Source organism: Kribbella sp. NPDC002412 (genome assembly GCF_053592935.1).
In genome coordinates, this window is record NZ_JBSFBL010000030.1 from 55805 (window position 1) to 104812 (window position 49008).

37 protein-coding genes (1 of these 37 running past the window's edge) are annotated in these 49008 nt (G+C 69.2%); 17 read left to right on the forward strand and 20 right to left on the reverse strand.

The features are described from left to right. Positions 1-982, reverse strand: partial view of a dTMP kinase gene (gene tmk, locus ACWCOV_RS23660; RefSeq protein WP_449831468.1) — the 5' end (the start) only. 983 nt of this gene lie to the left of the window's left edge; only the first 982 of its 1965 coding nucleotides appear in the window; the start codon lies at positions 980-982; its stop codon lies off the left edge, out of view. Between the two features lie 30 nt (positions 983-1012). Next, a complete protein-coding gene (locus ACWCOV_RS23665) occupies positions 1013-2125 on the reverse strand; it encodes a pyridoxal phosphate-dependent aminotransferase (protein ID WP_449831469.1) in 1113 nt (370 codons plus the stop codon). Between the two features lie 63 nt (positions 2126-2188). On the opposite strand from ACWCOV_RS23665, the gene ACWCOV_RS23670 reads away from it, so the two are divergent. Together ACWCOV_RS23670 and ACWCOV_RS23675 are read left to right on the forward strand one after the other, a co-directional pair. Then, a complete protein-coding gene (locus ACWCOV_RS23670) occupies positions 2189-3613 on the forward strand; it encodes an aminotransferase-like domain-containing protein (RefSeq protein ID WP_449831470.1) in 1425 nt (474 codons plus the stop codon). 25 nt (positions 3614-3638) lie between these two features. Beyond that, entirely contained in the window at positions 3639-4253 is a 615-nt protein-coding gene (locus tag ACWCOV_RS23675) for a hypothetical protein (RefSeq protein ID WP_449831471.1), read from the forward strand. A gap of 49 nt (positions 4254-4302) precedes the next feature. Here the strand turns inward: ACWCOV_RS23675 and ACWCOV_RS23680 are convergent, their stop codons facing one another. The 4 genes from ACWCOV_RS23680 to ACWCOV_RS23695 all read right to left on the reverse strand — a co-directional run bounded on the left by ACWCOV_RS23680 (position 4303) and on the right by ACWCOV_RS23695 (position 11958). After that, positions 4303-7080: a glycoside hydrolase family 2 TIM barrel-domain containing protein gene (locus ACWCOV_RS23680; protein ID WP_449831472.1), complete on the reverse strand. Its 2778-nt coding sequence runs from the start codon at positions 7078-7080 to the stop codon at positions 4303-4305. 72 nt (positions 7081-7152) lie between these two features. Next, entirely contained in the window at positions 7153-7584 is a 432-nt protein-coding gene (locus tag ACWCOV_RS23685; RefSeq protein ID WP_449831473.1) for a Fur family transcriptional regulator, read from the reverse strand. Positions 7585-7596: 12 nt separating this feature from the next. After that, positions 7597-10350, reverse strand: coding sequence for a type I DNA topoisomerase (topA, locus tag ACWCOV_RS23690; protein WP_449831474.1), 2754 nt, complete (start codon positions 10348-10350; stop codon positions 7597-7599). Between the two features lie 297 nt (positions 10351-10647). Beyond that, on the reverse strand, positions 10648-11958 hold the full coding sequence (locus ACWCOV_RS23695) for an alpha/beta hydrolase family protein (protein ID WP_449831475.1): 1311 nt from the start codon (positions 11956-11958) through the stop codon (positions 10648-10650). A gap of 158 nt (positions 11959-12116) precedes the next feature. On the opposite strand from ACWCOV_RS23695, the gene ACWCOV_RS23700 reads away from it, so the two are divergent. Both ACWCOV_RS23700 and ACWCOV_RS23705 read left to right on the forward strand, forming a co-directional pair. Then, complete coding sequence (locus ACWCOV_RS23700; protein ID WP_449831476.1) at positions 12117-15797, forward strand: NPCBM/NEW2 domain-containing protein; 3681 nt, start codon at positions 12117-12119, stop codon at positions 15795-15797. A 7-nt stretch (positions 15798-15804) separates the two neighbouring features. Further along, on the forward strand, positions 15805-17238 hold the full coding sequence (locus ACWCOV_RS23705; RefSeq protein WP_449831477.1) for a DUF7059 domain-containing protein: 1434 nt from the start codon (positions 15805-15807) through the stop codon (positions 17236-17238). On the opposite strand, the gene ACWCOV_RS23710 is transcribed toward ACWCOV_RS23705, so the two are convergent. From ACWCOV_RS23710 to ACWCOV_RS23725, 4 genes are all read right to left on the reverse strand, one after another. Beyond that, a complete protein-coding gene (locus ACWCOV_RS23710) occupies positions 17235-18794 on the reverse strand; it encodes a diguanylate cyclase (RefSeq protein ID WP_449831478.1) in 1560 nt (519 codons plus the stop codon). The two genes, ACWCOV_RS23705 and ACWCOV_RS23710, sit on opposite strands and share 4 nt — an antisense overlap. Positions 18795-18813: 19 nt before the next feature. Beyond that, a complete protein-coding gene (locus tag ACWCOV_RS23715) occupies positions 18814-20370 on the reverse strand; it encodes a diguanylate cyclase domain-containing protein (protein WP_449831479.1) in 1557 nt (518 codons plus the stop codon). Positions 20371-20761: 391 nt separating this feature from the next. Then, entirely contained in the window at positions 20762-21007 is a 246-nt protein-coding gene (locus tag ACWCOV_RS23720; protein WP_449831480.1) for a hypothetical protein, read from the reverse strand. Beyond that, positions 21004-21294, reverse strand: coding sequence for a DUF6247 family protein (locus ACWCOV_RS23725; RefSeq protein WP_449831481.1), 291 nt, complete (start codon positions 21292-21294; stop codon positions 21004-21006). Before ACWCOV_RS23725 ends, ACWCOV_RS23720 begins: the two co-directional genes overlap by 4 nt. Positions 21295-21851: 557 nt before the next feature. On the opposite strand from ACWCOV_RS23725, the gene ACWCOV_RS23730 reads away from it, so the two are divergent. The 4 genes from ACWCOV_RS23730 (at position 21852) to ACWCOV_RS23745 (ending at position 26921) form a co-directional block, all read left to right on the forward strand. After that, positions 21852-23144, forward strand: a complete 1293-nt coding sequence (locus ACWCOV_RS23730) for a CHAT domain-containing protein (protein ID WP_449831482.1) — start codon at positions 21852-21854, stop codon at positions 23142-23144. A 20-nt stretch (positions 23145-23164) separates the two neighbouring features. After that, complete coding sequence (locus ACWCOV_RS23735) at positions 23165-23494, forward strand: hypothetical protein (RefSeq protein WP_449831483.1); 330 nt, start codon at positions 23165-23167, stop codon at positions 23492-23494. Positions 23495-23604: 110 nt separating this feature from the next. Continuing rightward, the gene (locus ACWCOV_RS23740; protein WP_449831484.1) at positions 23605-24156 is read left to right on the forward strand and encodes a hypothetical protein; all 552 of its coding nucleotides are present in this window, start codon (positions 23605-23607) and stop codon (positions 24154-24156) included. Continuing rightward, positions 24141-26921 (forward strand): hypothetical protein, encoded by a 2781-nt coding sequence (locus tag ACWCOV_RS23745; RefSeq protein ID WP_449831485.1) that lies wholly within the window; start codon positions 24141-24143, stop codon positions 26919-26921. Before ACWCOV_RS23740 ends, ACWCOV_RS23745 begins: the two co-directional genes overlap by 16 nt. A gap of 107 nt (positions 26922-27028) precedes the next feature. Here the strand turns inward: ACWCOV_RS23745 and ACWCOV_RS23750 are convergent, their stop codons facing one another. The 7 genes from ACWCOV_RS23750 to ACWCOV_RS23780 form a co-directional block, all read right to left on the reverse strand. Beyond that, positions 27029-28249: a cytochrome P450 gene (locus ACWCOV_RS23750; protein ID WP_449831486.1), complete on the reverse strand. Its 1221-nt coding sequence runs from the start codon at positions 28247-28249 to the stop codon at positions 27029-27031. A 374-nt stretch (positions 28250-28623) separates the two neighbouring features. Further along, positions 28624-29418, reverse strand: coding sequence for a DUF2785 domain-containing protein (locus tag ACWCOV_RS23755; RefSeq protein ID WP_449831487.1), 795 nt, complete (start codon positions 29416-29418; stop codon positions 28624-28626). A gap of 232 nt (positions 29419-29650) precedes the next feature. After that, a complete protein-coding gene (locus ACWCOV_RS23760) occupies positions 29651-30415 on the reverse strand; it encodes a hypothetical protein (RefSeq protein ID WP_449831488.1) in 765 nt (254 codons plus the stop codon). Position 30416: 1 nt separating this feature from the next. Next, entirely contained in the window at positions 30417-31415 is a 999-nt protein-coding gene (locus ACWCOV_RS23765) for an ABC transporter ATP-binding protein (RefSeq protein ID WP_449831489.1), read from the reverse strand. 333 nt (positions 31416-31748) lie between these two features. Further along, positions 31749-32996: a DUF4142 domain-containing protein gene (locus ACWCOV_RS23770; RefSeq protein WP_449831490.1), complete on the reverse strand. Its 1248-nt coding sequence runs from the start codon at positions 32994-32996 to the stop codon at positions 31749-31751. A gap of 121 nt (positions 32997-33117) precedes the next feature. Then, positions 33118-35421: a sodium-translocating pyrophosphatase gene (locus ACWCOV_RS23775; protein ID WP_449831491.1), complete on the reverse strand. Its 2304-nt coding sequence runs from the start codon at positions 35419-35421 to the stop codon at positions 33118-33120. A gap of 215 nt (positions 35422-35636) precedes the next feature. Next, complete coding sequence (locus ACWCOV_RS23780) at positions 35637-35996, reverse strand: anti-sigma factor antagonist (protein WP_439649119.1); 360 nt, start codon at positions 35994-35996, stop codon at positions 35637-35639. A gap of 162 nt (positions 35997-36158) precedes the next feature. On the opposite strand from ACWCOV_RS23780, the gene ACWCOV_RS23785 reads away from it, so the two are divergent. The 9 genes from ACWCOV_RS23785 (at position 36159) to ACWCOV_RS23825 (ending at position 46550) form a co-directional block, all read left to right on the forward strand. Further along, positions 36159-38468: a DEAD/DEAH box helicase gene (locus ACWCOV_RS23785; protein ID WP_449831492.1), complete on the forward strand. Its 2310-nt coding sequence runs from the start codon at positions 36159-36161 to the stop codon at positions 38466-38468. A 34-nt stretch (positions 38469-38502) separates the two neighbouring features. Beyond that, a complete protein-coding gene (locus ACWCOV_RS23790; protein ID WP_449831493.1) occupies positions 38503-38880 on the forward strand; it encodes a hypothetical protein in 378 nt (125 codons plus the stop codon). A gap of 415 nt (positions 38881-39295) precedes the next feature. After that, the gene (locus ACWCOV_RS23795; protein ID WP_449831494.1) at positions 39296-40063 is read left to right on the forward strand and encodes a hypothetical protein; all 768 of its coding nucleotides are present in this window, start codon (positions 39296-39298) and stop codon (positions 40061-40063) included. A gap of 578 nt (positions 40064-40641) precedes the next feature. Continuing rightward, positions 40642-42066: an extracellular solute-binding protein gene (locus ACWCOV_RS23800; RefSeq protein WP_449831495.1), complete on the forward strand. Its 1425-nt coding sequence runs from the start codon at positions 40642-40644 to the stop codon at positions 42064-42066. Further along, positions 42066-42959, forward strand: a complete 894-nt coding sequence (locus ACWCOV_RS23805) for a carbohydrate ABC transporter permease (RefSeq protein WP_449831496.1) — start codon at positions 42066-42068, stop codon at positions 42957-42959. The genes ACWCOV_RS23800 and ACWCOV_RS23805 overlap by 1 nt, the downstream gene beginning before the upstream one ends. Further along, a complete protein-coding gene (locus ACWCOV_RS23810; RefSeq protein ID WP_449831497.1) occupies positions 42956-43780 on the forward strand; it encodes a carbohydrate ABC transporter permease in 825 nt (274 codons plus the stop codon). The genes ACWCOV_RS23805 and ACWCOV_RS23810 overlap by 4 nt, the downstream gene beginning before the upstream one ends. Then, the gene (locus ACWCOV_RS23815) at positions 43780-44889 is read left to right on the forward strand and encodes an ABC transporter ATP-binding protein (protein WP_449831498.1); all 1110 of its coding nucleotides are present in this window, start codon (positions 43780-43782) and stop codon (positions 44887-44889) included. Before ACWCOV_RS23810 ends, ACWCOV_RS23815 begins: the two co-directional genes overlap by 1 nt. Further along, entirely contained in the window at positions 44889-46136 is a 1248-nt protein-coding gene (locus tag ACWCOV_RS23820) for a CehA/McbA family metallohydrolase (RefSeq protein ID WP_449831499.1), read from the forward strand. The genes ACWCOV_RS23815 and ACWCOV_RS23820 overlap by 1 nt, the downstream gene beginning before the upstream one ends. Positions 46137-46148: 12 nt before the next feature. Further along, positions 46149-46550 carry a hypothetical protein gene (locus ACWCOV_RS23825; RefSeq protein WP_449831500.1) on the forward strand — a complete coding sequence of 134 codons (402 nt, stop codon included), beginning with the start codon at positions 46149-46151 and terminating at the stop codon, positions 46548-46550. A gap of 92 nt (positions 46551-46642) precedes the next feature. Here the strand turns inward: ACWCOV_RS23825 and ACWCOV_RS23830 are convergent, their stop codons facing one another. The 3 genes from ACWCOV_RS23830 to ACWCOV_RS23840 all read right to left on the reverse strand — a co-directional run bounded on the left by ACWCOV_RS23830 (position 46643) and on the right by ACWCOV_RS23840 (position 48560). Beyond that, the gene (locus tag ACWCOV_RS23830; protein WP_449831501.1) at positions 46643-47263 is read right to left on the reverse strand and encodes a response regulator; all 621 of its coding nucleotides are present in this window, start codon (positions 47261-47263) and stop codon (positions 46643-46645) included. Positions 47264-47844: 581 nt separating this feature from the next. Then, positions 47845-48216: an Rv3654c family TadE-like protein gene (locus tag ACWCOV_RS23835; RefSeq protein WP_449831502.1), complete on the reverse strand. Its 372-nt coding sequence runs from the start codon at positions 48214-48216 to the stop codon at positions 47845-47847. Then, on the reverse strand, positions 48213-48560 hold the full coding sequence (locus ACWCOV_RS23840; protein ID WP_449831503.1) for a TadE family type IV pilus minor pilin: 348 nt from the start codon (positions 48558-48560) through the stop codon (positions 48213-48215). The genes ACWCOV_RS23835 and ACWCOV_RS23840 overlap by 4 nt, the downstream gene beginning before the upstream one ends. Between the last annotated feature and the right edge of the window lie 448 nt (positions 48561-49008).

Here is a 49008-nt window from a genome sequence, read left to right on the forward strand (position 1 = left end):
CGATCATGGTGGCGATCTCGATCTGCTGGATCAGCGCCAGCCCGGCCAGGCAGACCCCGGAGCCGACCAGGCCGGCCGCGAACAACCGCCGCCGGGACAGGCCGGAGAACAGCCGCGGCGCGAACCCCATGCCGAGCGCCAGACCGCCGAAGACCGCGCCGAACAAGACGCCGTACCCGGGGTCGCCGGCCTTGAGATCCTCGACGTACGTGCGGCCGAGGCCGATCACGACCGCGCCGGCCGCGAAGGCGCCGGAGATGCCGACCACCAGGCCGCGGACGACGGGGGTCTTGGTCACGTACGACCAGCCCTCGACCATCGTCCGCCACAGCGTCGGGTGTTCCTCGTGCTCGTGGATGGCCCGGCCGATCTCGGCCACCGACACGATCGCCAGCGCGGACACCACGAACGTGGCCGCGTTGACATACACCGCCAGGTCGATGGAGACCTCGCCGAGCCCGCGGGTCACCAGGGTGATCGCGGTGAAGATGACAGCGGCCGGCAGCGCGCTGCCGTAGGTGGTGATCAGGCTGAGCTGGTTGGCCGCCTCGAGGCGGTGCCGGGGCACCAGGTTCGGCACGCTGGCGTCCTTGGCCGGGCCCCAGACCAGGCTGACGATCTCGATCAGCACGGTCGCGACCAGCAGCCAGGTGAGCGTGCCGACGATCGGGATGGTGACGAAGAGCGCGGCCCGGATCAGGTCGCCGAGGATCATCGTCCAGCGCCGGTCCAGCCGGTCCGCGACCCAGCCGGCCACCGGCCCCATCACCAGCGCGGGCAGCACCCGGAGGAACAGCACGCCGCCGATGGCGAAGTTCGCCGCCTGGTAGTCGTCACCGGCGAACGCCTTCGCCATCGCGGTCAGCGCCAGCAGGCCGATCCAGTCACCGAGGCTGGACAGCCCGAAGGCCACCCACAGCCGCCGGAACGCCCGGATTCGCAGCACCGCGCGCACGTCATGCGCCGGTGCTGGATCAGTCATCGGGTCATAAACCTCCGGCACACCCAAAGACTAGTCGGAGGCATCGACAGCCCGGCGCAGCGCGGTCGTCAAGGCGTCCAGCGCGGCCTTGAGCTCGACCAGCGGCAGGAATCCGAACCCGAGCCGGAACACCCGCGACTCGTCACCGAACCAGTCACCGTCGGCCAGCCGGACGCTCAGCGCGGCCGCGGCCGCGCGGAACGCTTCGAGGGAGACGGCCGGCTTCACCCGGATGCAGCAGAGCGCGCCCGCGTCCGGGCGGACCCACTCGACCAGGTCGTGGTTCGCGCGGATCCACTCGTCCGTCGCGGCCAACGAGTCGGCCAGCCAGCGCCGCCGTACGCCGAGGATCTCGTCCTCCCGCTCGAACACCTGCACGGCCAGCGCCTCGGTGACCGGTGCTCCCGACACGACGGTGTTGAACTTCGCGGTCACCACCTGGTCGACGAGCTCGTCGTCGGTGCTGACCAGCCAGCCGACCCGCAGGCCGGCCGCTCCGTGACACTTCGACAGCGAGGCGACCACAACGACCTTCGGTCCCAGGTGTACGGCGGTCTCCTCGATCGGATCGTCGCCGTACGCCGCGGTCCGATAGGTCTCGTCGACCATGAGGTAGGCATCCGGGCAGATCTCGCTCATGACGGCCACGATCTGCCGGAGCGTGTCGCGCGAAACCGCAACGCCTGAAGGGTTCTGCGGGGTCGCGAGGCTGACCAGCTTGGTGTCCGGCGTGAGGTGGGCGCGGACGTGGTCCACGGTGAGTTGGTAGCCGTCGTCGAAGGACAACGGGATCACGCGGACGTCGGCACCCACCGACTCGTAGGAGTTGCGGGCCAGCGGGAACAGCGGGGCGGTCGTCACGACCTGACCGCCGCCCTCCGCGACCAGATAGGCGAGCAGGAAGATCGCATGCATCCCGCCCACAGTGGTGACGACCTGGTCGGGACGTACACCGTGCCGCTCGGCGAGCGCGGTCCGCAGCCGCAGGTCGCCGGACGCAGTGCCGTAGCCGAGCTCGAGGTCGCCGAGGTCCGGGGTCAGCAGGTCCGCGAGCCGCAGGTCGGGTCCGTAGCTCTCACCCAGGTCGTAGGTGGGCTTCACTTCGGTCAGGGACGCGATGTCGTTGCGAAGAAAGGTGGCCATACCGCCATCGTCCGAGCCTGGGTCTGGTCACCCCAGAGCCAATCCGGCACAATTGGTTCGCGGATGAGACCAATCGAGGTGTGTGACCGTCTGGGCCGCTGGTCGTCCGGCCGCGGGCCGCTGTACGTGCTGCTCGCAGCCCGGATGCGGCAGCTGATCGACGACGGCGAGCTACCACCGGGCGCGCTGCTGCCGCCGGATCGTGCGCTGGCGGCTGCGCTGGCAGTCGGCCGTACGACGGTGGTCGCGGCGTACGAGCTGTTGCGGTCGGAGGGCCGGATCACCCGGCGTCAGGGCAGTGGGACGCGGGTGGCGGGCAGCCAGTCGCCGGCGACGATCGAGGATGCGCCGGTCGACCCGATCTTCCTGGACTCGCTGGAGGCGCGGGACGACGACGTGCTGCTGGCCATCTGTGCCGCGCCGGGCGATCCGCCTCCGCAGCTGGCTGAGGCGTACGAGCGGGTCCTGCCGGCGCTGCGGGCGATCAGCGGGGACATCGGGTACTACCCGTACGGACACCCGGTCCTGCGGGAAGCCATCGCGGAGCGGTACGGCGATCGCGGCGTACCGACATCACCGGACCAGATCCTGGTGACGAACGGCGGTCAGCAGGCGCTGTCGTTGTTGGCGCATGCGCTGGTGTCGCCCGGGGATCAGGTGCTGGTCGAGGCGCCGACGTACCCGGGTGCGCTGGAGGCGTTCCGCGAGGAGGCCGCCGTGCTGCGGGGGTTGCCGGTCGGGCTGGACGGGTTCGAGGCGGCGGTGCGGGAGCGGCGTCCGGGGCTGGCTTATGTGATCCCGACGTACCAGAACCCGACTGGGTCGGTGCTGTCGCCGTTGGTCCGGGAACGATTGGCGCGGGCGGCTGCGGCGGCCGACGTACCACTGATCGAGGACGAGGTGCCGGCGGATCTCGGTTTCCCGGGTACGACACCGCCGGCGCCGATGGCGGCGTACAGCGAGGCCGTGATCTCGATCGGGTCGCTCAGCAAGAGCGTCTGGGGCGGCCTGCGGATCGGCTGGATCCGCGCGGCCGCCCCACTCGTCAACCGCCTCGCCCGCCTCCGCGCCGTCCACGACCTGGGTGGCAACGTCCCCGCCCAACTCGCGGCTGCCCACTTGGTCGCCGAACTGGACAATCTGGGCCGGGCCGAGGAGCTCAAGCACCGCCACGACCACCTCCGGGCCCTCCTGGCCGAGCACCTCCCCACCTGGCAGGTCCCGACCATCCAAGGCGGCCAATGCCTGTGGGCCAGACTCCCGGAAGGCGACGGCAACTCCTTCGCCCAAACCAGCCTCCGCCACGGCCTGGCCATCCTCCCCGGCTCCGGCCTGGACGTAACCGGCAGCAGCGACCCCTACATCCGCCTCCACTTCCGAGCCCGCCCAGCCGAACTGACCGAGGCAGTGACGCGCCTGACCACCGCCTGGAACGCGTACAACCCACCCACCGACCGAGTCCACCCCCGCCCGGCCATCGCGATCTGAACGCGCGAGCGGAATCATCTCCCGCATGGACGATGTCGAGCAGTACTCGCAGGAGAGCAGCGAGGGGCTGCAGCAGGCGACGAACGACCTCATCGCGGCCCTACGAACCCACACTGACGCGCTGCTCAGGCTCCGTGGCGGCGCGGCCGAGGATGAGGAACTGTTCGCTCGGAACGCCGCGGTCGAGAGTGTGGTCGAGGCGTGGAACGAGGCTGTCTTCGAGCACACCGGAACGAGTCCGCTGGTCCTGGAAGACATCGAGGAGTTCGACGAAGCGCCGGATGACGAGGAGCCCGTGGGCGGGGCGTTGAGTGTCATCACCCGGGTTGACCTGACGCTCGGGAGTCCGGAGGCCTTGCTGGCGGCGGGCCGGGCAGCGTATCGGCGGCTGTGGCCGGACGAGACGGACGAGGATGCCGAGGTCGCGGTGGACGGGCCGGTGTCGGCGGTCTACACGATGGCGCATGAGGCGGGTGACCCCTGGCCGGAGATGCCTGGGGCCGACGTTCGCCGGGCGGTGCGGGCCTATGTCGTGCCCGAGAACCCCGGGGAAGTGGCAGTGGTCGAGGACGACCTGGACATGCTGCGGGAGGTTGTCCCGCCACCAGGAACGCTGGTGTTCAGCGAAGCGTGGACCTGATGACCGGGTGGTGGATCGGTGCCTGGGCACCGATCCACCACCCGAACGGTCAGCTGGTGGTGAAGCGCACCGACAGACTGGCCGGCGCCGTCTTCAGTTTGTCGCGGTCGGGGAGTTTGGGCCCGCAGGCGGCGGTGCCTACGCCGGTTTGGGCTAGGTCGAGGGTCACGTAGGTGGTGTCGCCGGGGACCAGGTCCGCGGTGTGGGTGGCGGTTTCGAGAGCGTGGCTGGTCCAATCGCGGACGGTGAGGCCGAAGAGGGTGCCAAGGGCCTCGATGCGCAGGCCGTCGAGGGTGGCCCAGCGGGTGTCGATGCGGTGGCCGTTCTCCTGGGGGCGGACGTACGGCGTCTGCAGCTCGGAAACCGTGGCCGAGTACTTGCCGACAGCAGCGGCCTCGCGGGTGTCGACGTACGCCTCGTTCGGGCCGGTGCCGAACCACTCGACGCGCTCCACCTTCGGCAGCTCGAAGGTGATGCCGAGCCGCGGAAGCACCTCCGGGAACTGGCCCTCGGGTACGACGTTCAGGTCCAGAACGACCCCACCGTCGACCGCGGTCCAACGCCAGGTGCTGACCAGACCCCACTGCAGCTGCGGCGGCGCCGTACGGGTGACGACCTCCCAGGCCCCATCGCGCTCGCCCTGCGACACGATGCGGTGCTGCACGCGGTGCAGACCTTCCTCGCGCCAGGCGTCAGCAACCCCGGGGATCGCGTCGTTGTCGATCGGCGCACGCCAAACGTCCAGTCGAGCGTTCTGCACGCCCGCGACGCTGATCCCGCCCACGCCGGCGACACCGTCGGCCGGCGCACCACCGGTGACCGGTTCCACCGACGCAGGCTCGTCCAGCCGGATCTGACCCCAGGCGATCCGGTGGCCGGCCTCGGCCCAGGCGGTCGCCGACGTCAGCGACGCGGTGACCGTCACCCAGGTCTCCGGCTTCGAAGCATCCACCGCCGGCAGCTCCACCGTGGCGGTCGCACCGGGGGCGATCGCCGGCACCGACAGCTCACCGGCGTCGACCTGCGAGCCCTCGACCTCGACGACGTACGTGAAGGTCAGGTGGCTGGTGTCGAGCACCTCGTAGCGGTTCGTGACCGACACCCCGCCGTTGCCGTCAGCAACGATGCGGAGCGGCTCGATCACCTTGATGTACTCGAGCATGCCCGGCGACGGCGTCCGGTCCGGGAACAGCAGGCCGTCGCAGACGAAGTTGCTGTCGTGGATGGTCTCGCCGAAGTCGCCGCCGTACGCGTAGACCTCGCGGCCGTCGATGGTGGTCCGGATACCGTGGTCGATCCACTCCCAGATGAAGCCGCCCTGGCAGCGCGGGTACTTGTCGAACACCTCGCGGTAGTCGAGCAGCCCACCCGGCCCGTTGCCCATCGCGTGGCCGTACTCGCACAGGATGAACGGCAGGTTCCGGTACAGCTCCGGGTCCGCGCCGATCTCCGCGCAGCCGGCCGGGTCGGTGTACATCCGGGAGTAGATGTCGACCCACTCGGCCTCGGTGTCGCGCTCGTAGTGCACCGGCCGGGACGGGTCGAGCTCCTTGGCCAGGTCGTACATCGCCTTGAGGTTGTCGCCCATCCCGCACTCGTTGCCGAGCGACCAGATGATGATCGCGGGGTGGTTCTTGTCCCGGTGCACGGTGCGCTCGATCCGCGACACCAGGTCGTCGCGGAACCGCGGGTCCATCACCGGGTTCGGCAGCTTCGGCGGCTCCGGCTCGTACCCGAACCCATGCGTCTCCAGGTCGCACTCGTCGATCACGTACAGGCCGTACTCGTCGCACAGCGACAAGAAGTGCGGGTGCGGCGGGTAGTGGCTGGTGCGGACCGCGTTGATCCCGGCCCGCTTCATCAGCAGTACGTCGTCCAGCATGTCCTGCTCGGTCAGCGCCCGGCCGCGGTCCGGGTGGAACTCGTGCCGGTTGACCCCGTTGAACAGCACCCGGTTGCCGTTGACGGTGAGCACGCCGTCGGCGATCGCGACCGTCCGGAAGCCGATCCGCAGCCGCACCTCACCACCGTCGGTCCGGACCACCCCGTCGTACAGCCGCGGGCTCTCCGCCGACCACGGCTCGACGGCCGCGGTGACCTCCTCACCGGTGGCGAACTCCAGGTTCAGCTCCGGTACGACGACCGTGCCCGCGACATCCGAGTCCACGGACAGCGTGCCGGTGCCGTCGGCGTACGACGCGTGCACGAAGACGTCGGTGGGGGCGGACGGCTTCAGCGCCAGCAGGTTGACCTCGCGGAAGATCCCGGACAGCCACCACATGTCCTGGTCCTCGACGTAGCTGCCGGCCGACCACTGGTGCACCCGGACCGCGATCCGGGCCTCCTTGCCGGGGGCAACCACGTCGGTCAGGTCGAACTCGGACGGCAGCCGGGAGCCGGACGACCAGCCGACCAGCTCGCCGTTCACGTGCACCGCGAACCGCGAGTCGACGCCCTCGAACCGCAGTACGACCCGCGAGCCGGCCCAGTCCGCCGGGACCGTCACGGTCCGGACGTAGTCGCCGGTCGGGTTGTCGGTCGGCACGAACGGCGGCTCGAGCGGGAACGGGTAGACGACGTTCGTGTACGCCGGGGCGCCGTACCCGCTGAGCTGCCAGTGACCCGGGACCGCGATGGTGTCCCAGCCGGTGGTGTCCGGGTCCTTCAGGTCGTCGGGGGCGTCGGCCACGCTCGGGGAGAGCCGGAAGCTCCACTCGCCGGTCAGCGGGAGCTTGGCCGAGTCGTCGTCGAGCCAGGCACGCGGGGGAAGCACGTTGGCGCCGGGAGCAAAGTCCTCGACATAACTGTGGTCATGGGTCACAGGCATCGAGCCTAAGCCCAAGTTGTTCACGAATCCACACTGATCAACAGATATGGACAGGAGTGTGACCGATTCAGGTCAGCGCTGGCACTCCTTGCACACCCCGATCAGGGCGACCTGTTCCGGGGCGAGCTGGAAGCCGAGCTCCCGCTGGACCTTCTTCCTCGCGGTCTCGAGGATGTCACCCGGGGCGTCATACACCGTCCCGCACTCGGAGCAGCGCAGGTGCAGGTGGCGAGGTGCCAGGTCGCCGGCCAGGTGGTACGTCGTACCGGCCCGGCCGAGGTGGACGTGCGTGACCAGGCCGAACTCACCCAGCGCGTCCAGCGCCCGGTAGACGGTGGCGCGGTGGATGCCGGGCCGCAGCTGCTCGGCGCGCTCGCCGATCTGCTCGGCGCTCAGGTGCTCCTCGGTGCCCGCGAGCACCTCCACCACCGCGAGCCGGGCCGGCGTGACCCGCTCGCCCCGGTCCCGCAACCGCTGCGCGGTGACTTCGACAGCACTGGTCACGTCGGCCCCATCTCAGGACTTCTCGGCGGCCGTCTTCTTGGCGGTCGTCTTCTTCGCCGCGGCCTTCTTGGTGGTGGTCTTCTTCGCCGCCGTCTTCTTCGTCGCGGTCTTCTTCGTCGTGGTCTTCTTCGTCGTGGTCTTCTTCGCGGCGGACTTCTTGGCCGTCTTCTTCACCGGCCCGCGGGCCCGCTTGTCCGCCAGCAGCTCGGCGGCGCGCAGCAGCGAGATGGTCTCGACCGAGTCGTCCTTGCGCAGGGTCGCGTTCGTCTCGCCGTCGGTGACGTACGGGCCGAAGCGGCCCTCCTTCACCACCACCGGCTTGCCGGACTCCGGGTCCTCGCCGAGCTCCTTCAGCGGCGGCGCCGCGGCCCGGCGGCCGCGCTGCTTCGGCTCGGAGTAGATCTTCAGCGCCTCTTCGAGGGTGATGTCGAACATCTGCTCCTCGGACGACAGCGACCGCGAGTCGGTGCCCTTCTTCAGGTACGGCCCGTAGCGGCCGTTCTGCGCGGTGATCTCGTCACCGCTCTCCGGGTCCTTGCCGACGACCCGCGGCAGCGACAGCAGCTTCATCGCGTCGTCGAGGCTGACGCTGTCCAGCGTCATCGACTTGAGCAGCGACCCGGTGCGCGGCTTGGCGCTCTTCGGCGCGTCCTCCGGCAGCACCTCGGTCACGTACGGACCGAACCGGCCGGCCTTCGCGACCACCTTCAGGCCGGTGTCGGGCGCCGTACCGAGCTCGTGCTCGACGCCGGACGGCTGGCTGAGCAGCTCCTGGGCCTTGTCGACGGTCAGCTCGTCCGGCGGCAGGTCCTCGGGCACGTTGGCGCGCCGCTCGTCCTTGTCCTCGACGTACGGTCCGTAGCGGCCGACCCGGACCACGATGCCGCTGTCGTCACCGCCGACCGGGAAGGTGGACATCTCCCGGGCGTCGATGTCGCCGAGGTCGTTCACCATCGAGTGCAGGCCCTCGAGGTCGTCGTCGCCGAAGTAGAACCGGGACAGCACGCCCTCGCGCTGCAGGTCCCCGGCGGCGACCTCGTCGAGGACGTCCTCCATGGTCGCGGTGAACGCGTAGTCCACCAGCCGGGTGAAGTGCTCCTCGAGCAGCCGGACGACCGCGAACGCCAGCCAGGCCGGCACCAGCGCGGAGCCCTTCTTGTACACGTACCGGCGGGCCTGGATGGTGCCGATGATCGACGCGTACGTCGACGGCCGGCCGATCTCGCGCTCTTCGAGCTCCCGGATCAGCGTCGCTTCGGTGTAGCGGGCCGGCGGCTTGGTCTCGTGGCCGGAGGCCAGCACCTCGACCGCGGGCAGCACGTCGCCCTCGGCCACGTCGGGCAGCCGGGTCTCCTGGTCGTCGGTGCCGGCGGACGGGTCGTCCGCGCCCTCGACGTACGCCTTGAGGAAGCCGTGGAAGGTGATCACCCGGCCGGACGAGGTGAACTCGCACTTCTCGCCGGACGAAGCGGTCGCGTCGATCTTGATCGAGACGCTGCGGCCCTCGGCGTCCTTCATCTGGGACGCGATGGTGCGCATCCAGATCAGCTCGTAGAGCCGGTACTCGGCGCCGCTCAGCCCGGTCTGCGCCGGGGTCTGGAAGACCTCGCCGGCCGGCCGGATCGCCTCGTGCGCCTCCTGCGCGTTCTTCACCTTGGAGGTGTAGACCCGCGGCTTGTCCGGCAGGTACGACGCGCCGTACAGCTCCCGGACCTGGGCCCGGGCGGCGGTGATCGCGGTGTCCGACAGCGTCACGCTGTCGGTACGCATATAGGTGATGTTGCCGTTCTCGTAGAGCCGCTGGGCGATCTGCATCGTCTGCGAGGCGGACATGCCGAGCTTGCGGCCGGCCTCCTGCTGCAGCGTGGTGGTCCGGAACGGCGCGTACGGCTTGCGGGTGTACGGCTTGGACTCGATCGAACGGACGGTGAACTGCGAGTCGCGCAGCGCGGCGGCCAGCGCGGTCGCGGTCTCCTCGTTCAGGTGGACCGTGTTCTGGCCCTTCAGCTCACCGCTCGAGCTGAAGTCGCGGCCCTGGGCCACCCGGCGGCTGTCCACCGAGACCAGCCGGGACGGGAACTGCCGCGGGGTGCGGCCCTCACCGGCGTCCAGCGTGGCGTCCAGGTCCCAGTACGACGCGCTGCGGAACGCGATCCGCTCGCGCTCGCGGTCGACCACCATCCGGATCGCGACCGACTGCACCCGGCCCGCCGACAGCTTCGGCATGACCTTCTTCCACAGCACCGGCGAGACCTCGTAGCCGTACAGCCGGTCCAGGATCCGGCGCGCCTCCTGGGCGTCGACCAGGGACTCGTTGATGTCGCGGGCGCTGCCGACCGCGTCCTGGATCGCCTTCGGGGTGATCTCGTGGAAGACCATCCGCTTGACCGGGACCTTCGGCTTCAGCTCGTCCAGCAGGTGCCAGGCGATCGCCTCGCCCTCGCGGTCCTCATCGGTGGCCAGGTAGAGCTCGTCGGCGGACTTGAGCAGGTCCTTCAGCTTGCGGATCTGGGCCTTCTTGTCGGCCGGGACGACGTACAGCGGGTCGAAGTGGTCCTCGACGTTCACGCCGAGCCGGGCCCAGGGCAGGCCCTTGTACTTCGCCGGGATCTCGTCCGCCCCGCTGGGCAGGTCGCGGATGTGACCGAAGCTGGACTCCACCACGTACCCGGACCCCAGGAAACCGGCGATCATCCGCGCCTTCTTCGGCGACTCGACGATCACCAGCCTGCTAGCCGATGTCTTCGTCCCTGCTGCCCCTGCCACTGCGCTCCTTGCCCTAGCACTCTGTCGCCCTGCCGACAACGCCCGAGATCAGGCGTCTGTTCCCCCGGACACAGACCGACCCCGCCCGAGGACAGGGTACGGCCGACGGCAACGCATTTCTCAACGCACGGTAACCGGTCTCGCCGCCCGTACACCTCACAGGGTTTCAGAAAGTGTCCGACAACCCCGCTCACCGCGCGTCGCAGCACGACCACCGAGCGGCAGAACCCCGCCCCTCACGTCGTGACGAGGGTACGCCGTCCCGCGGCCGCAGCGGTGGCAGGAGTCACAACGTGGTCAGCGGGCGAAGTGGATCTCCGGGAATTTCGGCGAGTCGCCGCGGAGCAGCAGCTCGGGCCGGCCACGCAGGTTCTGGTCGAAGAAGGCGGCGATGTACTGCCGCTGGGCGAGCACGCTGCGGTCCGGCTGGACCGCGCCGACCAGGGCCGTCATCACCGAGGTGATGATGTCGTCCTCGCCGTAGATCTCCCGGAACAGCTGGTCGAAGACGAACTGGAAGTCGGTGAACGCCTTCTGCTTCGCGCCGGTCAGGCCGAGGTTCAGCTTCCAGCCGCGCTGCTCGTCCCAGAACCTGGCCCAGGACTTGTCGTAGTACTCCTTCCCGGCGTCGGTGCGCTGGCTGGCGTCCGAGCCGAACAGCAGGAACGGCTGGTCGAGCCCTTTCCGCGCCACCTCACCGAGCGGACCCTTGGCCCGGTCGTCCTGGAGCGTCCCGTCCAGGTCGAGGCCGGCCGCGAACCGGCGGTCCTCGAGCAGCGTGTTCGCGGTCGCGTAGCCGCCGAGGGAGAAGCCGAACATGCCGATCCGCCGCAGGTCGAGACCGCCGGCGAGCCCGTGCGGCAGGGCCTTGCCGTCCATGTCCGGGTTGTCGCCGCGGACGATCCGCTCGAGCTGGTCCAGCACGAACCGCGCGTCCGCCGTCCGGGTCTCGACCGCCTTGCGGGTGAACTCCGGATCCGGCAGCTGGCTGGCCGGCACACCGGGGAGGAACCGCCCGCCCGGGAACTCGGTCGGCGTCTCGTGGGTGTGGTCCATGGTGACCACGACGTACCCGCGACTGGCCAGGTCCTCGACCTGCGCGGTGTTCACGAACCGGCTGTACTGGTAGCCGGGAGAGAACAGTACGACGGGGTGCGGGATCGGCTGCACCGGCGCGTCGACGCGGGAGTGCGTCTCGGTGTTGGCGAAGTCGAACGAGCCGGTCGGCACCGCGAGCCCGTACTCCCCGGTCCAGGCCTCGTCGACCTCGACGGCGGTCCGCTTCGGCATGTACCTGGCGAGCGGGGCGTCGGCGGCCGCCGAGCCGGGGTACCAGAGGCTGACCATCAGCTCCCGCTTGCCGCTGGGCATGGTCGGGTCCGGCCGGGACTGGTCGATCAGGTGCAGGGCGGTCGTGCCGAGCGCCTTCCGGCCGGTCGGCGCGGGCAGCCGGAAGGTCACCGGGTGGAAGTCGGGGTCGTCCTGGGCGGTGAAGCGGTCCGGGTCGAGGGGGTAGGCCTGGGCGAGGGCCGGGGTGGTCAGCGCGACGCCGAGGCCGAGGCTGCCGGTCAGCACCGCACGTCGGCTGAAGGTTCGACTGTTCGCCATGCGAAACATCGTCATGGCCCGGGTTCACCCCGTGATGGCGACGGCGTCTCAACTTCATGACGGCCGAGCTGATGACAAGCCGCGGTCTGTGCGCTTCAATGAGCGCATTCTTGTTCATAGATGCGTGAAGTGAGGCACTCGTGAGCATCTTTGTCCGCATGAAACGTTCAGTCACCATCGGCGCCTCAGCCGTGGCGCTGATCGCCGGTGCCTTGCTCAGCACCGGCGGCACAGCGTCCGCCGAGCCCGCCGCCGGTGACACCGCGCTGGGCGACGTCAGCGGGTTCGCCGCCGACGGAGCGACGTACACCTTGACCGCCGGTCCGGCGAAGGTTCGGGTCGTCTTCCTGAAGGACGACGTGTTCCGGCTGTGGCTGGCGCCGGACGGGAACTTCACCGACCCGGCCGGCACGCCGCCGACCGATCCGGACCAACCGTCGTCGACGATCGTCACCAAGACCGACTACGGCACGCCGCGGACGTCGTGGCGGGACCGCGGCAGCTTCTACTCGCTCACGACCGGCAAGATCGAGGTCCGGGCGCAGAAGTCACCGCTGCGGTTCTCGGTGCACCGCTCGAACGGCCAGCTGGTCTGGGCCGAGACGGCGCCGCTGTCGTGGAACGACACCTCCACCACGCAGTCGCTGGGCCGCGGTCCGAGTGAGCAGTTCTTCGGCGGCGGCATGCAGAACGGCCGGTTCTCGCACCGCGACCAGACCATCAAGATCTCCCGCGACTTCAACTGGGAGGACGGCGGCAACCCGAACGCCTCTCCCTACTACATGAGCACCGCGGGGTACGGCGTACTGCGGAACACGTTCAGCCCGGGGAGCTACAGCTTCACCGAGCCGGTCGTCACCAAGCACGACGAGCAGCGGTTCGACGCCTACTACTTCATCGGCGACCTGAAGACCTCGCTCGACCGCTACACCGAGCTGACCGGCCGGCCGTTCATGCCGCCGATCTACGGGCTCGAGTACGGCGACTCCGACTGCTACAACCGCGGTCACTACGCGAAGGACCCGGACACCAGCAACGACTGGAAGGTGCACCCGGACAAGGTGACCACGCTGGACGCGGTGAAGATCGCGCAGCGGTTCAAGGACGAGGACATGCCCGGCGGCTGGATGCTGGTCAACGACGACTACGGCTGCGGGTACTCCGACGACACCGACTTCGAGCAGGTCGAAGGCACCTGGTGGGGCAAGCGCGAGATCCCGCCGCTCAAGCAGACCGGTGACGAGCTCCGGCAGCGCGGCATCCAGATGGGCCTGTGGACGCAGTCCTCGCTGGACCGGCAGCCGGCCGAGGTCGGCGAGGCAGGCGTCCGGGTCCGCAAGCTGGACGTCGCCTGGGTCGGCCCGGGCTACCGGCACGCGCTCAGCGCCTGCGACACCGCGCACGGAGGTATCGAGCAGTACAGCAACGCCCGCGGCTTCGCCTGGATGGTGGAGGGCTGGGCCGGCGCACAGCGGTGTGCGGTGCAGTGGACCGGTGACCACAGCGGTTCGCTGGACGCGATCAGGTGGCAGATCCCGGCGATCCACGGCTCCGGCAACTCCGGTATCGCCTACAGCGCGGGCGACGTGGACGGCATCTTCGGCGGCTCGCCCACGTCGTACGTCCGGGACATGCAGTGGAAGGTCTTCAACCCGGCCTTCATGACGATGTCCGGCTGGGCCACGCCGGCCTTCAAGCAGCCGTGGGCGTACGGCGATCCCTACACCTCGATCAACCGCAAGTACCTGAAGCTGCGTGAGCGCCTGCTGCCGTACTTCTACACGTACGCCGCCGAGGCGCACCGAACCGGCGCACCGCTGAACCGGTCGCTGGTGCTGGAGTACCCGGACGACCCGAAGACCTGGGACGACACCACCAAGTACGAGTTCCTGGCCGGCAAGGAGTTCCTGGTCGCGCCGATGTGGGGTGCGGACGAGGTGAAGAACGGCATCTACCTGCCGAAGGGCAACTGGGTCGACTACTGGACCGGCCGCGTCTACCAAGGCCCGACCACGGTGAACGGGTACAACGCGCCGCTCGACACTCTGCCGCTGTTCGTGAAGGCGGGCGCCGTCGTACCGATGTGGAAGGCGGGGATCAACACCGCGGCCGAGCAGGGCTTCGGCGACCCGCTGACGGTCGACATCTACCCGCAGGGCAAGTCGTCGTTCAGCCTGTTCGAGGACGACCGGGTCACGCGGTCCGGGAAGTCCGCCACGCAGGTCTTCGCGGTCGACGCGCCGGCTCAGGGCCGCGGTGACGTGACGGTCAAGATCGGCGCGAGCGTCGGCTCCTACACCGGCAAGCCCGCGGCTCGCCCGTACGAGCTGACCGTCCACACCGGCTCTACGCCGCGTGAGGTCCTGGTGGACGGCCGCAAGGTGAGCGGCTGGACGTACGAGAACGGCGTCGTGCACGTGAAGACGGCACCGATCTCCACTGAGCGCTCTGCTGTGGTCCAGCTCGTTGGTACGTCGTCGGTCGGCGGCCCGGATGTCGCGAACTCCTTCGGCACGCCGGAGCTCACTTCCCCGTCGCTGTGGAACGCTCCCGGCCAGGCCACCGAGGTGACCGCGACCTTCCACAACGGCAGCAAGGAGACGATGCGGGACGTCCGCCTGGACGTGCAGGTCCCGAGCGGCTGGACGGTGACCGGTCAGAAGGTGTTCGCCATCGTCGAGCGCGGCAAGACCGTGACGACGAAGCTGCAGGTCACGCCGGGCGCCGATGTGAAGCCGGCGTCGTTCACCCTGAAGCTGGTGGCGACCTACCTTGCCGACGGCAAGAGCTACTCCAACAGCGCGGCGGCAACCGCCCAGCTCCCGTACGGTTCGTTGTCCCAGGCAGCCAACGTGGTCGGCATCAGCGACGCGTCGACGTACGCCCAGGGCAACTTCGACGGGTCGGGCAACAGCTTCAACGGCGAGGCACTCGCGGCGGCCGGTTACACGCCTGGCGCGACGGTGACCGTGCAGGACGCACAGTTCACCTGGCCGTCCGGTGCGCCGGGAACGCCCAACCTGGTGAAGAACCAGCCGGCGCCGATCCTGGTCTCCGGTACGGGTTCGCACCTTGCCCTACTGGGCGCCGGAGCGAGCCTCAACGCCCGCGGGGCCGTCACGATCATCTACACCGACGGTTCGCAGTCACAGGCCACCTTCCAGCTGCCGAACTGGTGCTGCCAGGATCCGGCCACGGGAGGCGCGAAGCTCGCGGTGTCGGTGAAGGGCCGCTACACGCAGGCGGGCCTGAGCAACACCACGACCGACTACCGGGTCTTCTACACCGCTGTGCCGCTCGACCCGGGGAAGACGGTCAAGGCGATCAAGCTGCCTGGCGGCGGACTCGGCTTCTTCGCCGCGACGATCGCCGACAAACCGTTGCCACCGGCACCGACCGGCGAGAAGTGGGTGAGCGATCTGGAGTTCCTCGACTCGACCAACGGCTGGGGCCCGGTCGAACGGGACCGCAGCAACGGCGAGGACGGCGCCGCCGACGGCAACCCGATCACCCTCGACGGCGTGCAGTACGCGATGGGCCTGGGCACGCACGCGCCGTCCGCGGTCAGCGTCCGGATCGGCGGAAACTGCAACACGTTCACCGCGAAGGTCGGGGTGGACGACGAGATGGCGGACCGCGGCAAGGTCAGCTTCAAGGTCCTCGTCGACGGAGTCGCGAAGTACACGTCCGACCTGCTCACCGGCACGTCACCGACAGCCAGCGTCTCGGTCGACGTGACCGGCGGCCAGACGCTGACGCTACAGGTCACCGACGGCGGCGACGGCATCACCAGCGACCACGGCGACTGGGCAGAGGCCAAGGTGAGCTGCAACCCATAATGGCTGCATGACTGAACTGACGGGGGCCGACGTGGACGCGCTGCGGCAGGCGTTCACGACCGCCGGGTACACGGTCGAAGGCGTGGCCAAACGGCTCGGTCCCCAGGCCAACAGTGCGCTGGCCCGCAACGAGACAACTCTTGCGGGCCGGCGCACCGGCTCCGGCGACGCGCTCGACACGATGATCCGGTTGTTCCTGCTGCAGCACGCCGTACCGGAATCCCTTGTCGCACCGGCGTTTCCCAACCTCGATCTAGTTGCGTTGGGCATCGTTGATACCGCGGGCAAGGCTCTGCTCGACATCCGGCCGTACGCCGAGGACGGTCGGGAGTGGTGGGTGGTTGCGGACCTGACGCCTGGGCTGGATGGGCGGCGGGAGCCGATGCGGTCCGACTACGTGCTCGGGATCGCGCCGGCCAGTCTGAGCCTCATCCACCTGACCGTGCCGATCAAGGCGGAGCGGGCCCTCGACATCGGCACCGGCTGCGGGATTCAGTCGCTGCACCTGGCCGATCGGGTCAACCAGGTCGTCGCCACCGACGTGAACCCGCGGGCACTGCAACTGGCCCGGTGGACGGCCGCGCTGAACCGCGTCGACCTCGACGTCCGGTCGGGCAGCCTGTACGAGCCCGTCCGGGACGAGCGGTTCGACCTGATCGTGAGCAACCCGCCGTACGTGATCTCGCCGGGTGACGGGCGGCTGACGTACCGGGAGACCGGGTTCGCCGGTGACTCCGTCGTCGAGCAGCTGGTGCGACAAGCGCCGTACCACTTGACCGAGGGTGGCTGGTGCCAGCTGCTGGCCAACTGGACCTGCGTCCGCGGTGAGGACTGGCGGGACCGGCTCGCCGGGTGGACGGGCGACCGGTCCGCGTGGGCGGTGCAGCGCGAGCAGCTCGACCCGTCCGAGTACGTCGAGCTGTGGCTGCGGGACGCTGGCCTGCACGGGTCCCCGGAGTACACAGCCCGGTACGACGCTTGGCTGCGCTGGCTGGACGACCAGGATGTCGAGGCGATCGGGATGGGCTGGATCACCTTGCACAACGTGGCTGGGACCCTCGAGGCCGAGGAGTGGCCGTACGAGATCGAGCGGCCGATCGGTCCGCACGTACTGCGTCGGTTCGACCGGTCGGAGGGGTTGCCGGACGACCTGACCGGGCTGCATCTGGTGGTGGCGGACGACGTCGTCCAGGAGACGAGTGGGCAGCCGGGCGCCGAGGACCCCGCGTCGATCGTGCTGCGGCGGCAGCGTGGCATGCGCCGGGCGGAGCAGGCAGACACTGTGCTGGCCGGGTTCGTCGGTGCATGCGACGGAGACTTGAGCGTGGGCCAGATTCTGGCGGCGCTGGCCGACTTGCTGGGGCAGCCACTGGAGGCTGTGCTTCGCGAGTACCTTCCGCAGGTCAGACGCCTTCTCGTGGAAGGGTTCCTGGACTATTAAGTCCGGCGTCGGCGCTTGTCGGCGTACATGCGCTTGTCTGCCTTGGCGAGCAGGTCGCTGACCGCCGTACCGTCGGTGCTGCTCGCCTGCCCGATGCTGAGCCGCAGCATGCCGAACCACGGCTCCTCCGACGACGCCGCGACTCGGTCCGCCGCGATCTTGATCCGCTCGACCAGCTCGCGTGCGCCACGCTCGTCCGGCTTGTCCAGTACGACGACGAACTCGTCCCCACCGGCTCGCGCCACCACGTCCTCGGCACGGCACTGCTCGGTCAGCAGTTGCCCGACCCGTCGCAGCACGTCGTCACCGCAAGCATGCCCGTAGCTGTCGTTGATCACCTTGAGGTTGTCCACGTCGATGGCGATCACAGCCACCGAACGGCTGGCGTCGTGCGCGACCGACATGCGTTCGTCGAGTGCTCTGCGGTTGCCCACACCGGTCAGCGGATCCTCACGTGCCGCCCGCCACTCCGCGTCATGCCGGATCGAGAGCTCGTGGTTGGCCAGCGCGGAGCGGACGGCGTACAGACCGCGCAACCGCTCGGCCCACCAGCCTCTGGTGATCGCCCGCGCGTACTGCAGCCCGGCGACCGCTCCGACATCGCCTGACTCCGCCACGATCTGTACGGCGGTGTGCCGGACCAGCGCCTCGACCGGCGGATCCGATGTCGGCGGCAGGTCGCTTCCGGCCCGGTGTGCGGCCTCTGCGGCGTCCTCCAGCCGGCCGAGAGCGGCGTACGCCTTGGCCAGGTAGGTGCCCGCGATCGCGGCCAGCTCGAGGTCGCCCAGCTTCGCCAGCTGGTCACGGCAGTCCTTGAGAATCGCCACCGCCTCGGCGGCGTCGGCGTCGTCGTTGCTCGCGGCCAGCCACATCCGCCCGGCGATCGGCCAGTACCCGAGCAGGTCGTCGCGGACGATCACCTTGACCGCCTCACCCGCCCACCGGTGCGCGTCCCGCCGGCGCTCGCGGATCTCCTCGTCGTACGACGTGTCGCCCAGCCGCTCCAGCTCGTGCGCCCAGCGCAGGTTCGACTCGGCCAGGTTGAGCCGGTTGATCGCCGGCGCCTCGGCGAGGCCGAGCGGGTCGTGGTCGCCCTCGGCCGCGAGCTCGAAGTGCGGGATGCACAGCTCGTACAGGCGGAGCAGGTCGTAGGCGTACCCGAGGCCGGTGTGCGCCCAGCCGGCCAGGCCGAGGTCGCGGGTCCGGGACAGCGCGTTCTCGGCCGCGACCAGGTCGGCGACCGAGTCACCGCCCTCGCCGGTGCGGATCAGGGTGACGATCCGGATCGCGATCGCGTTCGCCTCCCAGCCGGGCTCGTCGATCGCGCGGGCCACCCGGATGCAGGCGTCGACCGCGTCCAGCGCCTCGCCCGCGTCGGTGGCGTGGTGCGCCGCGACGGCCCGCACGTACTCGGCGGCGGCCCGCTCCGGGCTCGGCTCGGACCCGAGCTCGGCCAGCAACCGGTGCAGCTCGGTCGCCGCCTCGGCCGGATTGCCCGACTGGGCCCGCGTCATCGCCGTCGCGATCCGCGCGGTCACCCCCGACGTGTCGCGCACCTCACAACCCCCTGTCGCCTCACCGCCTGCGGCGCTTGTCGTCGTACAACCGACGGTCCGCCGTGGCGATCAGCTGATCGACCGCGACTCCTTCGGCTGTTGCGGCGTACCCGATGCTCAGCCCCAGCCGACCGAGCCAGGGCTTCGAGGCCGACGCCGCGATCGCCGCGGCCGCCGTACGGATCCGCAGCGCCAACTGGGCGCCACCCTTGGCGTCCGGCTGGTCCAGCACCACGATGAACTCGTCGCCACCCGATCGAATCACGGCATCGGTCGCTCGCGCCTGTTCTACCAGGAGATTTGCCACAACCTGCAGCAATTCGTCCCCGCAGGCGTGCCCATAAGTGTCGTTGACAACCTTCAAGTCGTCGACATCGATCGCCAGCACCGTCACAGCGCGGCCGGAGTCGCGGGCGGCGGTCAGCCGCTCGTCCAACGCCCGGCGGTTGCCGATCCCGGTCAGCGGATCGTGCCGCGCCGCGTGCCACTCGGCATCGTGCCGCTGGGACAGGTCATGCGTGGCAAGCGCATGCCGTACGGCGTTCAGCGCTCGCTGACGCTCCTTCCACCAGCCGCGCGCCACCGAACGCGCATACTCCAACCCTGCAACGGATCCCGGCCCACCCACGCTCGCCGCGACCTCCGCCCGGGTCTGCAGCACCAGCACGTGGGTCGCCGGATCCGCCAATGGAATAAGGTCGTCCGCCGCCCGATCCGCCGCCGCCTTCGCATCCTCATGCTTGCCGTCGGCCTCGAGAGCCCTGGCCAGGTAGGTGCCCGCGATCGCCAGCCGCTCGGTCTCACCCAGCTTGCTGATCTCGTCCCGGCACTCCGTCAGTTCGGCCACCGCCTGCGCCGGGTCGTCGTCCGTGGCAGCCGCCGCCAGCCACAACCGGGCACTCAACCGCCAGAACTCCTGGCCCTCGTCGTCGACGATCACCCGCTCCGCCGCCCGCGCCCAGTACGCCGCCGACGCCCGCCGCTCCTGGATCTCCTGCTCGTACGACGGATCGCCCAGCCGCTCGAGCTCGTGCGCCCACCGTAGATACGTCTCGGCCAGGTTCAGGCGGTCGATCGCCAGCGACTCGGCCAGCTCGAAGACGTCCGCGTCCAGCTGGGTGGCGAGCTCGTAATGCGGAATGCACAGTTCGTAAAGGCGCAGGACGTCGTACGCGTAGCCGAGACCGGTGTGCGCCCAGGCGGTCAGCCCGTCGTCCTTGGTCCGTTTGAGAGCGTGTTCGGCGGCGACCAGATCCTTCACCGTGTCCCCGCCCCGGCCGCTGCGGGCCAAGTTGATGATCCGGATCGGCAGGGCATTCGCTTCCCAGCCCGGCTCGTCGATCGCCTTCGCGACCTCGATACACGCGTCGACAGCTTTCAGGGCCTCGTCCGCGTCACTCGCGTGATGAGCGGTGACCCCGCGCACGTACTCCGCCGCGGCCAGCTGGTAGCTCGGCACACCACCAAGCTCCGCCCGGACCGCCTCGATCTCGGCAGCCGCAGTCGCATGCCCACCCGTCTGGGCCAACGTCATCGCGGCGGCGATCCGGGCAGTCAGCGCGCCCCCGGTCGCCATCTCGCCACTACCCATAACCCCGCCGGCGGCCTTCCCTCTCCACACCCGCACCTCGGGCCGGACCGCCCATTGTGACCACCCACCCCCACATCTGTCACGACCCGAACCCGCCACGACCACCTAGTGCCACGAATTAGTCACCCACGCGGAGCGCGTGGGATTCCCCCACGCGCCGCTACGCAGGCCCATCCGTCGCCCGCTCGCCAGCGCTCCCCCCCACCGCTGAACTCGCGCGCTGCCGCACGCGACCTGCGGGCTCCCGCCGCGGCTTGCCGGCTGCCGCCGGCGAGTACGCGTCCTATCGCCCGCTTCGCTCGAAGGCGGGTGGCATCGCCGGGATGTAGTCGTCGAAGCCGCCCCGGACACAGCGAACGCTCGACCGGGACGCGAATCAGCCAGCCCAGACGACGCCGAAGATGCGGAGCAACTCGCGATCGTGGTCGACGTAGGACGACAGCAGGCCGAAATCACCAAATGTGCACTGCCGGAAGGCCGGCACATCTCGGTCGAGACTCTGACTGTCCCACGGCGCGCTGACCAACTTGCTGACACGATCAACCAACGCATCGAACGCCGACGGAGGCAGACCTTGTAGCTGGGCCAGTGCGGAAGCGTGGAAGTCCACGCGAAAGTTCATCGCCTGTCTGACCAGCCGGGGATCACTTGCTCGGCGGGGACGAATTCTTCGTCCCGCCCCTCCCGAGCTGCCTGCATTGCCTCGTCATAGTGCGGATCGGAGTACGCGACGGCCCGAAGTCGCCAGAGATGCAAGACGTCTCGCAGTTGCTGGAAACGCCAGACCTCATGCGCCGCGTCGAGGGCGCCGTGGTACTCCTCCAGAAACTGCTCATGCCATTTCGCCGGCAGCAAGCGAAGAATCTCGCTGGGGTCCTCCGGCGACCCGTGCATCGGCTGAGCAGTCATGTCGCAAGACTACCGGAGCAGGGCTCCCGGGAGAGCGAGTTATCCACAGACACTCCTGCCTTGGGCAACCCACGATCCGCACTAGTGAAGGCCACCTGGCCCCTCTTCCACGTCCGCCGCGCCAACCACACCGACCCGGGACGCGATCTCGCCCACGCCGCCAAAGGCAGCCAATGGACTGCCGCCGCGCAGCGGTGTCCTATCCACAAGCTCCGGGTCGACCGGCGCCAACCACACGCCCCACGACTACGGCACGCACACGCCGCCGCAGGCGGCCGAAAGGCTGTCGCCGCGTAGCGGTGTCCATCCGCGAACTCCACGTCGGACAGCGCCAACCACCCCGGCCCGGGACTACGACACGCGCACGCCGCCGAAGGCGCCAAAAGAACTGCCGCCGCGCAGCGGTGTCCTTTCCGCGGCCGCCAACCACACCGACCCGGGACCACGGCACGTGCACGCGCCCGGAGGGCGCGGAGTGGTGTCCGTTGGCGTGGCGTGGGGGCGGTTGTCGCCCTAGAGTGAACGTTCGATCGCCGAGGGTTCCTGGGGGCTTAGCGATGAGGCATGACAGGCCGGCCGCGGAGTCTCGGCGTGCCGGTGAGCGGATGGCGCTCGAGCAGGAGTGGAACGAGGTGCTCGCCGAGATCCGCGCGCTTGACGGGTTCGAGGACTTCCTCCGGCCGCCGCGACTGGATACGCTCCGCGGGGCCGCAGCCGGCGGACCAGTCGTCATGGTGAACGTCAGCCAGTGGCGCTCCGACGCGCTGATCGTCACCCCGGACGGAGTCCTGCCGCCTCTCGAACTGCCAGAGGCCTCACAACAACGCACGACCGAGTGGGCCGTGCGCTACCTCGAGGCAGTCCACCGCTTCCAGACCGCCGAGCAGGATGCGTACGAGGCACAGCGCCGCTTCCGCGAAGGCGACCAGTCACCGGCGGCGTTCCAGGAGTTCCACGCGGCCGCGCAGCTACTGCACGCCGAGCGACTCCTGATGGAGAGCGTCGTCACCGAGGTCCTCGACTGGTTGTGGACGGCGATCGCTGACCCCGTGCTGACCCGCCTCGGCTTCACCGAGACCCCACCGGACGGCGCATGGCCGCGGCTGTGGTGGTGCCCGACCGGTCTACTCACGGCACTTCCCCTGCACGCGGCGGGCCGGCACGGCGATCGACAGTCGGTGCTCGACCGCGTCATCCCGTCGTACACACCAACCCTCCGAGCGTTGCTAGAGGCAACCAACAGGCCCGCGCCGTCGCCGAGCCCGGAAATCCTCGTCGTCGCCGTGCCCAACGCACCCGGCCAGACCCCGCTCCCCAACGTCGACCGCGAGGCCGATCTGCTGGCCAGACTGTTCCCGGGCGACCGCAGCACGGTCCTGTACGGCGCGGAAGCCACGACAACCCGAGTCCGCGAGGAGCTCGGCCGGCATCACTGGGCCCACTTCAGCTGTCACGGCACTCAGGACCTGACCGACCCGTCGAACGGCGGACTCCTGCTGCACGACGGCACCCTGACAGTCCAGAGCATCAGCAGCCGCACGTACCAGGGCGAGTTCGCGTTCCTATCCGCTTGCAAGACCGCGACTGGTGGACTCGACCTCGCCGACGAGGTGATCACCCTGGCCGCGGCGCTCCACTACGCCGGCTACCGCCAGGTCGTCGCAACCCTCTGGTCCGTGTACGACCCGACCGCGGCCGACGTGGCCGAGAGCATCTACACCGAGCTCTGCGCCGACGGACAGTCCACCGCAGGTACGGCGGCCGCACTGCATCGCGTCGTACGGCGGCTGCGCGACCAGCACCCCGCGAGTCCGAGCGTGTGGACTCCCTTCGTCCACCTCGGACCGTGACGACCAAGGAGAACCTGACGATGAACGACGTTCGCCCCGGCGGACCGGTGCCGTATCGCGAGGTGAGCGAACCCGGGTACGCCGAGCAGGCGGCCGCGACGTTCGTGATCGAGACCTTCGACGTCGGCATGTCCCTGCTCGGCGGGTTGTGCCCACGGTGTCAGGCGGCGATCGAGGTGCCGTTGGTCGACGGTGTGTTCCGGAGGACCCTGTCGACCAACGAGCGCGCCGAGGGCGACCACCAGCCGGTGCCGATCATCTGCACCTGCTCGGAGGCGCACCCAGGACGTCCGGACGGACGCGTCGGCTGCGGCGCGTACTGGATCTTCAACCTCCCGGCCACCTCGTGAGCAGCCCACCACCAGGCCACCCGGCACCAGACCAACCGACGCCCGGCCGCCCGGCGCCGGGGCGACCGGCCACGCCTGCCGATCTGCGGCGAGCCCAGCAGGTCGACCTCATGCGCCGTACCGAGCTCCCGAGAGTCCGCGCGGCCGCCACCCAGTGGCGCAACGGCCTGGCAGGGCTCCTGATCGCGCTGATCGGGTTCAGCCTGATCAAAGGCCGTTCCGACATCACCGAACTGACTCCAGCCGCCGCCGCGATCGTCGGCGTACTCCTGCTGCTTGCCCTCACCGCCGGCGCAGCCGCCGCGCTGTACCTCCTCCGAGCCTCGAACGGCCGCCCCGCCGTCGTCCCAGTCGCCGAGCTCGCGCCCGGCCCCATCGCAGAGCACCGCGAGGCCCAGGCCTCGGCGCGCGCTCTGCGCCGCGGAATCGGGCTGAGCCTGACCTGCGCGGCGCTGCTGGTGGCTGCCGTCGCGAGCACCTGGTACGGCCCGGCCCGGAGCCGACCCAAGGTGGAGATCACCACCGACAGCCAGACCGTGTGCGGCTCGGTGCTCAGGATCGACGCCGGCCGGATGACGCTCCAGGCCCAGGCCGGCGAGATCACCATCGAGCTGAGCAGGGTCACGTCCATCGAGGCGGTGGACTCATGTCCCGCGAACTGATCGAGTCGCTGTATAGCCGGGTCGAGCACTGGAAGCAGGATCCACGCGCCCGGTCGGTGTTCGGCCCGGCCGCCGATGCCGAAGTGGCCCGCCTGTTCGAGACGCCGGGCTTCGCAGAGGACCTGGAAGGCCGGCACGCCGCCGGGATGCTGTTCTGGTGCCGGTTCCTCGCCTCGGGGTCGACCGACCAGGACACGTTCCGGACCGCGGTCGGCCTGCTGGAGCCGGTCGTGTTCGCTCAGCCGAACGCCGTACCGGATCAGGTGCGAGAGGTCGTCCAGGCCAAGGCGAGCACCACAGCGGCGTCCGACGAGGCCCTGGCGCTGTTCGAGCACTACCAGCAGACCGGCGAGCTCGTGCACCTGGACAGGGCCATCGACCTGATGGCCAGCGCGGTGAACATGGTGCCCGCAGGAGCATCGGCCGCAGTCACGTTCCGCTTCAACGTCGGCAGCTTCTGCTGGACCCGCTACCGCCATCTGGGCGACCCGGCCGATCTCGCCACTGCGGTCGAGCAGTTCACGGTCGCCACTGAGAACGCCCAGGGCGGACAGCTCGCCGGGGCTGCGCCGGCGCTCTACGAGCATGCCAGCCAGCTCCTCAGCGCCTACGAGGCGAGCAACGTGCTCGACTTCCTGTTGTACGCCATCCAGGTCCAACGGTGCTCGGCTGAGCTCGCGACCACGAACAAGTCGTCGTACGGCGCCTTCCTCGCCGACCTGGTCCAGCTGGCCTACGAACGCACCGCCAGACTCGAGATGCTCGACGACGCGGTGGCGACAGCGGAGTGGGCGCTGTCGTTCGACCCGGCGAACGCCTGGCCGCAACGCAGCCTCGCACTCTCCCTCGTACACCGAGCCACGACCAGCAACGATGCCGAAGCCGCAAACCGGGCCATCGACCTCGCCCGGCGCGCGGCCGCCACGGATGGCGAGAGCAGAACGCTCCAGGTGCTCGGTACGGCGCTGCGCGCCCGCCACCTGCTCACTGGCGACCACGCCGCGATCACCGAGGCTGTCGCCGTACTGCGACAAGCAGCCGACGCCACCGATCCCGCGGATCCGGACCACGTCCGCCGGCTGATGGCCCTCGCGGACATCCTCCGGGTCGCGGCCGACAGCCCGGAGCTCGCCGCGGAAGCGGTGACCATCGCCCGACGGGTCGTCGAGCTCTCCGCGCCGTCCGATCCGGAGTACCCGATGCGCCAGGCGATTGTCGTCGTGGCGCTGCTGAAGCTGCACAAGCTGAGTGACGATCCCGCGACGCTCACCGAGGCGGTCGCGGCGGGCCGCAGCGCGCAGCGCGCCATGTCGACGACCGAGCCGACCTATCCGGCCGTGGTCCGCTCACTGGCCGCGGCGTTGGTGCACGGTCCGGTCGACGACGACGCGATCGCGAGAACCGGCGAGGCGATCGAGCTCGTCCGCGACTGCCTGGCGCAGCTCCAGGAGTCGCACCCGGAGAACGCGAACCTGCACACCGATCTCGCCAGGCTGCACGCCTTCGACGGCCGCTGCCGGCTGGAGCGCTATATCCGGACCACCGACGATGCCGAGCTCGACCGGATGATCGAGTCGTGCGAGCTCGGGATGGCGGTCGAACCGACCTCTCTCACCGACCTCTGCGTGGCGTTGCGACTCAGGTTCGAGGCTGTCGGCGACGAGGCCGATCTGGACCGGTCGATCGCGGCGGGTCTGCAGGCTGTCGACGCTCTCACCGACCCGGACGAGCTCGCGCGGGCCCAGAACGCAGTCGGGTTCGCGCTGCGGCTCCGCTACGAACAGACCGAGCACCTGGCAAGCCTGGACGACGCCATTGACCTCCTGCAGTCCGCGAACGAGCAGGCAACGGCTCCTGACCTGCGTGCGGCGGTGCTGAACCAGTTGGGCAACGCGCGGTGGGCGCGTCATGTTCGCACTCGTGACCCGGGTGAGCTGGAGTCCGCGCTCGCTGACCTGCGCCAGTCGGTGCAGGTAGGAGCCGAGCACGACGGCGTGAACCCCGGTCACCTCAGCAACCTCGGTTTGGCCCTCGCCACGCAGTACGAGCGAACCCGTGAGCCCGCGGTCCTCGACGAGATGGTGTCGGTCCTCCAGCGGGCGGTGAAGGAGTCGCGGCCGGACAACAATCGGCTGCCGATGTTCCAGTCCAACCTGGGCGGCGCCCTGCTGCGGCGCTACGAGCGCGACGGCGTACTGGCCGACCTCGATGCCGCGATCGTCGCGCACCAGGAGGCGATCGCGGCGCCGACAGCCGGGCCGCGGTTCCGGACGGCCGCCGGGTTCAACCTCGGCGGATGCTGGTTGCAGCGATTCCGGCGGACGGCCGATCCAGCAGACTTCGGCAAGGCCCTGGCTGCCTACCAGTCGACGGCGAGGTCGTCGTCGGCAACGCCGTTCCTCCGAACAAAGGCCGCCGCTGCCTGGGGATCGCTCGCCGCCGGGTCCCAGGACTGGGCCGAGGCGCTCGACGGCTACACGACCGCGCTGGAACAACTCCCGTACGTCGCGCCACGCTTCCTGGACCGCTCCGACCAGGAACACGGCCTACGCCAACTGAGCTCCCTAGGCGCCGACGCAGCCGCCTGCGCCCTCCACGCAGCCGACCACGCCCGCGCCGTAGAACTCCTGGACCAAGGCCGAGCCGTCCTCCTGACCCAACTCTTCGAATCCCAAGGCGACCTCTCCCGCCTCCGAACCCACGCACCGTCCCTAGCCACCAAATTCGAATCTCTCAGAACCCAACGCAACCACCCCGCCCCCTGACCAGCGCAGCCTTCCGTCCGGCGACCAGCTGCAGTCGACGGCGCGCGGCGGCGCGCATGCTGCGGACGGTAGCCCGCAAGTCGCGTGGGAAAAACACCGCGTGGGAGCTACCCGGCGACCTGTTCCGTGGTGTTGGCGTGGAGTTGGACGGGGAGGGCCTCGACGCCGTACACGATGGAGAAGTCCCGGAAGCGCAGTTGCTCCTCGGGCACGGCCAGCGACAGGTCCGGGAAGCGGTGGGCGAGCGCGGTGAACGCGGCCCGGAGCTCCATCCGGGCCAGTTCCGCCCCGACGCACCGGTGCATCCCATGACCGAAGGCGAGGTGCGCCGAGGAGACCGGACGGCGCGGATAGAAGTCCTCGGCGTCCGACCCGAACACCTGCTTGTCCCGATCCGCGCCGGACAGCGAGACCGCGACCAGATCCCCCTTCTTCACCTGCTGCCCGAACAGCTCCTGGTCGTGCCGCGCGAACCGCGGGAACGCGACCTGCACGACCGTCAGGTACCGCAGCAGCTCCTCGACGATCACGTCGACCGCGCCCGGCTCGTTCCGGATCCGCTCGAAGTTCGACGGGTCGCGGAGCAGCACCAGGGTGCCGAGCGCGAGCATGCTCGCCGACGTCTCGTACCCGCCGAGGAACACCCCGTCGGCGAGCCCGCCGAGCTCGATGTCGTCGATGTCGTCACCCTGCTCCCGGATGATCGACCCGATCAGCCCGTCGCCGGGTTCGGCCCGCTGCTTGCGGACGATCTCGAACAGGAAGTCCCGCGACTCGCTCGCCGACCCGAACACCCCGATCCCGCCGCCGGACAGGTCGAACCTGGCCGGCCCGAGCGCGCGGAACCGGTCGCGGTCGGACTCCTCGACGCCGAGCAGGTCGGCGATCAGCAGGAACGGCACGTTGAAGGCGAAGTCCCGCACGATGTCGACGACCGGGCCCTTGGCCTCCATCAGGTCGAGCTGGTCGTTGACGATCTTCTCGATCGCCGGCTCCAGCCGGGCCAGCCGGCGCTTGGTGAACTCCGGCGTCAGCAGCTTGCGCAGCCGGGTGTGGTCCGGCGGGTCGGTGAACCCGAGGCCGCCGATGCCCTCGGACGGCTTGTTCGGGTCGGACCCGACCAGCGGCCGGATGTCGTTGCTGAAGTTCGTGGTGTCGGCCAGCACCGCCTTCGCCTCGGCGTGCCCGCTCACCACCCAGACGTTGAGCCCGAAAAGGTGGGCCAGCTTGTGCACCGGCTCGGTCTCGCGCACCTGGCCCAGAGCGGGTACCGGGTCCACGCCGTGGCGGCGCAGTGGCATCGAGACCGAGCTCGGAAACATCCGCATCTTCGACAAGTCAAGACCACCCTTGCGGGTGGTCCTGTTCAAGATCCGGCTGCCGACCCATTTCTTCAGGTATGTCGCAACCATGACTCCACGCGCCCTCTCTGAACTGCTGCCCCCGACGGCTCTCGTCAGCCAGAAAACTAACGTCGCCACGGACCAGATCCGATGGTGTTTGCACTACTGCGGTAGTGGCGTTGGCACCACCATGGGAGGGGTCCACGGCGTCACCAGCACAGACGATCCCACGACAGGGGTTCGGCTTCCACCGGAACCCACCTGTACCGTGCCCTGGACCACACCACGCCGTTGATCGGGGACACTTCAGGGAAACCCCAGCCGAAAGTCGGATGCGCCGTCCACCGACGGTCTGACGCTCAGAGGTAGTACGGCGTGACGATCCGGACGACGTCGGCGAGCTTTGTCTTGACCTGCTCCTGGTGCGGGATGCGAGTGAGCGTACTTGCGCCAGGCAACCGTAAGCCGTGGTCGATCAGCAGGTACGTCGCCCGCAGCGTGCGGATCGTGTTCGTCACCTCAGGCGTGATGCCCTCGGCAGGCGGGTTCGAGAGCACCCGGATGGCCGGGTCGAGCCACTCGGTGGCGTCGGTCTCGGCGAGGTCGGAGCGGGTCAGTGTGGTGGCGAGGGCGTAGCCGAGGCGGTCGTCCTCCATGTCGCGCAGCACGTACGGCGTCGGCGTGAGCAGCCGTCCGACGCCGAGGCGGAGCATCTGGACCGGTTCGACCGCGGAGTGCAGGCCGAGCGTCCCCAGCAGGTCGGCGCCGTGGGCAACGGCATGCAGCCAGCCGAGTTTGGCGTCGTACCCGCGCAGGTCCTCCTCGGCGACGTACCAGCGCTCGAACGGCGGCACCCAGCTCGGCTCGAAGACACCGGCCGAGACGATCGCGCGGAGGATCAGCGGCGCGAACGTGCGGGCCTGCACCTCCGGGTCGGCGAACCGGGTGACCATCTCGTCGCCGAGGCTGCGGAGCTGGTCGGTGGACAGGTCCCCGCGACGGATCCAGGTGGCGAGCACGGCGTAGGCCTGGACGTCGCGCAGCACCGGGTCAGGTGAGCGCAGCAGGCCGGACAGCTCGGCGACGAGATCGGTGAGCGGACGATCGGTCGGGACGGCGAAGCCGTCGGCGCGCACCCGCGCCCAGTCGGTCATGCGCGGCAGGCTAAACGCTTTCCACCACAACTCGCCAGCCCCGCCGGCCGGTTCCGGAACCATCCACCGGTACGGCGACCCACCGCCGCCGCACCGGGTCCGGAACGGGGAACGGCCCGTGGTCCATCCGGTCTCCCGGATGTGCCACGGGCCGTAGCGGCCAGGACCCCTCAGCCCGGCCGGGCCTCGCGTCCCCGGCCAGGGCCCCTCAACCAGGGCCGGGGACGACGTGTCAGGCGTCGCGCTTGCTCGCCGTGAACAGGGCGATGATCAGGATGCCGATGGCCCAGGCGGCGAAGTAGGCCAGCGCCCACCAGGGCGAGAGCGCGGTGGAGGCGCCCGCCGCGTCCGCGCCGGCCAGGCCCATGTCCTGCTCGCCGTTGAGGAACTGGTTCGCGTTCGTGAACGGCGTCCACTTCTGCAGGTCGTCGCCGATCTTCGGGATCAGCGGCAGCAGGCTCTCGACCAGCAGCGGCCAGAGGATCAGGATCGCGATCGCGCCGGCGCTCTGCCGGATCAGGATGCCGACCGCGATCGCGAAGATCGCGGACAGCGCGTAGACGAAGGCCTGACCGAACATCAGCCGCCACTCGGCGGAGGTGTTGATGGCCATGTCCGCGCTCGGCGCCAGCAGGTTGCCGATCGCCCACGAGCCCCAGGAGGCGGCCAGGCCGACGACCGCGGCCAGGGTGGCGACCACCACGGTCTTGTTGAGCAGCAGGGCCGCCCGCTGCGGAACCGCCTGGAAGCTGGTCCGGATGGTGCCGAACCGGTACTCGGTGGTGACCGCGAGCGCGGCCATCACCATGATGACCATCTGCCCGAGCCCGACGCCGAACTGCGTCATCGCCGGGGTCACCCGGGCCTCGTCCGGGCCGGTCGCGAAACCGGTCGCCAGCGCGGCCAGGCCGATCGACAGCACGGCCGCGATGATCATGCACCACCACGGTGAGCGGGTGGAGAAGAGCTTGATCCGCTCGACGGTGATCAGCGACATGTCAGTTGTCCTCCTTCGGACCCGAGACGACCTCGACGCTCGACGGCGCGTCGAGGTTCACGTCGCCGACGTGGGCGAGCTCGTCGTGTGCGTGGTACTGGACCGAGTCGCCGGTCATCTGCATGAACGCCTGCTCGAGCGAGCCGCGCTGCAAGGTCAGCTCGTGCAGCACGATGCCGTGCGCGGCGGCCGCCTCACCGATCTGGTCGGTGGTCAGGTCGCCCTCGACGAACAGCACCTTGCCTTCCTTGTCGACGTCCTCGATCCGGGTGACCAGTTGCTGCTGGTGCAGGACGCCGGCCAGCTGGTCCAGCTGCGGGGTCCGCACCTTGACGGTGGTGCCGCTGGCGCGGTCGACGAACTCCTGGGTGGAGCTCTGCGCGATCAGCTTGCCGCGGCCGATGACGATCAGTTCCTCGGCGGTCTGCGCCATCTCCGACAGCAGGTGGCTGGAGACCAGCACGGTCCGGCCTTCGGCGGCCAGCCGGTGCATGAAGTTCCGGATCCAGAGGATGCCCTCGGGGTCGAGGCCGTTGACCGGCTCGTCGAACAGCAGCACCTCCGGGTCGCCGAGCAGCGCGCCGGCGATCCCGAGCCGCTGCGACATGCCCAGCGAGTAGGCGCCGGCCCGCTTGTTCGCGACCGAGGTCAGGCCGACCATCTCCAGCGCCTTGTCGACACTCGACTTCGGCAGCCTGTTGGAGGCGGCCATCCAGGCCAGGTGGGACCGCGCGGACCGGTTCGGGTGCACCCACTTGGCGTCCAGCAGCGCGCCGATCTTGGTCAGCGGCTGGTGCAGGTCGCGGTAGCGCTGGCCGTCGATCCGGACGTCGCCGGAGGTCGGGGTGTCCAGGCCGAGGATCATCCGCATGGTGGTGGACTTGCCGGCCCCGTTCGGGCCGAGGAAGCCGGTCACCTTGCCCGGTTTCACCTCGAAAGACAGGTTGTCAACGGCAACGGTTGCGCCGTATCGCTTGGTGAGGCCCTTTGCCTCGATCATCGCCGTACTCCTCGTTCGGTGACGCGCCAGTGCTGCACTTCGTGGGGCGGTGGTGTCCAGATCAGTATCGAGGTCCGACCGGGCCGGATCATCGGACCCGGGGCGGATCCGGTGTGTCCACCCGTGGGTTGATTCTGCCGTCCGGACGGAGCAAGCTGCCATCGGTTAAAGCCCTGACCACGACCCCGACGATCCCCCATCGACCCCACCCGCCGCATCAGCCGAAAGTCGACGTACGGCGGTACTTCCGGATAACCGTCGGGCAAACGCGCGAAAAGATGGAAGTCACCACCGAATGACGGCAACGTGTGGTTTAGCGCGAAAACGGCGGGTTCAATCCACCGGAACGCCGTAAAGCACGAGATTGTGGCTGTAGCGGCGCGCTGCCTGGTTGTAGGACCCGGTGCAGGTCACGAGCGCCAGTCGCGGCTTCGCAGCACCGTGGAAGAGGTCGGCAGGCAGGTCTTGCTGCCGATAGGTACGGCGAGCCACGATCCGGTACTGGTGCACGTCGCCGTCCCCCGACGTCACCGCGACTTTGACGCCGACCGGCACCTGCGACAGCGCCGCGAACACCGCGCGCCCGTGGCGCGTGGTGTCCACATGGCCGGCGAGCAGCACGGTGCCGCCGGACGCGCCCGGCGCCGCACCCGCAGCCCACCAGCCCACGTCGACCGGCGACTTCGGCATCTGCAGCAGGCCGTCGCCACCGGTCGCCACCGGAGCCACCGATGCGTTCAGGACGCCGGGCACCGAGAGCCGGACCGGTGGAATGGCGGCTTCCCGTTCCGCCGCGGTGGTGCCGGCCTTCGGCACCTCGCCGGTGTCACCGTGCTGCCCTCCGAACACCATGAAGAACCCGGTTCCCAGCGCCACGACCCCGAACAGCCGCCGGCGCGCCGGGATCGACTTGCCGGCGAGGAGGAGCGCTCCGATGACGAGCAGCGCCAGCGCGGTCAGCGAGCGCGTCCGCTGGGCGTCTGCGACCTGGCCACCATCGCCGGTAGGCACCACCGGAGAGCCGCTGATGGCGCGACAACTACCCGACACCATCCGCAGGTGCATCTGGACCACGGGCTGGGCGCCTTTGGCCACTGATACGACAGCCGGTTCCTTGCCGTTCTTCAGCTCGGTCGCGATGAGTGTCAGGAGCTGCTGGTGCTGTTGGCGCTGCAAGGCCAGCCAGGCGGCGTCGTACCCAGAGGTGCCGGCCTTGGCCTCGAGGGCGTCGAGCTGCTGACGCTGGGCCTGCGAGGGGATGGTGACCAGCCCGACGCCGAGTTGGCTGGCGGCCTCGAGGTCCTGCGCGGCCAGCCTGCGATGGTCACGTTCCATCAGGGCGCCGACCTGGCGCACGCACCGGGTCCGGCCCTGCGTCTTGGCCGCCTGCGCGGCCTGAATGATCGTCAGATGGGTCTGGTGAGCGGCGTTGAGGTAGGTGACATCCTCCTGCGTCGTCGCCGCGCCGGCGGGCTGCGCCGCAGCCAGCACGCCCGCCACGACCAGCAGCAGAAGCCCCGACAGCCGGGCGATCGCCGCCAGTCGGGGGGAAGCAGAACCGTCGCCCTGTCGCCGAGGCACCCCCTTACCTCCCTGCCCTCAGACGTCAGCACCTACCGACGACAGTAAAGCGGTCGACTGCCTGGGTCCATGCGAAACGGCCCGCCGGATGACCGGCGGGCCGTTCTGCTGCTTGCCTGGATCAGGCGGCGGCGTTCACCTCGGCGGGGGTGTCGGCGATGACCGACTCCCGGCGCTTGGAGACGATCACGGCCGCGGCCAGGATCACCACCGCGGCGAGGGCGATGCCGATCCGCAGCGGGGTGTTGGTGTCCTCGCCGATCGAGGACATGCCCACGACGGCCGGGGCGATCAGCACCGAGACCAGGTTCATCACCTTGATCAGCGGGTTGATGGCCGGGCCCGCGGTGTCCTTGAACGGGTCACCGACGGTGTCACCGATGACGGTGGCCTCGTGCGCGGGCGAACCCTTGCCACCGTGGTTGCCGTCCTCGACCAGCTTCTTGGCGTTGTCCCAGGCGCCACCGGAGTTGGCCAGGAAGACCGCCATCAGGGTGCCGGACGCGATCGCGCCGGCCAGGTAGCCCGCCAGCGCCGAGGCGCCGAGGCCGAAGCCGACGGCGATCGGCGCGGTGAGCGCGAGCAGACCCGGGGTGGCCAGCTCACGCAGCGAGTCGCGGGTGCAGATGTCGACGACCTTGCCGTACTCCGGCTTGCCGGTGCCCTCCATGATCCCGGGAATGTCGCGGAACTGGCGACGGACCTCGTAGACGACCGCGCCGGCGGCCCGGCCGACGGCGTTGATCGCGAGACCGGAGAACATGAACACCACGGCCGCGCCGATGATGATGCCGACCAGCGTGGACGGGTCGAAGACGAGCGCGTCCGCGTTGAACGCCCGGTCGCCGGCCTCGTCCAGCACCGAGTAGATCGAGTCCGTGTAGGAGCCGAACAGCGCGGTCGCGGCCAGTACGGCGGTCGCGATCGCGATGCCCTTGGTGATCGCCTTGGTGGTGTTGCCGACGGCGTCCAGCTCGGTCAGGATCTGGGCCGCCTCGCCGTCCACGTCACCGGACATCTCGGCGATGCCCTGGGCGTTGTCGGAGACCGGGCCGAAGGTGTCCATCGCGACGATGACGCCGACGGTGGTCAGCAGACCACAACCGGCCAGCGCGATCGCGAACAGCGCGACGACGCCGGAGCCGCCGACCAGGAAGGCGCCGTACACGGCGGCCGCGATCACCAGCGCGGTGTACACGGCGGACTCGAAGCCGACCGAGATACCGGACAGGATGACCGTCGCGGCGCCGGTCAGCGAGGTCTTGCCGACGTCCTTGACCGGCTTGTCCTCGGTGCCGGTGAAGTAGCCGGTCAGGGCCAGGATGACGGCGGCCAGCACGATGCCGATGAGCACCGACACGGTCGCGATCAGTCGCGGGTCGCCGTCGTGGGCGGCGATCGCCTCGGTGGCGCCGGTCAGGTCCCCGAAGCTGCTCGGGAGGTAGACGAACGCGGCCACCGTGCACAGCACCGCGGAGATGACCGCGGAGATGTAGAACGCCCGGTTGATCGTCCGCAGGCCGTTCTCGCCGGTGCGCGGGCGGGTCAGGAAGACGCCGATGACCGCGGTGACGGCGCCGATGGCCGGCACGATCAGCGGGAAGATCAGGCCCTGCTCGCCGAACGCGGCCTTGCCCAGGATCAGCGATGCCACCAGCATCACGGCGTACGACTCGAACAGGTCGGCCGCCATACCGGCGCAGTCACCCACGTTGTCACCGACGTTGTCGGCGATGGTGGCCGCGTTGCGCGGGTCGTCCTCGGGAATGTTCTGCTCGACCTTGCCGACCAGGTCGGCGCCGACGTCGGCGGCCTTGGTGAAGATACCGCCGCCGACACGCATGAACATGGCGAGCAGGGCGGCACCGAAGCCGAAGCCCTCGAGCACGGTCGGGGCGTCACCCTTGAACAGCAGGACGACGACCGAGGCGCCGAGCAGGCCGAGACCCACGGTCGCCATTCCGACGGTGCCACCGGTGCGGAACGCGACCCGCATGGCCGGGTCACGGCCTTCGTTGCGTGCGGCCGCGGCGACCCGCACGTTGGCGCGCGTCGCGAGCCACATTCCCATGTAGCCGATCAGGGCGGAGAAGCCCGCACCGACCAGGAAGAAGACCGATCGGAAGATCTTCAGCGTGGTCTCGTTGCCGCCGTCACTGTGCACCGGCAGCAGGAACAGCAACAGGAACGCGACCACGGCGAAGATCGACAGTGTCCGGAACTGCCGGTTCAGATAGGCCGAAGCGCCTTCCTGCACCGCCGAAGCGATCGTCTTCATGTTCTCGGTACCATCGTTCGCGGCAAGCACCTGGCCGCGGAAGACCATCGCAATGGCGATCGCGAGGATCGCGATCACTCCGACGACGACAACCACGGTGGTGTTGCTCGACGAAAGATCCACCGCTTGTGCGAGCAGCGCGGACATCCGTCCTCCTTGTAGGCAACCCCTCAGGGACTTGACGGCCCCCGTCTGCCGCAACCGAAGGGTTGGGGAAATACGACACAGCGCCCATGTGTGGCGCGGTGGGTCACTCTAACGGGTAGCCGACCAGACCTGACGACAGGGTGGTCTACGCCATACCCGCGATGTCAGGCAAGAACCTCACTCTTCGTAGTGCTGGGGATACGTTTTCGCATGCTTCAGATCGCCGAAGCAACGTCCGGATGAATGTCGAAGACCTTCGTCAGGCCGGTGATCCGGAAGATCTTGAGCAGCCGTTCCTGGGTGCAGACCAGGGACAGGGATCCGTCGTGGGTGCGCACCCGTTTCAGTCCGCCGACGAGAACGCCGAGACCGGTGGAGTCCAGGAACTCCACGCGTTCCAGGTCGATCACCAGGTGGTGGACACCTTCGTCGACGAGGGCGGCGATCTTTTCGCGGAGCTTCGGTGCGGTGTAGACGTCGATCTCCCCCGCCACCTCGATGACGGTTCGCCCGCCCTCGGCGCGCGCGTTGAGCGACAGATCCACTTCGGCCTCCGATCCCGTGAACTGCTGCATTCAACCATGTACGGACCGTGAGTAGGGCCGTTGCCGAAAACTCTTTCATCTCGTTACACCGGAAGTCGATCTCCGTGCCCAAAATGCCGCGTGTATCCGCACCTGCGCAAGACGGACTGGACCGCTACACCACTGTCCGAGGGCGTTACTAAGCTCAGAGTCATGCGTGTGGGTGGTGAGGCGACGACTGTGCTCAAGCGCCTTGCCCTGGGCCGTGACGATCGGTTGACGCACGTCGAGTCCGTGCCGCCTCGCCTTGGGCAGACATGTGCCTGGCCGCGCTGGGTGCCGCCGGAGGTGCTCAGCCAGCTCGCGGACGCCGGCATCACAGCACCTTGGACGCACCAGGTCGCCACAGCGGAAGCGGCGTACGCAGGCAAGCATGTGGTGGTCGCGACCGGGACGGCGTCGGGCAAGTCGCTCGGCTACCTGCTGCCTGCCTTCGCCACGCTGAGCATCGCGCAGGCCGCCTCGCCACATCGCCGTACGGCGTCCGTTCTGTACCTGTCTCCCACCAAGGCGCTCGCGCACGACCAGCTCCGGGCGGTCTCGTCGTACACGGTGCCCGGCCTGCTTGCGACGACGCTGGACGGTGACTCGGAGCGCACCGAGCGCGACTGGGCCCGCGACCATGCGACCTACGTACTGAGCAACCCGGACATGCTGCACCGCTCGGTCCTGCCGAACCACCAACGCTGGGCCCGCTTCCTCGGCTGCCTGCAGTACGTCGTGGTCGACGAGTGCCACCACTACCGCGGTGTCTTCGGCGCGCACGTGGCCGGCGTCCTGCGGCGGCTGCGCCGAGTCTGCGCGCAGTACGGCGCTCACCCGATCTTCGTCTGCGCATCGGCGACCGTGGCCGAGCCTGCAGTGTCCGGTGAGCGGCTGACCGGCCTGCCGATGGTGGAGGTCGTGGACGACGGCTCACCGCGCGGCGGCGTCGCCTTCGGTCTGTGGGAGCCCCCCATGACCACGCTGCGCGGCGAGAACGGCGCTCCGGTACGGCGCTCTGCCACAGCCGAGGTGGCCGACCTGCTGACCGATCTCGTGGTCACCGGGGTCCGGACAGTGGCCTTTGTCAGGTCAAGGCGGGGCGCGGAGCAGGTCGCCATGACCGCCCGGGAGAACCTCGCCGAGGTCGATCCCGGCCTGGCCGACCAGGTGTCGGCGTACCGGGCCGGCTATCTGCCGGAGGAGCGCCGACGGCTCGAAGGCATGCTGCAGAGCGGCGAGCTCACCGGGGTCGCGGCAACGAACGCGCTCGAGCTCGGCATCGACATCGCCGGCCTGGACGCCGTGCTGCTGTCCGGCTGGCCGGGCACTCGCGCGTCACTCTGGCAGCAGGCCGGACGCGCTGGACGCGCCGGTGGGGACGCACTGGCCCTGCTGATCGCACGCGACGACCCACTCGACACCTACCTGGTGCGGCATCCCGCCGCGATCTTCGGACGACCCGTCGAGGCAACGGTCTTCAACCCGGAGAATCCGTACGTGCTCGGCCCTCAGCTCTGCGCTGCGGCCCAAGAGCTCCCGCTGACCGCCGCCGACTACGAGATCTTCGGCAGCACGACGCCGTCGGTCATCGCGCAACTCGTCCGGCAAGGTCTCCTGCGGGAGCGGCCGCACGGCTGGTTCTGGACCCGGCGGGAGCGGGCGGTGGACGCGATCGACATCCGCTCGGCCGGCGGCAAGACAGTGCAGATCGTGGAGGACCAGACCGGCCGCCTGCTCGGCACGGTCGACGGCGGCTCGGCGCACGCGTCGGTCCACGAGGGCGCTGTCTACGTGCACGCCGGCGAGTCGTACCTGGTCAAGACCCTCGACCTCGAGGGGTACGCCGCCGTCGTCGAGCCGGCCGCCCCCGACTACACCACCTTCGCCCGGGACGTGACGGAGATCAGCATCCTGGCGACCGAGGAGACCTGCTCCTGGGGTACGGCGGAGCTGTCGCGCGGCTGGGTCCAGGTGACGAGCCAGGTGGTTTCGTTCCAGCGCAAGCTGATCGCGACCGGCGACGTACTCGACGAGCAGCCACTCGATCTCCCGGAGCGGACCCTGCGGACCAAAGCGGTCTGGTGGACGATGCCCGACACCACGGTGGCCGCGCTCGGGCTGGACGACGTACCAGGCGCAGCGCACGCGGCCGAGCACGCGTCGATCGGCCTGCTGCCGCTGTTCGCCACCTGCGACCGCTGGGACATCGGCGGCGTCTCCACCGCCCGGCACGCGGACACCGGCTGCCTCACCGTCTTCGTGTACGACGGCCACCCCGGCGGAGCCGGATTCGCCGAACACGGCTACGCCGCGGCACGCGAGTGGTTGACCGCGACACGTGAGGCGATTGCACACTGTGAGTGCGTGGATGGATGCCCGTCCTGCGTACAGTCGCCGAAGTGTGGGAACCAGAACAACCCACTCGACAAGAGCGGCGCGGTAGCGCTGCTCACCGCACTACTCAGCAGTGAGGCCTGAACAGCCAGCCCGGCTGGCGGAGAGGCAGCTCGCCATGGCCGTCCTCGGAATCGTCCTGATCGTCCTTGCCGTCCTGTTCGCCCTCGGCGTCCTGGCGACCTCCGGCGCCTCCACCACGATGGAGGTCTTCGGTGTCGACTTCGGTGTCTCGGTGGCCACCGTGTTCGTGCTCGGCGCGCTCGCCGGCGCGGCCCTGATCTTCGGCCTGTGGCTGACGAAGAAGGGACTCGGCCGCGGCTACCGCCGCCGCAAGGAGATGCGCGAGCTTCGCGCCCAGGTCACTGAGAGTGACAGCACCACGGACACCCGGCCGGAGCTGACCACCGACCGCGACGAGGCGCCGCCGGAGGAGCGCCCGGCCACCGAAGAGCCGGCCGCCACGGACCCGGATCAGACCAAGCAGCCGCACTGACAACTCTGTTGCCAACGGCATCAAACGACGACCGGAGTCCCCCGAATACCCACAGATTGCCGTAGGATCTCGATCGGCGCACAGCCGCCGCTCAGCCGCCGCACGGCGAGCCCCCAGCCAGGTTTCGATGCCCTGCGCAACGACCTTGGCCTGGCAGTTAGTTGCCAATGGCATCAAGTTCCCGGGTCTGGCCATAACCTTCCGTCAGCCTCCTGTGCCTTACTGGTTGTGGCGTCAACGTCGCGTTGAGTCACTGTCGGCCTTCCGGGCCACACCGCCTCCTCACGGGGGATCGACCCGCACCTCGCCCTTCGCGCAAGGGGCGTCGTCGCGGTTCCCGGAGCCGGGTCCGGCTCACGCGGTCGGGGTCCCGACGACCTGACGCCGCGAGATGGCACGACCTCTGGAGGTTGTCTTGATCATCCGTAAGCTGTTGAGTCGTACCGGCGTGACGGTGCTTGCCGTCAGCGTCGCGCTGGCCACCGCCGTCCCGGCGCAGGCCGCGAACGTCGCGCCGCGCGAGTCGGCGCCTCCGGGCGTCGAGGTGGGCGTCGCCAAGCAGATCGCCACCCGCTCCGACACGCGCTACTGCCTCACCTTCGTCGCGGCCGCCAAGGTCCCGATGGCGGTCATGATGGCCTGCGCGCCGGGCAAGGAGGGCAAGACCCAGGAGTGGATCTACACCGAGTCCGGCCAGCTGCAGGTCGCGATGAGCAAGAGCGTCGGTGGCGCCCTTGCCAAGACCGGCGCCTGCCTGGACAGCGGTGCGGACCTGGCCAAGGTTCCGGCCTCGGCGCCCCTGCTGGTCCTGCCGTGCCGTGACGGCGACGGGCAGAAGTGGAGCTACGACGAGAGCGCGGGCACGTTCGTGAACGCCGCCAGCGGTCTCGCCCTCACCTCTCTGCTGGGCAAGGGGAAGGCCAAGCAGGCACAGCCGACCGGCAGCATGGCCGCGTCCGGCACACCGGTCCAGGGCTGGAGCGCGCTGCCGCTGCCGGGCCTGGACATCCTGGGTGCGGTCCTGGCACTCGTGAACGCGCTGCTCGCGGCTCTGGGCCTGGCCCTGCCGCTGCCGATCGCGAACGCCGCATCCAGCCTGCTCGAGCTGGTTCGCCCGAAGACGGCGATCCCGGCGCAGATGACCGAGCTGCCGAAGCAGATGATGCAGCTGGCTCAGCGCTGATCCGAGGAGGATCCTCAGCCACACAGAGGACAGCCGGCCCCGACATTGTCGGGGCCGGCCGTTTTCTCACTCCTTCGGTGTGATCGACACTCCTTCAGTTGTGGGTCTGGTGAGCTCTTCGGTTCGGAACCGGTGCTCGGGGTCCGGCGCTGCGGATCCCCGCTGCTTGCGCGTCAGCGGGAGCCTCGCGTCGGGGTCACCGTCCTCCCCTGTCGCCGGCCGTCACCAGGCGCCGGGCCGGTCACCACCAGCAGTGATGGTGGCAGTGCCAGAGCAGGTCGTCGAGAAGGCAAGCCAGTCCGTGCAACAGCATGTCTTTCACCTCCGATCCACTGAACCGATCGGCAAGGACGTTACAGCTGTTGTCACGTTCTGTATCTAGTCAACTACCAGTTGCCACACAACCTTGAGCGCACTTTAACCCGCTTGCAACGCGTCCCGCCTGACCCCGACTTGACATCGTTGCTCACAGCATCTGACAACGTTGACTCCGGGTTCGGAAAAAAGTCTTCACATAGTCGCTCGCGAGTGCCAATGTTTGACCGGCACTCGGCACCGACCTCGCAAGGAGACCCCTAATGCGATCACTCACGCGGTTGTCCAGCACCGCAGTCCTCGGCGCTGCGGCGCTGGCGCTGCTGACCGGCTGTCTCGGCTCATCCGACAGCGGCGGCGACCAGGACACCAGCCGCAACGCCGACGCCAAGAAGGTCGAGCTGACCATCGGCTCGAACGCGGTGAAGGGCGGCAAGAGCAGTGCCGGCGCGACCTTCATCGAGGACGTCCTGATCCCGAAGTTCGTCGCCGAGCAGAAGGGCAAGGGCGTCGACGTCACGGTCAAGTACCAGGGTGACGGCTCCGACGACGAGGTCTACAAGCAGAAGCTGTCCCTGGACCTGTCGAACAAGTCCGGACCGGACCTGATCCAGATCGACGGCATCTGGGTCGGCGAGTTCGCCCAGGCCGGCTACATCAAGCCGCTGACCGACACCGTCGGCGACACCAGCAAGGTGGACGACTGGGACGGCTGGAAGCAGATCCCCGAGGCGGTCCAGCAGCTCGGCAGCTTCGACGGCAAGCGGTACGGCGTCCCCGGCGGGACCGACGGCCGGGTGCTCTACTTCAACAAGAAGCTGTTCCAGGAGGCCGGCCTGCCCGCCGACTGGCAGCCGAAGTCGTGGGACGACATCATCTCGGCCGGCCAGGCGCTGAAGAAGCTGTCCGGGGTCACCCCGATCCAGATCAACGCCGGTACGGCGATGGGCGAGGCAACCACCATGCAGGGCGTGCTGCCGCTGCTGGTCGGCACCGGCACGACCATCTACCCCGACGGCAAGTGGCTGGGCGACACCCCGAAGCTGCGCCAGGTGCTCGACTTCTACCACCAGATCTACTCGACCGGCCTCGGTGACCCGGTGCTGCAGCGCGAGGCCAAGGGCCGGGACAAGTCGTTCGCCCAGTTCGCCGCGAACAAGATCGGCATCCTGCTGGAGGGCGACTACTTCTGGCGCAGCGTGGTCGAGCCCAAGGAAGGCGTCGCCAAAATGGCCGACCGCGACACCGCCGTCGGCTACGCGCTGATCCCCGCCGCCCGGCCGGGCGGCGGGGTCAAGGGCCAGGACTTCGTCTCGATGTCCGGTGGCGGCGCGACCGTGATCAACCCGAACACCAAGTTCCCGCAGCAGGCCTGGGAGCTGCTGCAGTTCATGAACTCCGCCGAGATGGTGAAGGAGTCCCTGAACGGCGCGGCCAAGATCACCCAGCGCACCGACGTCAACAACGAGGTGCTGGCCAGTGACCCGATGCTGAACTTCGTGGCCACCAAGGTGCTGCCGATCACGCAGTACCGGCCCGGCCTGGCGGAGTACCCGAAGATCTCGGCCGACCTGCAGCAGGCCACCGCGGACGTGGTCGGCGGGAAGACCACCGACGCCGCCGCGAAGGCCTATCAGAAGGCGGTCGAGGCGGCGGCCGGCAGCAAGGACAAGGTCGCCGGCAACTGATGAGCACACGGCTACGGAGTCCGGCGGCGGACGTCGCCGGACTCGGTATCGGGCGGGCGTTCGGCTTCGTCGCACCGGCACTGCTGCTGATCGGCGCGTTCCTCGTCTTCCCGGCGTTCTGGACGATCTACATCGGCGTCACCAACTACCGGCTGACCGGTGTCGAGGCGGTGTCGCCGTCGATCGTCGGCCTGTCCAACTACACCAAGGCACTGAACGACGCGCTCTTCCACAACGCGTTGTGGCTGACGATGCTGTTCGTCCTCGGCTCCGCGATCATCGGGCAGAACATCCTCGGCTTCACGCTGGCCTGGGTGATGCGCCGTACGCGTCCGGCCGTCCGCCGGACCGTCGAAGCGCTGGTCCTGCTGGCGTGGATCCTGCCCTCGACGGTGGTCGCGTACCTGTGGGTCGCGTTCTTCGACCGGGACGGCGGCACGCTGAACGGCCTCCTCGGCACACCGGGGACGGCCTGGCTGATCGACTACCCGATGGCGTGCCTGGTGGTGTTCAACACCTGGCGCGGTACGGCGTTCTCGATGATGCTCTACTCGTCAGCGCTGCAGGCGGTCCCGCCGTCACAGCTCGAGTCGGCGCGCATGGTCGGGGCCTCGGGGTGGCAGACGCTGCGCGACGTGGTGTTCCCGCACATCCGGGGTCACGTGCTCACCAACACGCTGCTGATCTCGCTGTGGACGGCGAACGACTTCTCGCCGTTCCTGCTCACCAAGGGCGGGCCGAACCACGAGTCCGAGACGGTGCCGGTCTACATCTACAACGTGGCGCTGCAGGGCGGTGAGCTCGGCTACTCCTCGGCCATCTCGTTCCTGCTGCTGATCGCGAACCTGCTGGTCTCGCTGATCTACCTGCGGCTGCTGAGGAGGCGCTCGTGAGGACTCCTGGATACGTCGTACGGCGGATCGGCTTCTACGTGCTGATCTGCGCGATCATGCTGTTCTTCGCCGTCCCCATGCTGTGGATCGCGTCGGCGCCGTTCGACGCGTCCCCCGGTCTCGGGGTGCGCTGGCCGGACTGGACGCTGGCCAACGTCCGCAAGACGCTCGACCACCCGTACGCGATGCACTCGATGGTGAACTCGCTCGTCATCTCCTTGAGCACCGCGATCGCGGTGACCGCGTTCGCCGCGCTGGCCAGCTACGCGTTGTCGCGGGTCCGGATCCCGGGCCGGGACGCGCTGCTGTACGGGCTGTTGCTGCTCTCGTCGGTCGTCACCGGGACGGCCGCGATGGTGCCGATCTTCGTGATGATCTACCAGCTCGGCCTGATCGACTCGCGGTTCGGCGTCGCGCTGGTGATGACCAGCGGGCTGTTGCCGGCGGCAATCTTCATCCTGAAGGACTTCGTGGACGCGGTGCCGCGGTCGTACGAGGAGTCGGCCCGGGTGTTCGGCGCGTCCACGGGCCAGATCCTGCGCGACGTCGTACTCCCGGTGGCGCGGCCCGGCCTGGCCACCATCATGGTCTGGGCATTCGTCAACTCCTGGGGCAACTTCCTGGTGCCCTTCCTGCTCATCCGGTCGATCGACCTACAGCCCGGGGCGGTGCTGATGCAGACCCTCACCGACGAGGGCGGCAGCGTGAACCTGCAGGTGCTGCCGGTGTTCTCACTGCTGTTCTCGATCCCGGTCGTCGTGCTGTACCTGCTGGTGAACTCGCGGTACGGGTTCCGCTTCCATGGAGGGATCAAGAGCTGATGGCGGGCATCGACATCGAAGGCCTCGCGACCGTCTACCCGAACGGCGTGCGCGCCGTCGACGGACTGGACCTGCATGTGGAGGACGGCGAGTTCTTCGCCCTGCTCGGCCCGTCCGGGTGCGGCAAGACCACGCTGCTGCGGACGATCGCGGGCCTGGAACAGGCGACCGAGGGCAAGGTCCGGATCGACGCCGCGGACGTGACCCGCGCCGAGCCGGGCAAGCGTGGCGTGGCGATGGTCTTCCAGGACTACGCCCTGTTCCCGCACATGAACGTGTCCGAGAACATCACCTACCCCTTGAAGGTACGGCGGGTTCCGCTGTCGACTCGTGCGGCGACGGCCGAGCGGACCGCTGGTGAGCTGTCGCTGCACGGGCTCCTGGACCGCAAGCCGGGGCAGTTGTCGGGTGGTCAGCAGCAGCGGGTCGCGCTGGCTCGCGCGATCGCCTCTGAGGGCAAGGTGCTGCTGCTGGACGAGCCGTTGTCCAACCTGGACGCCCGGCTGCGGCTGGAGGCTCGCACCTTCCTGAAGAAGCTGCAGCGCGACCTCGGCATCACCACGGTCTTCGTGACGCACGACCAGGCCGAGGCGTTGGCGCTGGCCGACCGCATCGCCGTCATGGAGGCGGGCAAGCTCCGCCAGCTCGGTTCTCCCCGCGAGGTGTTCGCCCGTCCCGCCAACACCTTCGTCGCCAACTTCATCGGTTCCACACCGATGAACCTCCTACCGGGCACGGTCGGATCCAACTTGTCAGCAGACGAAGTCGGCGTGGTCTCCGTCGCAGGTGGATCGTTGCCCGCGACTACATATTCGACACCGACGGGTGCCGAGGTCACCGTCGGCATCCGGCCGGAGTACCTGACTCTGGCACATGGCAGCGTCACCGGACCGTCCCTGCGCGGGCAGGTCGTTGTTGCGGAGAATCTCGGCACCCAGTCCCTGGTCAGCGTCGACTGTGATGGCACGCTGATCGGCGTGACCGTTCCCGAGGAAGCCGAGCCCGAGCCGGGCACCACAGTTGTTGTTACCGCCCCCGCTTCACGAGTGCTGCTGTACGACCGGGAGTCCGGTGACCTGCTTGCGCGTCAACCGGCTGCGGTCGGCTGATGGCAGTCACGTCGTACCGGCGTCGTTGGACGCTCGACGATCGCGCGGAGTCGGTCTGGCACTCGCTGCCGGTCGACATCCCGGCCGGCTGTCCCGGTCTGCTGGTCACGTTGACGATACCGGCGGTCGAGGGGGCCATCATCGACCTCGGCTGCGAGGGTGCTGCCGGGTGGCGCGGGTGGTCTGGCGGCGCACGCCGTACGTTTGCCATCACTCCGACCGCGGCGACGCCTGGCTACCTCGCCGGCGACCTCGAGCCGGGGACGTGGTGGGTGGTCATCGGGCTGCATCGGCTGCCGGTCGACGGCGCCGAGCTCATCGTCGAGGCGGTCACGGGTCCGGTCGATGCGGTGCCTGGTTTGGCGTCGTACGCCGAGGCGTCTGCTGCTGTCGCCGTACCGGCTCGGCCGCCATGCCGTACGTTGCCTGCGGCCCCTGGGATGAAGTGGGTGGCCGGTGACTTCCACGCGCACTCGCTGCACTCCGACGGGTCTACGCCGGTCGCCAACCTCGCCGCGCTCGGTGTTGCGGCCGGGCTGGACGTGCTGGCGGTGACTGATCACAACACGGTCGCGCATCACCTGGAGCTGCCGGCGGTCGGGAAGCAGTTCGGCATCGGGTTGATTCCTGGGCAGGAGGTGACGACCGAGTCCGGGCATGCGAACGCGTTCGGCGACATCGGCGTGATCGACTTCCGCCGTCCTGCTTCTCTGTGGGTGTCCGACGTGGCGGCACGCGGCGGACTGCTGTCGATCAACCATCCGCTCGGCGGCGACTGCTCCTGGCGTCAACCGCTACCGGAACACCCACCGCTCGCCGAGGTCTGGCACTCGACCTGGCTCGACCGCACCTGGGGCGGCCCGATCGCCTGGTGGCAAGCCTGGGGCCTGACCCGTACGACGCCCATCGGCGGCAGCGACTGGCACGACCCGACGTCTATCACCCCGCCCGGCACCCCCACCACCTGGATCGCCGTCGACGCCGCCGCCTCGGGCCCCGACGAACTCCCCGCCGCCGTCCTCGACGGCCTGGAGGCAGGCCGCACCGCCATCTCCGCCTCCTATTCGACTCCCGTTCTCCTCCGCGTCGAGGACTCCTTCATCGCTCTGGACGCACCCGGCACCGTTCTGATCTCCCCCGACGGCACCCGGCGGCCGGTGCGCACGGACTACGAGTCCCTGCCGGCGGCTCCAGGACCGCACTACCTCGTCACCCACGAAGGCCGCTTCATCTCGCTGTGCGCCTGACAGACTGACGGCATGACCGATCAACGGCGCCAGGTGATCGTGGTCGACGCAGCCAACGTGGTCGGCTCCCGCCCGGACGGCTGGTGGCGCGACCGCGCCGGCGCCGCCCGCCGCCTCCTGGCGAAACTCGCCGCCCTCCAGGAGCGCCTGCACGACACCACCGACATCATCGTCATCCTCGAAGGCGCCGCCCGCGCAGCCGTCTCGGGCCCCGACGCCCCCGACGTCGGCACCCTCCGCGTAGTCCTGGCCGAAGGCTCCGGCGACGACACCATCGCCGCCATCACCACCGAGGAAGCCGCCGCCGGCCCTCATGTCACCGTAGTAACCGCCGACCGAGGCCTCCGCCAACGCACCGACCCCACTGGCGCGGTGGCCGTAGGCCCCAACTGGCTCCTGGACCAACTCCCATAACCCAACGCGAACCGTCGGGCGCCTGATCCACGGCAGCGCCTAGTGCACCCCGAGGCCCGCGCCCTCGAACCCTGCGCCACCAACCTCCAGCGTCAGTCGAGGAGCCAGCCGTTGCGGTCGGCTATTTGGATGGCGTCGGAGCGGGTGCGGGCGCCGGTCTTGCCGATGGCGGACCAGAGCCGGGTACGGACGACGCGCTCGGAGACCTCGAGCTTTCGAGCCATCAACGCGACCGAGCCGCCGTCACGGGCGGCGCGCAGGGTGTCGGTCTCGTCGTCGTCGAGCGGCGTCTCGGAGTACTTGAGGTTCTCGGCCGCCAGGTTGGCGTCGACCACGCGCAGTCCGAGGTGCACCCGCCGTACCGCATCCGCCAGCTGCGGCGCCGGGCTCCCCTTCAGCGCGATCCCCTTCGCCCCTGCCTCGAGCCCTCGACGGAAGTGGATCGGCCGCCCGTACGTCGTCAGCATCACGACCCGGCACTCCGGTATCGACGTACGCAGCGTCGTGGTGACCTTGATGCTGTCGTTCCCCGGTCCCGCGGCGTCGAGCAGCGCGACGTTCGCCCGGTGCCGTTTCGCGGCGCCCACCACGTCGTCCGAACGGTTGAGCTCGGCAACGATCTCCAGGTCGCGCTCACGCTCCAGTCCGCTTCTGAGTACGCCTCGACTGAGGATCTGGTCGTCGACCAGCAACAGCCGGATGCGGTCGGGCAAACGAGCCTCCGGGGTGACCGTCCGGGCGCCGGGGAAGTGCGTCCGGGAGGATGGGCAGGACTTCGGTTCCAGATCATGGAGTCAGCCAACGCACCACGTCCAGATCAACGCCCCATCTCTACCAGATTGCGACCAGATCGCGACCGCCCAGACCTCGCCCACGCGCGGGTGAGCCTGCGCACGCTTACCCGACGCGGCCTGCGCGTGCATGTTGATGTCTGGCCGCGGGTGTGCGAGCGACGGATGTGAGGCAGGCGCACTTGGGGCGACAAGGCGGTCTACTTCGTCGGACAACCTGCTCCAGCTGTACGTCGGGCGTGGGGTGATCCGGCTGTTCGTCGGGCGGTGGGGTGATGCGGGTGTACATCGACAGGTGGCGCGACGGGCGTACGTCGACACGTGAGGCAGCCGGCGTACGTCGACAGGTGGGGTCAGGCGGGTGTACGTCGACGCGTGACGCAGCCGGCGCACGTCGTCACGTGACGCGGCCGGCGTACGTCGACGCGTGGGGTGATGCGGGTGTGCGTGGGCAGGTGGTGTGGCGGGTGTACGTCGGCGGGTGCTTGGTGGGGTGGTTTGGGTTAGGCGGGGCCGGCTTGGGATTGGGTGGTGAGGGTGGGGGTGCCGAGGGCTGGCAGCGGTAGGTGTTTGGTTACGCGGATGGTGACGGTGTCGGCGGTTGTTTGGCAGGTGGTTAGTTGTACGTGGTGGGTGGTGGCTATTCGGTGGGCTGTGGTGCAGGGGTCGGTGGTGCCGGCGGTGAGGGCGTGGGCGGCGCTTAGGGCGGTCAGGTCGGCGGCGGCTGCTAGTTGGTGGCGGGCTGTGGAGATGGATGTCCAGAGGACTGCCATGGCTACGGCGGTCATAAGGATTAGGCAGGTGAAGAGGGTTAGGAGGGTGCCGCTGCCTCGCTCGGATCGGACGCGCCGGCTTGGGGTGGGGTGTTTGGTCATGGGGGTGCGGCCTGGGTGGTGGGTTCGGATTGGAGGGTAGCTTCGGCTGTTACGTGCGTGGTGGGGAACGGGGCTAGGAGCGGGCCGGGGTCGGTTGGGGTGGCGGTGACTTTGACGTGGATGTCTGTGGGGGTTCGGGTGATGGTGATGGTTGCGTTCTTGGGGGCTGTACGGCGGCCCAGTTCTTGAGCTGATTCGAGGGATTCACCGCGGGCCACTGCGCGGGCTACGTCTCGGGCGGCGTCGGTGCACTGGATGTTGAGCACGACGGTGCCGGTCAGCCAGAGGCCGAGCACGAGCATGGTGAGCAGGACGGGCAGCGTGATGGCTACCTCGGCAGTCACTGCACCGCGCTCAGCACACCGGCCGGCGCGACGCTCGATGCTCCTGCGGGTGGCGTGACGCTCGATACGCCTCGGGGTGTGGTGGCGGGTTGCTGCGAGGTGGCGCGGGGGTGATGGTGTCGGCATTGGGGCCCTTGGGTTGTGGGTGGCTGAGGTCCGCTGTTGGCCAGTGCTGCGGGTTGAGTGGCCGTTGCTGGTGGACGGTGCTGCGGGTTGAGTGGGGTTGAGTGGCCCTTGCTGCCGGACGGTGCTGTGGCTGCAGCACTTTGCTGCTGGGTCGCGCAGCAGCATTGCTGCTGCGCGGGGCAGTGGGCGGCGTTGGAGGCCGGGTGGGGCCGGAGTTGCTGGCAGCGCTGGGGGCCAGGTGGGGTCGGTCGCGGTGAGGGCCCCGCCCCCTCCCCCCGGGGTTATGCGAGTAACCATATAAAATCGCCCTGATGTGTGGGCT

Excerpts from the sequence above, each read along its gene's own strand:
- ACWCOV_RS23665 (WP_449831469.1), bottom strand. The coding sequence starts at position 2,125 with ATGGCCACCTTTCTTCGCAACGACATCGCGTCCCTGACCGAAGTGAAG.
- ACWCOV_RS23670 (WP_449831470.1), top strand. The coding sequence starts at position 2,189 with ATGAGACCAATCGAGGTGTGTGACCGTCTGGGCCGCTGGTCGTCCGGC.
- ACWCOV_RS23675 (WP_449831471.1), top strand. The coding sequence starts at position 3,639 with ATGGACGATGTCGAGCAGTACTCGCAGGAGAGCAGCGAGGGGCTGCAG.
- ACWCOV_RS23680 (WP_449831472.1), bottom strand. The coding sequence starts at position 7,080 with ATGCCTGTGACCCATGACCACAGTTATGTCGAGGACTTTGCTCCCGGC.
- ACWCOV_RS23695 (WP_449831475.1), bottom strand. The coding sequence starts at position 11,958 with ATGGCGAACAGTCGAACCTTCAGCCGACGTGCGGTGCTGACCGGCAGC.
- ACWCOV_RS23700 (WP_449831476.1), top strand. The coding sequence starts at position 12,117 with ATGAAACGTTCAGTCACCATCGGCGCCTCAGCCGTGGCGCTGATCGCC.
- ACWCOV_RS23705 (WP_449831477.1), top strand. The coding sequence starts at position 15,805 with ATGACTGAACTGACGGGGGCCGACGTGGACGCGCTGCGGCAGGCGTTC.
- ACWCOV_RS23715 (WP_449831479.1), bottom strand. The coding sequence starts at position 20,370 with ATGGCGACCGGGGGCGCGCTGACTGCCCGGATCGCCGCCGCGATGACG.
- ACWCOV_RS23720 (WP_449831480.1), bottom strand. The coding sequence starts at position 21,007 with ATGAACTTTCGCGTGGACTTCCACGCTTCCGCACTGGCCCAGCTACAA.
- ACWCOV_RS23725 (WP_449831481.1), bottom strand. The coding sequence starts at position 21,294 with ATGACTGCTCAGCCGATGCACGGGTCGCCGGAGGACCCCAGCGAGATT.
- ACWCOV_RS23730 (WP_449831482.1), top strand. The coding sequence starts at position 21,852 with ATGAGGCATGACAGGCCGGCCGCGGAGTCTCGGCGTGCCGGTGAGCGG.
- ACWCOV_RS23735 (WP_449831483.1), top strand. The coding sequence starts at position 23,165 with ATGAACGACGTTCGCCCCGGCGGACCGGTGCCGTATCGCGAGGTGAGC.
- ACWCOV_RS23740 (WP_449831484.1), top strand. The coding sequence starts at position 23,605 with ATGCGCCGTACCGAGCTCCCGAGAGTCCGCGCGGCCGCCACCCAGTGG.
- ACWCOV_RS23745 (WP_449831485.1), top strand. The coding sequence starts at position 24,141 with ATGTCCCGCGAACTGATCGAGTCGCTGTATAGCCGGGTCGAGCACTGG.
- ACWCOV_RS23750 (WP_449831486.1), bottom strand. The coding sequence starts at position 28,249 with ATGCGGATGTTTCCGAGCTCGGTCTCGATGCCACTGCGCCGCCACGGC.
- ACWCOV_RS23755 (WP_449831487.1), bottom strand. The coding sequence starts at position 29,418 with ATGACCGACTGGGCGCGGGTGCGCGCCGACGGCTTCGCCGTCCCGACC.
- ACWCOV_RS23760 (WP_449831488.1), bottom strand. The coding sequence starts at position 30,415 with ATGTCGCTGATCACCGTCGAGCGGATCAAGCTCTTCTCCACCCGCTCA.
- ACWCOV_RS23765 (WP_449831489.1), bottom strand. The coding sequence starts at position 31,415 with ATGATCGAGGCAAAGGGCCTCACCAAGCGATACGGCGCAACCGTTGCC.
- ACWCOV_RS23775 (WP_449831491.1), bottom strand. The coding sequence starts at position 35,421 with ATGTCCGCGCTGCTCGCACAAGCGGTGGATCTTTCGTCGAGCAACACC.
- ACWCOV_RS23780 (WP_439649119.1), bottom strand. The coding sequence starts at position 35,996 with ATGCAGCAGTTCACGGGATCGGAGGCCGAAGTGGATCTGTCGCTCAAC.
- ACWCOV_RS23785 (WP_449831492.1), top strand. The coding sequence starts at position 36,159 with ATGCGTGTGGGTGGTGAGGCGACGACTGTGCTCAAGCGCCTTGCCCTG.
- ACWCOV_RS23790 (WP_449831493.1), top strand. The coding sequence starts at position 38,503 with ATGGCCGTCCTCGGAATCGTCCTGATCGTCCTTGCCGTCCTGTTCGCC.
- ACWCOV_RS23800 (WP_449831495.1), top strand. The coding sequence starts at position 40,642 with ATGCGATCACTCACGCGGTTGTCCAGCACCGCAGTCCTCGGCGCTGCG.
- ACWCOV_RS23805 (WP_449831496.1), top strand. The coding sequence starts at position 42,066 with ATGAGCACACGGCTACGGAGTCCGGCGGCGGACGTCGCCGGACTCGGT.
- ACWCOV_RS23815 (WP_449831498.1), top strand. The coding sequence starts at position 43,780 with ATGGCGGGCATCGACATCGAAGGCCTCGCGACCGTCTACCCGAACGGC.
- ACWCOV_RS23820 (WP_449831499.1), top strand. The coding sequence starts at position 44,889 with ATGGCAGTCACGTCGTACCGGCGTCGTTGGACGCTCGACGATCGCGCG.
- ACWCOV_RS23825 (WP_449831500.1), top strand. The coding sequence starts at position 46,149 with ATGACCGATCAACGGCGCCAGGTGATCGTGGTCGACGCAGCCAACGTG.
- ACWCOV_RS23835 (WP_449831502.1), bottom strand. The coding sequence starts at position 48,216 with ATGACCAAACACCCCACCCCAAGCCGGCGCGTCCGATCCGAGCGAGGC.